Here is a 57,671-nt window from a genome sequence, read left to right on the forward strand (position 1 = left end):
GGGGGCGGCCGGGGGCTGGGCGTGGTGGGGGGTCCGGGGGTCATTTTCGTCGCCCGTGTTCTCCGTCCGGGGGTGGTTTTTGGGCGTCATGGGGGCCCGTGCGTTCTTGTTCGCGAACAAGAACGCACGGGACGCCTCCTTCCCCACTCCCCCGTACGGAGCCCGCCTTGAACGACGCCGCCCACGACCTGCACGCCCCGCACTTCATCGGCATCGGCGGCGCCGGCATGTCCGGCCTGGCGAAGATCCTCGCGGTGCGCGGCGCGACCGTCTCGGGGTCCGACGCCAAGGAGTCGGAGACCGTGCGGGCGCTGCGCGAGCTGGGGGCGACGGTGTTCGTCGGGCACGCGGCGGAGCACCTGCCGGCCGGGACAAGCAGCGTGGTGGTGTCGAGCGCGATCCGGGCCGACAACCCGGAGCTGCTGGCGGCGCGCGAGCGCGGCGTGCCGGTGGTGCACCGGTCGGACGCGCTGGCGGCGCTGATGGGCGGCCGCCGGGCGCTGGCGGTGGCGGGGACGCACGGCAAGACCACCACCACCTCGATGCTGGCGGTCAGCCTGGCCGAGCTGGGCCTGGAGCCCTCGTACGCGATCGGCGGCGACCTGGACGCGCCGGGGTCGAACGCGCACCACGGGGCGGGCGAGATCTTCGTCGCGGAGGCGGACGAGAGCGACCGGAGCTTCCACAAGTACGCGCCCGAGGTGGCGATCGTGCTGAACGTGGAGCTGGACCACCACGCCAACTACGCGTCGATCGAGGAGATCCACGAGTCCTTCGAGACCTTCGTCGGCCGGGTCCGGCCGGGCGGCACCCTGGTGGTGTCGGCGGACCACGAGGGCGCCCGCGAGCTGACCCGCCGGGTGGCCGGGCGCGCGGACCTGAACGTGGTGACGGTGGGCGCGGCCGAGGACGCGGACGTCCGGGTGCTGGAGGTCGCGGCGCACGGGATGACCAGCGAGGTGACGGTCGAACTGGGCGGCGAGCGGCTGGTGTTCACCGTCTCGGTGCCCGGCCGGCACTACGCGCACAACGCGGTGGCGGCGCTGGCCGCGGGCGTGGCGCTGGGCGTCCCGGCGGAGGGGCTGGCGAAGGCGCTGGGCGCGTACACCGGGGTGCGGCGGCGGCTGCAGCTCAAGGGCGAGGCGCGCGGCGTGCAGGTGATCGACTCCTACGCGCACCACCCGACCGAGATGGCGGCCGACCTGGAGGCGATCCGGGAGGCGGCGGGCGCGGGCCGGGTGCTGGTGGTGTTCCAGCCGCACCTGTTCTCGCGGACCCAGCAGTTGGCCGAGGAGATGGGGCAGGCGCTGGCGCTGGCCGACGGCTCGGTGGTGCTGGACATCTACCCGGCCCGCGAGGACCCGATCCCGGGCGTCACCGCCGAGCTGATCATCGACGCGGCCCGCCGGGCGGGCGCGGACGTCCGGGCCGAGCACGACTTCGCGGCGGCCCCGGCGGTGCTGGCGGGCCTGGCCCGGCCGGGCGACCTGGTGCTGACCATGGGCGCGGGCGACGTGACCAACCTGGGCCCGGAAATTCTGGCCGCCCTGGCGGACGTTGCACCTGCTGTCTGAGTCCCCGGCTGCCCTGGAGAGTGCCGTGAGCTACGAGGTCGAGAAGTCCGACGCCGAGTGGCGGGCCGAGCTGTCGCCCGAGGAGTACCACGTGCTCCGCGAGGCCGGCACCGAGCGCCCGTTCGTCGGCGAGTACACCGACACCAAGACGGTCGGCGTGTACAGCTGCCGGGCCTGCGGCGCGGAGCTGTTCAGCAGCGAGACCAAGTTCGACTCGCACTGCGGCTGGCCGTCGTACTACGCGCCGCTGGCGGGCGACTCGGTGGAGTACCTGGAGGACGTGTCGCTCGGCATGCGCCGGGTCGAGGTGCGCTGCAAGAAGTGCGGCAGCCACCTGGGCCACGTCTTCGAGGGCGAGGGCTACGGTACGCCCACGGACCAGCGGTACTGCATCAACTCGATCTCGCTGACGCTGAAGCCCGCCGAGTAGGCTCCCCGCCCCGCCCGCCCCGTGCCAGACTGATCGTCTTCGAGCGGTCGGACAGGGGTGGGCGGGGCGTGGCGCGGCGGCGGTCTTCCGGGGTGTGGTCGGTTCTGGCGGAGGCTCAGCGCGAGCAGCACCGCCGTGCGGAGGCGCAGCGCAGGGCCGCGGCCGCGCAGCAGCGCGACTACGAGCGCGCCCAGCGGGAGGCGCAGCGCACGGCGGCCCGCGGCGAGCGGGAGGCGCTGAAGGCGTACCAGCAGGGCCGGGAGTCGGACGCGGCCCGGCGGACCGCCGAACTCGACGGGCGGGTCGCCGAGTTGCGCGGGGTGCTGGCGACGGGGCTGGCCGGCCCGGGCCTGGCGCCGGGCGGCGCGCAGCGGGAGGCGCTGCCGCCGTTCGACCCGGGCCCGCTGGGCGTTCCGGTGCCGATGCCCGATCAGAACTGGTACCTGGTGCCGCCGTTGACGGGCGCGCAGGCGTACGACCCGAACGCCCGGCGGCACTGGGACGCGCAGGCCGCGCAGGCCCGGGCCAGGTTCGAGCACGACTGGCACGCGGCGTGGGCGGCCGAGCAGCAGCGGCAGCGGCAGCTCGCCGATTACCGGGCCCAGTACGACGCCTGGGCGGCGGAGCGGCACCGGCTGCTGGCCGGACAGGCGGAGCAGGCCGCGAAGCTCGCCGACCGGGTGCGGGCGGGCGAGGCGGCGGCCGTCGCCGAGTACTTCGAGGCCGTCGTGGACTGGCGCGAGGACTGGCCGGACGGCTTCCCCGCGGACGGCGAGACCGGCTGGGACGCCGAGGCGCGCCGCCTGGTGGTGCGCTGGGAGCTGCCCCCGTACGAGGCGGTGCCGGCCGTCGGCCGGTACCGGTACGTCCGGGCCGACGACCAGGAGGTGGAGGTCGCCCGGCCCGCGACCCAGCGCAAGGAGCTGTACCGGGAGGTGCTGGCCCAGTGCGCGCTGCGGGTGCTGGCCGAGGTGTTCCGGGCCGACCGCGACGGCCTGGTCGCCAAGGTGGGGCTGAACGGCGTGGTGGTCGCCCCCGACCCGGCGACCGGTCTGGAGGGCGACCGCTGCCTGGTGGCCGTCGAGGTCGACCGGGAGACCTTCGCGGGCCTCGCCCTGGACCGGGTCGCCCCGCTGGACTGCCTGGTCGACGCGCTCGGCGGGCGCCTCTCGGCCCGCCCCGAGAAGGCCGAGACCGTCCCGCCCGTCCCCGGGGCGAGCACCTACGAGGTGCCCGAGGACGAGGACGAGCCCGACCTGTTCACCATGGACCCGCTGGAGTTCGAGCGGCTGATCGCCGAGCTGTTCCGCCGCCGCGGCTTCCGCACCAGCACCACCGACCGCAGCGGCGACGAGGGCGTCGACGTCCTCGCCGAGGACCCGGACCCGATCACCGGCGGGAAGATCGTCATCCAGGCGAAGCGCTACCGGCACACCGTCTCCCCCAGCGCCGTCCGCGACCTGGAGTCGACGATGCGCCACCAGGGCGCCAACCGCGGCATCCTGGTCACCACCTCGGGCTTCGGGCCCGGCTCGCACCGGCACGTCAAGGACAAGCCGCTCACCCTGGTGGACGGGCCGATGCTGCTGGCGCTGCTGCGCGAGCACGGCCTGCCCGGGCGGCTCGGGCCGGCGGCGGCCCCGGCCGTCCCGCCGGTGGAGCTGACGCCCGGTCAGAACGCGGTGCTGCCCGCCGGGGAGGTCGGGGTGCGGTTCCGCTCCGGCGGCGCGGAGGCGGACCTGACGCTGCTGCTGCTCGACGCGGGCGGGAAGGTCCGCCGCGACGAGGACTTCGTCTTCTACCACCAACCGACGGCCGAGGACGGCGCGGTGACGCTCCGTCCGGCGGACCGCAGCGCGACCGTGCTGACCGGCCGGCTGCCGGAGGCGGTGCGGCGGGTGGCGATCTCCGTCAACCTCGACACGGACGGCGACGCGACCTGCGCCGACCTGGTCGACCCCGCCGTCGAGCTCTCGGCCGGCCCCGCGGCCTGGGTCTTCCGGCCGCCGGCCGACCCGGCGATCTCCGCGATGCTGGTCGCCGAGCTCTACCGCCATCCCGCCGACGGCTGGAAGCTCCGCGCCGTCGGCCAGGGGTGGTCCGACGGCCTGGCCGGCCTGGCCCGCGACCACGGCGTCGACGTGGCGTAGGCGGCGCTGCGCGGGCGGCCGGCGGTCAGAGCGGGCGGCTGTGCTTCCACTCCGTCGCGCACTCGCGGTAGCCGAACCAGTCGTTGATGGCCAGCATCGGGGCGTTGCCGGCGTCGTTCTGGGTGTAGGCGGCGGTGAGGCCGCGGGCCTTCGCGTGCCGGAGGGAGTGGGCCTTGGCGAGTTTGCCGAGGCCGCGGCCGCGGTGGGTGGAGCGGGTCGCGGTGAAGGCGGACCAGTAGGTGCGGCGGCCGTCGGTCTGGGCGGCGGAGAAGGCCACCGGTTCGCCGTCGGCGAGGACGACCGCGGTGAGGGCGTGCTCCTGGTCGGGGCGGTGCCAGATCTCGGCGAGCCAGCTCTCGTAGGGCTGGTCGTCGAGTTCGAGGTCGCCGGGCTCGGCGCGGGTGCCGTCGATGTCGACCAGGTAGATCGGGTGCGGGTCGTCCAGGTAGTCGGCGGCGGTGCGCAGTTCGACGCCGGGCGGGGTGGGCGGCAGCGGCGGCAGCGGGGCGGTGAGGTCGAGGCCGGAGAACCGGGCGGCCCGGCCGCGCAGGTAGCCGCGGGCGGTGGCGAAGCCGAGGGCCTCGGGGGTGCCGTCGGCCCAGCCGTGGGCCGCGCGGACGCCGAGCGCGGCGAGGTCCCGTTCGGCGGCGGCGAGCAGGGCGGTGCCGATGCCCGCGCCGCGGTGCCCGGGCAGCACGCTGACGTTCAGGAAGCCCTGGTGCGGGGTGGTGCTCTCGACGACGGGGCCGAACCGGGCGGTGCCGACGACCCGGCCGGCCCGCTCGGCGACCAGCAGGTGGTAGTCCGGCAGCGCGGCCTGCCAGGCGACGACCTCGGGAGTGACGACCAGGTGCGGACGGCCGGCCCGGTAGGCGTCGGCGGCGTCGGCCGCGTCGGACGGTGCGAACGGTCGGATGCGGTACGGCTGCGAAGTCATAGGCATGTCACGTTAGCCACTCGTTCGCCCGCCCGCCGCTGAATTTCCCCCGGCGCCCCCGGGCGTGTTCAGTACCGGTGAAAGCTCAAGTTCAGCTCTGAGTTCGCCCGGTGCCGCTTGGCACCGGGCCGCACCGGATACACCCTCGGCAACAGGGGGAATCGGCGTCGGCCACGGCCCGCCGGAAAGGGGTGGAGCATGTCTCCGAGCGGTATTCCGCGCCTGGGCACCGGGCTCGGCTGGCGGGCCGAGATCGACACCGCGGTGGAGCGGCTGCCCGGCCTGGACTGGGTCGAGGTGGTCGCCGAGAACGTGTGCGCCGACCACCTGCCGCCCTCGCTGGAACTGCTGCGGGCGCGCGGCGCCGCGGTCGTCCCGCACGGCGTCTCGCTGGGGCTGGGGGACGCCTGCGCGCCCGACCCGGGGCGGCTGGCCCGGCTCGCCGGGGTGGCGGGCGCGCTCGGGTCGCCACTGGTCAGCGAGCACCTGGCGTTCGTCCGGGCGGGCGGCCTGGAGGCCGGGCACCTGCTGCCGGTGCCGCGGACCCGGGAGGCGCTGCGGGTGGTGGCGGCGAACGTCCGGATCGCGCAAGCCGAACTGCCGGTGCCGCTGGCGCTGGAGAACATCGCGGCCCACCTGGCCTGGCCCGGGGACGAGCTGACGGAGGCCCAGTTCCTCGCCGAGCTGGTCGAGCGCACCGGCGTGCACCTGCTGGTGGACGTCGCCAACCTGCACACCAACCGGGTCAACCTGGGGGTCGACCCGGTCGCCGAACTGGAGCGGCTGCCGCTGGAGGCGATCGCCTACGTGCACGTCGCCGGCGGGATCGAGCGGGACGGCGTCTGGCACGACACCCACACCCACCCCGTCACCGCGCCCGTGCTGGAGGTGCTGGCCGCGCTCTGCGAGCGGGTCGACCCGCCCGGGGTGCTGCTGGAACGGGACGGCGCGTACCCGCCGCCCGCCGAACTGTCCGCCGAGCTCGACGCCATTCGCCGGGTCCACCGCGCGGCCCGCGCCCACCGGGGGGAGACCGTCCGTGTCTGAGCAGAACGAGTACCTGATCCGCGACCGGGCCGACGCCGAACTGGCCCTCGCCCGGCGCGACCTGGCGCACCGCCAGGAGGAGCTGCTGGCCGCCCTGGTGGCGGGCGGCCCGGTGCCCGCGGGGTTCGACCCCGAGCAGCTGCGGGTGCAGGCCGAGGGGCTGCTGGCCAAGCGCCGGGAGACCGTCGGCCACCTGATGCCGGAACTCCCGGAACTGCTGGGCACGGACTTCGCGCCGCTGTTCCGCCGCTACGCCACCGGCCGGCCGCTGACCGGCGGCTACCGGGCCGACGCCCGGGCCTTCGCCGAGTGGGTCCTCGACGCCGCCCCGGCCGCCGACCGGCACGCCGCGCTGGAGCGGCTGCTGCGCCCCGCGCCGAGCCGCTGGGGCCGGCTGCTGCCGCGCCGCACCGCCCGGGCGCACCCGTGACCGGCACCGCTGTCGTCGCTGTCACCGTCATCGTCTGAAGGGAAGTACGGGGGATGTGGAACATTCCGTTCGTCGTGGCACTGGCGCTCGTCGTCCTGACGGTGTCCGCCACCACGGTCTGCAACCGGCGCAGCCGCCGGGTCACCGCCCCGCAGGGGCTGCCGGGGCGCGGCATTCCGCTGCTGCACGCGGCCTTCCTGGCGGGCGGGCCGCGCCGGGTGGTGGACACCGTCCTGGTCCGGATGGAGCGCGAGGGCCGGGTGGTGATCTCCCGGGCCAACCGGGTCACCGTCACCGACACCGTGCCGCGCGACCCGGTGGAGGGGGTGCTGATCACCGCCGTCGGGGGCCGCGCGGGGCGGGACCTGGAGGTGCTGCGGGCCCCGGTGGCGGGCAGCCCCGAGGTGCAGGGCATCGGGGAGGCGCTGGCCGCCCGCGGGCTGCTGCGGCACCCGGTGGCGCTGCGGGCCGCCCGGCGGGCCTGGCGGGTGGAGCTGCTGGTGCCGCCGGCCCTGCTGGTGCTCGGCGCGGTGGCGGTCGTGCAGTGGCTGTCCGGGCCCCGTCCGGCTTCCGGCTTCCCGCCGTTCGCCCTGTTCGTCCCGCTGCTGATCCTGACCCTGGTGCACCTGATCGTGGGGCACCCGCCGCGGTCCCGGATCACCCCGGCCGGGCGGCGGCAGCTGCTGCTGATGCGCGGCAGCAGCCCGTGGCGGCCCGCCGGGGTCTCCCCCGAGCACGCCGTCCTGGTCGGCGCGTTCGCGCTGGGCGGGACGGCGGCCCTGACCGACCAGGAGCTGTGGCCGCTGCGGGACGCGATGGGCGGCGGGCGGACGGCGCCGGTCACGCTGGCCAAGGCGGGCCGGTCCGGGCGCTCGCGGCGCTCCGGCGGTTCGGACGCCGCGACGGACAGCGGGTACGCCGCGACCGGCGCGGCCTGGTGCGGGGCGGCCACCGCCTCCTGCGGGGCGTCCACGGACCACCACGGCCACCACGGGCACTCCGGGCACTCGTGCGGGGGCTCCTCGCACTCGTCCTCGCACTCCTGCGGGGGCTCCTCGCACTCGTGCGGCGGCTCCTCGCACTCCTGCGGGTCGTCGAGCTCCTGCGGGGGCGGCGGGTCGTCCTGCGGCGGCGGCGGTTGTGGTTCCTGAGTGCCCTTCGGGTGTCCGCCGGGTGCCCGCGGAGTGTCACAGTTCGGTATCGCGGTCCGGGTAGGCGTTCCGTTCGCCCCCGACGCGGGACTAGAACAACACGCATGTGGGTGTTGCTGCTGATCCCGTCCTGTGCCGCCGCGGTGCTGTCCTGCCTCCGGCTGGTCCGGGTGGCGGCGATCGCGGACGCCCTGTCCGGGCAGCTCCCGGCCCCGTCCGGCCGGCCCTCCGGGGTCGGCCTCTACGAGACCGCGTACCTGGCCGGCGGCCCGGCCCGGGTGGTCGACCTGGCGCTGGTGCGGATGGCCGGCCTGGGCCGGCTGCACCTGGCGCACACGGGGTGGACCACGGTGGTCGACCCGCAGGGCCGGGGCCGGCTGGAGCGGGCCCTGATCAACGCGATCGGGCCCGACGGCCAGTGCCGCACCGCGCAGCTGAAGGCGGCGCTGGCCGCGCACCCCACCGTCCGCGACATCGGCGACCGGCTGGCGCTGGCGGGGCTGGCCACCCCGGCGGTGGTCCGGAACCGGGCGCTGCGGGCGATCCGGCACGTCCGGTACGCACTGCTCGGGGCGGCCGCGATGCTGCTGCTGACGGTCCTGCTGAGCGCCCCGGACGAGGCCGCCGCCCGCACCGCGGTCGCCTGGTACGCGCTGCCGCTGGTCCTCACCGGCGGCACCCTGCTGATGGCCCGGGTCGACGTGCACGCCTACACCGCCTGGGCGGCCCCGGCCGGGCAGAGCCTGCTGCGCGCCCTGCGCTGGCCGCACCCGCACCACAGGACCCCGGACGACCTGCTCACCGCCGTGGCCATCTGCGGCCCGGACGCGGTCGCCGACCCGCGCCTGCGCGCCGCCCTGATCCACCGCTGACGGCAGCGCCCGGGGCCTGCTCCGGCACTCGTGCGCCTACGGGCTCGGCGGGATCACCAGGGCCGTGCTGAGGGGGCGGTGGCCGGCGTGCGGGCCGGCTTCCAGGAGGTGGGTGCCCGGGACGGTGCGCCAGGCGCGGGTGATCGGGTCCCAGCTCTGGGCCGCCCGGCGGGGGACGGTGAGGCGGACCGTGGCGCGGGCCCCGGCCGCCGCGGAGACCTGGGCGAAGGCGGCGAGCACACGGTCGGGGCGGGAGGGGTCGGCGCCGTCCGGGGCCAGGTAGAGCTGGACGGTCTCGCGCCCGTCGCGGGGGCCGGTGTTGCGGACCCGGACGGTCACCTCGGCCAGCACCTCCGCGGAGTCCTCCACCAGCCGGGCCTCCATCCCCTCGTAGGCCCAGGAGGTGTAGCCGCTCCCCTCCCCGAACCAGTACGCGGGCTGCGCGCCGGCCCTGCGCTGCCAGGCCCGGTAGCCGATGAACAGGCCCTCGGTGTAGGCGAGTCGGCCGTCCACGGGGGCGACCTCCCAGACCGGGGCGTCGGCCTCCGCCGCGGGCCAGGTGGTGGGCAGCCGCCCGCCGGGCTCGACCGCGCCGAGCAGGACGTCGGCCAGGGCCTCGCCCGCCTGCTGGCCGGGGAACCAGACGAGCAGCACCGCCGCCACCGACTCCCGCCACGGCATCAGGACGGGCGCGCCCGCGTTGACCACCACCACGGTGCGCGGGTTGGCCGCGGCGACCGCGGCGACCAGTTCGTCCTGCCGGCCCGGTAGCCGCAGTCCGGCCCGGTCGACGCCCTCGCTCTCCACCTCCTCGGTGGTGCCGACCACCACGACCGCGACCTCGGCGGCGCGCGCGGCGGCGACCGCCCGCGCGATCGACTCGTCGGGGGAGGGCGCCGGTTCGGCGTGCCCGAGGGTGAAGGAGACCAGGCCGAAGCCCGCGAACGCGCCCGCGTCGGCGTCCGGCAGGGTGGTGGTCAGGACGACGGCGGCCCCGGCGCCCTCGGCGAGTTCGAGTGCGAAGCGCCGCTCGGGCGGGTTGAGGAAGGCGGCGGCCGGGTCCTCGCCCTCGGGCCGCAGCACGCCGTCGAACAGGGTCGTGCCGTCGACCTCCAGGGTGAACCGTCCGACGCCGCGGACGGCCAGCGCGTGCCGTCCGGCCGGGCCGGTGACGGTGCCGGTCAGCCGCACCCGGCGGAGGTCGCCGAAGGAGTGGCCGCCGGGCAGCGCGCCGAGCCAGCGGACGGTGCCGTCGGGCAGCGCGACCGAGCCCAGCGCTCCCTGGTCGCCGAGCAGTTCGGCGGTGCACGGGAAGCCGGCCGGCGGCAGGAAGGTGCGCGGGTCGGCGCCCACGGCGTGCACCAGGGCGGTGTCCTCGCCGAGCGCGGCGCGCAGTCCGTCCAGCGGGCCGACCACCCGGGTGGGGAACACCTGGGCGCTGCCGCCGCCGCCGATCCGGGCCTCGACGGCGGCCTGGCCGATCAGCGCCACCGACCGGGGCGCGGGGTCGAGCGGCAGCACGCCGCCCTCGTTGCGCAGCAGGACGAAGGAGCGGGCGGCGAGTTCGCGGGCCAGCGCCTCGCCGTCGATCGGCGCGGGCAGCCGCTCGGCGGGGACGGCGGCGGGCGCGCCGGCCAGCAGGCCGACCCGGGCGGCGAGGCGCAGCACGCGGCGGGCCAGGTCGTCGACGGTGTGCTCGGGCACCAGGCCCGCGCGGACGGCGCGCACCAGGTGCTCGCCGTAGACGGTGGCGGGCCCGGGCATGGCGACGTCGAGCCCGCCGAGGGCGGCCCGGACGGTGTCGCGGGCGCCGGTCCAGTCCGAGACCAGGACCCCGTCGAAGCCCCATTCCTCGCGCAGCACGCCGTTGTTGAGTTCGTCGTGCTCGCTCATGCTGTCACCGTTGACGGCGTTGTAGGCGGCCATCAGGCCCCACGGGCGGGCCTTCTTGACGATGGTCTCGAACGGGGCGAGGTACAGCTCGCGCAGGGTGCGCTCGTCGATCCGGACGTCGACGGTGTAGCGGTCGGTCTCGGAGTCGTTGCCGACGAAGTGCTTCGGGGTGGTGCCGACGCCGCCGTCCTGGACGCCGGAGACCAGGGCGGCGCCGATCTCGCCGGTGAGCAGCGGGTCCTCGGAGTAGCACTCGAAGTGCCGGCCGCCGCGCGGGCTCCGGTGCAGGTTGACGGTCGGCGCGAGCACCACGTGGGCGCCCTTGCGGCGGGCCTCCTGGGCGAGCAACCGGCCGGCGCGGCGGGCCAGTTCGATGTCCCAGGTGGCGGCGATCGCGGTCGGCGAGGGGATCGCCACCGACGGGTCGTCGGGGGTCCAGTGTTCGCCGCGGACGCCGGCCGGGCCGTCCGACATCACCAGTCGGCCGAGTCCGATCTCCGGGTCGGCGGGCAGCGACCACATGTCGGCGCCGGCCAGCAGGGCGACCTTGGCGGGCAGGTCGAGCCGGGCGAGGGCGGTTTCGACGGCGGCCTCGCGGCGGGCGTCGGCGGTCGGGTCGGGGAGCGGTTCGGCCATGGTCAGATCCAGCCTTCGAGCGCGGTCAGGAAGCCGTCGTGGTCGTCGCGGTGCACGGTGTGGCCGGCGCCCGGCACGGTGCGCACCTCGAAGCCGCGGGTGCGCAGCAGGGCGGCGTCCGCGTCGTCCAGCAGGAAGCTGCCGTCGGCGAGCACCACCAGCGAGGGCACGGCGGGCGCGGCGGGCAGTTCGGTCGACTGTCCCGGCAGGGCGAGGGCGGAGTCCGGGTCCCAGGCGGCGAGGGTGGCGAGTTCCACGTCGACGTCGGCGGCCTCCCAGCGCGGGTTCATCGCCTCGATCTGTTCCCGCCCGGCGTGGCGGAACTCCACGAACACCGCCGGGTCCAGGCCGGCCGCCCGCTCCAGCTGCCAGGCGGGGTCGACGTAGACGGCGCGGGCCGGGCGCAGCCGGTCGACCGCGCGCAGCAGGGTCTGGCCGCCGAGCGAGTGGCCGATGGCGAGTTCGGCGCCGGTCGGGAGGGTGTCGACCAGGTCCTGGGCGTAGGCGTCGAAGGCGTAGCGCTGCCGCGGGCTGTCGCCGGTGCCGCGCGGGCTGGCGCCGTGGCCGCGCTGGTCGACGGCGATCGCCCGGTAGCCGAGGTCGGCGAGCGCGGGGCCGACCCGGCGCCAGGTGCGGTGGTCGGACATGATGCCGTGGACCAGCAGGGCGATCCGGTCGCCGGATCCCCATTCGTGGGTGTTCAACTGCATGACGGTGCGGCCTTTCTGACGGCGTGTCGGGTTTTCAGCGGACGCCGCGGATCGGGCGGACGGCGAGTGCGCCGGCCACCGCGAGGGCGGCGCCGAGCAGGAACAGCGGGGTGTAGCCGCCCAGGCCGACCACGGCGGAGGCGACGAACGGGGCGACGATCTGCGGCCCGGCGTTGGCGATGTTGAGCACGCCCATGTCGCGGGCGGCGTCCTCGGCCCTGGGCAGCACCATGGTGACCAGGGCGGTGTCGACGGCCATGAAGCAGCCGAAGGCGAGGCCGTTCACGGCGGAGAAGACGATCATGCCGGGCCAGGTCGGGCTGAGCACCGGGATCAGCAGGGACGCGGCGGACAGCCCGGCCGAGACGCCGACGAACAGCTTGCGCCGGTCCAGCCGGTCGGACAGCACGCCGCCGAGCACGGTGGAGACCGCCATGGTGACCGCGGAGATCGGCGTCAGGATCGCCACCGCGTCCTCGGGGGCCAGCCCGGCGGGGAGTTCGACGTGGTCCTGCAGGATGTACAGCTGGTAGCCGACCACGGCGAAGTAGCCGAGGACCAGCAGCGCCCGGCCGATGAACGCCCAGCGGAAGTCCGGCACCCGCAGCACGCCGAGGAAGGCGGCGGCCTGCTCGCGCAGCGGCACGGGCTGCCGGGCGGGCATCCGCCGCTCCCGGGCCAGGCCGCCGAACAGCAGTCCGGCCAGGGCGACCAGCAGGCCGAGCGCCAGGTAGCCGGTGCGCAGGCGGTCGGAGAACGCGGACGCCACCAGCACGCCGAGCACCGAGCCGACCGGCAGGCCCAGGCCGACCGCGGCGGAGGCGGTGCCGCGGCGGGCCGCGGGGACCCGGTCGGGCACCACGGAGGTCAGCGCGGCCTGGTAGCAGTTCATCGCGGCCTGACCGAGGCACCAGGCCAGGCAGACCAGCAGCACCGTGTCCACGCCGCCGAGCAGCGCCATCGCGGCCACGGCGGCCAGGCCGCCGCCGAGGATCCACGGGTTGCGGCGGCCGGAGCGGTCGGAGAGCGCGCCGGCGACCGGGTTGAACACGGTGGCGAAGATCGCCGACACACCGCCGACCAGGCCGAGGTTGGCGACCTTGGCGGCCGGGTCGAGGTGTTCGATCTGCAGCGGCAGCAGCACACTGCCGACGCCCAGGTAGAGCGCGTACATCGCGGCGTTGCCGGTGAACAGCAGCGGGAGCAGGCGGCGGGTGGAGCCGGCCTCCCCGGGAGCGGCGGCGGGGTCGGCGCCGGGTTCCGGGAGGTCCTGCGGGACGTCGTCGGTGGGGGAAAGGGCCACGGTGCCCTCCAGGGGACGTGCCCGGCGGCGGGGGTGCCGGGCGAGGTGTCGGGAGTGACGTTACACGTGTAACGCTTACTCGTGTAACCAGATGTCTAGCAGGGCCTTCCGGCCCACAGCCAGAGCCCGTCGTGAAAAGATTCGAACCGTTATGGACAGCGACCCCGACAGCGCGGCCCCCGCCGCCGCCACCGCCACCCCGCCGACCAGCGCGGACGTGGCCCGGCTGGCCGGCGTCTCCCGGGCCACCGTCTCCTTCGTGCTCAACGACACCGCCGGCGGCCGGGTCGGCGAACAGACCCGGGCCAGGGTCCGGGCCGCGGCCGAACAGCTCGGCTACGTCCCGCACGCCGCCGCCCGCTCCCTGCGGGCCGGCCGCACCGGCCTGGTCCTGCTGGTCGGCAGCACGGCCCCGATCGGCCCGCTGTTCAGCGGCTTCTACCGCGAACTGCAGGAGTCCCTGCACCGCCGGGGCTACACCGCGGTCCTGCTCGGGCCCACGCCCGGCACCGGGGCCGACGCCGCCCGGTCCTGGGCCGAGCTCCGGCCCGCCGCCGTGCTCTCGCTGGCCGGCGGCCTCTCCCCCGAGGGCGTCCGCCTGCTGCACCGCTCCGGCACCCGGGCCGTCTTCACCCTCGGCGCCTCCCGGGTGGCCGGGGCCCACACCCTGACGCTGGACCAGCGCAGGGTCGGGGCCTGCGCGGCGGCCCACCTGCTGGAGCGCGGGCGGCGGCGGATCGGGGTCGTCGTGCCGCGCGACCCGGCACTCGCCCTGTTCGGCGAGCCCCGGCTGGCCGGCGTCCGCGCCGCGCTCGGCGACCTGCCCGTGCAGCCGCTGCCGCTCGACCTCACCGAGCAGTCCGGCGCCGAACTCGCCTCCCAGTGCCGGGAGTTCGCCCTGGACGGGATCTTCGGCTACAACGACGAGTACGCCATGCTGGCGCACCGCGCCCTCCAGGACGCGGGCTTCCGCCTCCCCGGGGAGGTCGCCCTGGTCGGCGCGGACGACCTCCTCCTGGCCCGCCTCCTGCGCCCGCGCCTGACCTCCGTCCGCATGCGCCTCCCCTCCGGCGAGGACCTGGCCGCCCTCGTCGACCACGCCGTCGACTCCCCCGACGCGCCGCTGCTCGACCGCGACATCACGACCGTCGAACTGGTCGCCCGGGAGTCCTCCTGAGGCGGGCCCCCGGCCGGTGGACGCGCGGGGGCCCCGGGAGCGCGGCTCCCGGGGCCCCGACGGGCTTTCGGGCCGGCGCTAGCAGAGGCCGGCCAGCAGGTCGGCGACCGGCTTGCGGCGGCCGGTGAAGAACGGGACCTCTTCGCGGACGTGCAGGCGGGCGCGGGACGGGCGGAGGTCGCGCATCAGGTCGACGATGCGGTGGAGTTCGTCGGCCTCGAAGGCGAGCAGCCACTCGTAGTCGCCGAGCGCGAACGAGGCGACGGTGTTGGCGCGGACGTCCGGGTAGCCGCGGGCCATCTTCCCGTGCTCGGCGAGCATGCCGCGGCGCTCCTCGTCGGGGAGCAGGTACCACTCGTAGGAGCGGACGAACGGGTAGACGCAGACGTACTCGCGGGCCTGCTCGTCGGCGAGGAACGCCGGGATGTGCGACTTGTTGAACTCGGCGGGGCGGTGCAGCGCCATGTTCGACCAGACCGGCTCCAGCGCGCGGCCGAGGCCGGTGCGGCGGAAGCGGTTGTACGCCTCCTGGAGGTCGTCGGAGGACTCGGCGTGCCACCAGACCATCAGGTCGGCGTCGGCGCGCAGACCGGACACGTCGTAGGTGCCGCGGACGGTGACGTCCTTGGCGGCGAGCTGCTCGAAGAGGGCGTCGACCTCGGCGGCCAGCGCGGTGCGGTCCTCGGGGAGGGCGTCCTTGAGCCGGAACACCGACCACATGGTGTAGCGGATGACCTGGTTGAGGTCGCGGGCCTTCTTCTTCGCGGGCTGCGCGGGGCTTTCGGTGCTATCGGTCATGGGGCCATTGTCCCTTTCCGGGTGCGGTGTTCAGGTGCCGGGGGTGAGCAGGGCGGTGGCGGCCCGCCGGGCGCTCGCGACGACGGCGGGGATGCCCACGCCGTCGTAGGCGGCGCCGCAGACCGCGACCGCGCCGAGGGCGTCGAGCCGGGTGCGGACCCGGGCGACCCGGTCGAGGTGGCCGACGGGGTACTGCGGGAGGCCGTCGGTCCACCGGGTGACGGCCCGGTCGTACGGGGTGGCGCGCAGGCCGACGGCGGTGCGCAGGTCGGCGAGCGAGCGGGCGACGAGTTCGGCGTCGTCCAACTGCAGCGCGGCGTCCTCGTGGTGGCGGCCGAGCGAGGTGCGCAGCAGGAACGCGTCGGGGGCGGAGCGCTCCAGCCAGCCCCACTTGTTGCTGGAGAAGGTGGAGGCCTTGATGTGGCGCCGGTCGACCGGCGGGACCAGGAAGCCGCTGCCGGTGAGCGGGGTGTCGGCGAGGTCGGCGCGCCGGAAGGCCAGGGTGACCAGGGCCATCGAGGCGTACTCGATCCGGCGCAGTTCGGCGGCCGCGGCCGAGGCGTCGGCCTCCAGCAGGGCGGCGGCCTGCGGGGCGGGGACGGCCAGCACCACGGCGTCGGCGGTGAGTTCCCGCCCGGCGGCGGTGATCCGCCAGCCGTCGGGGGTGCGGCGCAGCGCCTCGACGGGGTGGCCGGTGCGCAGGTCGGCGCCGAGCGCGCGGGCGTGCGCGGCGACCGCGTCGGGGAGGGTGCCGAGGCCGCCGCGCAGGCCGTTGAAGACCGGTCCGGCGGCGGTGGCGCGACTGCCGAGTTCGGCGATCGCGGCGGTCAACGAGCCGGGGCGGCGGGCGAGTTCGAGCAGTTGCGGGACGGCGGCGCGGATCGAGATCTCGTCGGCGTGCCCGGCGTAGACGCCGCCGAGCAGCGGTTCGACCAGCCGGTCGACGACCTCGCGGCCGAGCCGTTCGGTGAGGTAGCGGCCGATCGGGGCGTCCTCGCCGAGTTCGGCGGGCCGCTCGTCGTGGACGCGCCGCAGGCCCTCGGGGGTGAGTACGCCGGACTCCCGGAGCGCGGCCAGGTCGCCGGGGACGCCCATGAGTTGGCCGCCGGGCAGCGGGCGCAGGCCCTCGGCGGTCCAGATCGCGGCCTTGGCGGTGCTGGGCGGTTCGAGCAGCTCGCCGAGGCCGGCGGCGCGGGCCAGTTCGACGCCCTCGGGGCGGCGGGCCAGCATCGACTCCGCGCCGAGGTCGACCCGGACGCCGCCGACCTCGCCGCCGAGGAGCTTGCCGCCGAACCGGCCGGAGCCCTCCAGCACGGTCACCCGCACCGGCCCGGAACCCGCGGCGCTTCCGGCGCTTCCGGCGCCTTCGGCCCTTCCGGCACTGAGGAACGCGGCCGCGGCCAGGCCCGCGACGCCGCCACCGATCACCACGACGTGAGGTTTCGCCATGCCGTCCAGTCTCCCAGCCTTTATCCGGATTCCCCGGACCGGCCCGGCGCGACCCGATACCGGTGCGAGTCCGCAGCGTGATCGATCCGGTACCGCCGGTGCGGGTCCGGTCCCGGGGGCGGCGCGTCCAAGGGTCGTGCGGCGGGCGAACGGCCCGCCGGAGCCACGGGGAGGGTACGGATGGAACGTCGGGTACGCAGAGCGGGCGCGGCCGGGGCGCTGGCCGCGGTGCTGCTGCTGGCCGGGTGCAGTGCGGGCGGCGGCTCGTCCGCGTCCTCGCACGGGGTGGTGGCGAACGACGCGGCGGCGCCGCAGGCCGCGGCGGGCGCGGCCACCCCCGCCGCCAAGGGCGCGGCGACGCCGGGGACGGGCGGGGCGGCGACCGCCGGGGCGAACGGCGCGGCGGCGGCGACGAACCGTCAGATCGCCTACCAGGCGCGGCTGACCCTGCGGGTCGACACGGTGGACACCGCCCGCGGCAAGGCGGTCGACCTGGTGACGGCCGCCGACGGCTACGTCTCCGGCGAGGACCTGAGCGGCGGGGCGGAGCGCAGCGCGCGCTCGGTGCTGACCCTGAAGGTGCCGTCCGACGCGTACCAGAAGACCCTGGACGCGCTCGGCGGCCTGGGCACCCGGATCGCGCTCAGCAGCAAGGCCGACGACCTGACCCAGCAGATCGCCGACGTCGACAGCCGGGTGAAGTCGATGAAGGCCAGCGTGGACCGGGTGCGGGCGCTGATGGCCGACGCCAAGACCCTGTCCGAGGTGGTGTCGCTGGAGAGCGAGCTGACCCGCCGCGAGTCCGACCTGGAGTCCCTGCAGCGGCAGCAGCAGGAACTGTCCGCGAAGACCTCGCTCTCCACCATCACCCTGGAGCTGACCACGGTCGCCCCGCCCGCGCCGGTGGTGCGGGACCGGGAGCCGGGTTTCTGGGGCTCGGTCGGCCACGCGCTGGGCGGCGGCTGGCGCGCCCTGCTCGGCTTCTTCCGGGTGGTGCTGATGGTGCTGGCCGCGGTGGCCCCGTTCCTGCTGGTGCTGGCCCCGCTCGGCTGGCTGGTCCGCCGCCGGCTGCTCCGGCGCCCGCCCCGGGTCGAGCAGTTCGTCCCGGCCGCCCCGCCGCAGCCGTTCGACCCGCCCCAGCCGTTCGATCCGCCGCGGCACACCGAGGAGTAGCCGTCCGGCCGTCGGGGCCCGGCGCCCGGGCCCCGACGGGGGGTCAGCGGGCGCTGGCCTCGTGGACGAAAGCGGTGAGGCGGGTCAGGGCGTCCGGGTCCATGGTGGGCATGACGCCGTGGCCGAGGTTGAAGATGTGGTGGCTGCCGCCGAGCGCCTTCGCGGCGTCCAGCACCTCGCGGGCCTTGGCCTCGACCACGTGGGTGGGGGCGTAGAGGACGGCCGGGTCGAGGTTGCCCTGGAGGCCCTTGCCGGGGCCGACCCGGCGGGCCGCCTCGTCCAGCGGGACGCGCCAGTCGACGCCGACGATGTCGGCGCCGGCCTGCCCCATCAGGCCGAGCAGCTCGCCGGTGTTCACGCCGAAGTGGATGCGCGGCACGCCGTAGGGGGCGACCGCGTCGAAGACCTCGGTGCTGGCGGGCAGCACGGAGCGGCGGTACTCCTCGGGGGCGAGCGCGCCGGCCCAGGAGTCGAAGAGCTGGACCGCGGAGGCGCCGGCCTCGATCTGGATCTTCAGGAAGGTCGAGGTGATCCGGGCGAGCCGGGCGACCAGGTCGGCCCACAGCTCGGGCTCGCCGTACATCATCGCCTTGGTGTTCTCGTAGCTGCGCGAGGGCCCGCCCTCGACCAGGTAGCTGGCGAGCGTGAACGGGGCGCCGGCGAAGCCGATCAGCGGGGTGGCGCCGAGTTCGGCGACCAGCAGGCCGACCGCCTCGGTGATGTACGGCATGTCGCCGGGCTCCAGCGGGCGCAGCCGTCGCAGGTCGGCCCGGGTGCGGATCGGGTCGGCGATGACCGGGCCGACGCCGCCCTTGATCTCGACGTCGATGCCGGCGGCCTTGAGCGGGACGACGATGTCGGAGAAGAAGATCGCCGCGTCCACCCCGTGCCGGCGCACCGGCTGCAGGGTGATCTCCTTGACCAGGTCGGGCCGCATGCAGGCGTCCAGCATCGGGATGCCCTCGCGCACCTTCAGGTACTCGGGCAGCGAGCGGCCGGCCTGCCGCATGAACCACACCGGGGTGTGCGGGACGGGCTCGTTGCGGGCGGCGCGCAGGAAGACGGAGTCGTACGCGGCGCCGCGGGGCCGCTGACCGGACTGGGCTGCGGGGGTCTCACTCACGGGCCCCATCCTCGCACGGGGCCGACGCCCGTCCGGCCGCCCGCCCGGCTCTCCCGGCCCGCCCGTCCCGGACCGGGAGCGGGTCCGTTCCGGGGCGGTTCGGTGCCGGTTTCGGGGACTCCGGCACGCCGGGGGGAGGAAAGTGCTCGGATTGCGGGCCCGCGCCACCTAGGCTTCCCGACATGGCAGCGGTCGGCGGGCAATCCGCACAGGGTGGAGGAACGGGCAGGGAGTCGGCGCCGATCGGTTTCCGCGACGCGGTCGAGGCGCTGACCGGGGCGCGGTTGCGCCCCGAGGTACGGCTGTCCCCGCAGCCCGCCCCCCGCCGGTTGGCCCCGTACACCTTCGCGCTCTCCGCCTCGGTCGAGGTGGACGGCGAGGAGCTGGCGGACGGCACCCTGGTGCTGCTGCACGACCCGGCCGCGCCGGAGGCGTGGAACGGCGACTTCCGGGTGGTCACCATGACGCGGGCCGAGCTGGAGCCGGAGATGGCGGGCGACCCGCTGCTCTCCGAGGTCGGCTGGACGTGGCTGCTGGACGCGCTGCAGGCGCACGCCGCCGGGTACGCCGAGCCGTCCGGCACGGTGACGCGGTGTCATTCCCAGTACTTCGGCGCGCTGGCGGAACGCGGCGCGTCCACCGAGATCGAGATGCGGGCGTCCTGGACGCCGGCCGACCGCCGCTTCGAGCGGCACCTGGCGGCCTGGGCCGACCTGCTGTGCGTGTGCGCGGGCCTGCCGCCGTCGGCGCCCGCCCCGCTGCCGGCCGACGGGCCGGTCCTGCTCGGCGGCGTGGTGCCGATGCCGGCCCGCCGCCGGCCGCGCAACTCGCACTGACCCCGGCGCCGGCCCCGCCGCCCCGCGCCCGATCACCCCCGCGCGCCCACGCCCGCGCGCCCGCAGCCGGACCCGGACCGACGGCCCGTCAGCGGGTCTCCGCGGTGCGGCCCGTCGCGCCCCGACCACACCACGGGGGGATTTGTCCGGGCCCGGTCCGCGGTTCCACCCGCAGGACTGACGGAGTGTGACTTCGTATGCGCTCCCGGTCAATTACCTGCCCGTTCCCGATCGTCGTGTCGCCGGTAGTGATCGAATCTGTGCGATTTCCAGGCATGTCGTACCGGTCATCTGCGCGATTTGTCCGTATTGTTACTCACCAGATCGTGATCACCCGCTAAAGCCGGGCACGGTTGTTGCCGAAGGTGTCAGTGACCCTTTCCAGACGCGGAACACTCCGACCGCCCCCTCGGGGTTCCGTCCGCCACTCCCCGCCGGAGGCCCCAGGTGTCGGTCCTTCTTGAGCACCCCACGAGCGTCGTCGCGTACCGTCCGACGAAGCCCACCGCCATGGTGGTCATCGCTGATCCCCGCGTCCGGAACACGGTGACCCGGCACCTATGGGCGCTCGGCGTCCGTGACGTGATCGAGGTCTCCTCGATCGCCGAGGCCCGCCCGCGCATCTCCACCCCCCGTGACATCTGCATCGCCGACGTCCACCTGCCCGACGGCTCCGGCCTGACGGTGCTGGCCGAGACCCGTGCCGCGGGCTGGCCGAACGGCCTGGCGCTGTCCGCCGCCGACGACATCGGCGCGGTCCGCTCGGCGCTGGCCGGCGGCGTCAAGGGGTACGTGGTGACCGGCACCCGGACCAACATGCCGATGCCCGGCCGCCCCGGCCTGCCGATCGGCGCCGGCCTGGCCGGCCGGATGCGCCGCCCCGGCATCCCGGGCCACCACCACCCGGGCGCGCCCGGCGCCCCCGGCCAGCCCGGCGCCGCCCCCGGTGCCCCCGGTGCTCCCGGCGCTCAGCCGTCCGCCTACCGCGAGCTGTCCGGCCGCGAGGTCGAGGTGCTGCGCCTGGTGGCCGAGGGCCAGTCGAACAAGGCGATCGGCGTGGCGATGGGCCTCTCCGCGCTGACGGTGAAGAGCCACCTGGCCCGGATCGCCCGCAAGCTGGGCACCGGCGACCGGGCCGGCATGGTCGCCGTGGCGCTGCGGACCGGCATCATCCACTGACGGAATCGTCGCTGGTGACGGCCCGGAGGAACGTTTCCTCCGGGCCGTCGTCGTTCCCCGCGTCGTTCCCCGCGTAGCGCCCCTGCCCGGCCGCCGGGGCGCACCCCGGCGGCGCGCCCGGCGCGTTCGCGCACGTGACGGGCCGTCAACGGCCCGCCGCCGCAGGTCCGGACCGGGGCCCCGGCGGGCCGTCCGCACCGCCCGGCATATGTCGGAACATCGTCCGACCAGTCGGACAACACTCTCGGCGGCGGCGCACGACGTACCCTTGGGGGGTGACCGACGCCGTAGCCGCCATCCCCGAAGAGACCGCCCCGGTTCCGCTGCTCGAACCCCGGGACGGGCTCCCACCTGTGGTGGCGGACGAGCAGGCGCTGGCCGCGACGATCGCGGCGTTCCGCGCCGGCACCGGCCCGGTCGCCGTCGACGCCGAGCGCGCCTCGGGCTACCGCTACGGCCAGCGCGCCTACCTGATCCAGCTCCGCCGCCAGGGCGCCGGGACCGCGCTGGTCGACCCGATCGCCTGCCCCGACCTGTCCGGGCTGGACGCGGCGATCCAGGACGCCGAGTGGGTGGTGCACGCCGCCACCCAGGACCTGCCCTGCCTGTTCGAGGTCGGCATGCACCCCGGGGTGCTGTTCGACACCGAGCTGGCCGGCCGGCTGGCCGGGTTCGCCCGGGTCGGCCTCGGCCCGATGACCGAGAACGTGCTCGGCCTCTCGCTGGCCAAGGAGCACTCCGCGGTCGACTGGTCCACCCGCCCGCTGCCCGAGCCCTGGCTGCGCTACGCCGCGCTCGACGTGGAGGTGCTGGTCGACCTGCGCGACGCGCTGGAGGCCGAGCTGGAGCGGCAGGGCAAGCTCGACTGGGCGCACCAGGAGTTCGCCGCGCTGGCCGCCGCCCCCCGCCCGGCCCCCCGGGTCGACCCGTGGCGGCGCACCTCCCAGCTGCACAAGGTCCGGCGCCGCCGCCAGCTGGCCGCCGTCCGCGAGCTCTGGCAGGCCCGGGACCGGATCGCCCGCGAGCGCGACGTCTCCCCCGGCCGGGTGCTGCCGGACGCCGCCATCGTCAACGCCGCGCTGGCGATGCCGCTGAACGCGCCCGCGCTGATCGCCGTGCAGGGCTTCGGCCCGCGGGTGAACCGCCGTCAGCTCGACCAGTGGCTGGCCGCGGTCGAGCGGGCCCGGCAGCTGCCGGAGTCCGCGCTGCCGCCCGCGACCGCCCCGCACGAGGGCCCGCCGCCGCCGCGCGCCTGGGCCGAGAAGGACCCGGTGGCCGCGGCCCGGCTCACCGCGGCCCGGGCCGCCGTGACGGCGCTCGCCGAGCAGCACCAGCTGCCGGCCGAGAACCTGATCGCGCCCGACCTGGTCCGCCGGGTCTCCTGGGAGCCCCCGGCCGAGGCCGGCCCGGACGGGATCACCGCCGCGCTGCGGGCCCTGGGCGCCCGCGCCTGGCAGACCGAGCTGGTCGCCCCGGCGCTGGCGACGGCCTTCCGCGAGGCCGCGGGCTGACCTCGGGGGCGCCGGTCCGAGTGACGGCTCTCACGGTCCTTGCCCGGCGTTGTTACTCGCGGGTAGATTGGTGGACGCAGCAGCGCAGACCATGTGCGCGCTCATTGCCATGTCCCCCTGGGAGGAGAGCCCCCGTGCCTCGTATCGCGAGGGACGTCGTCTTCGTCGACGGCGTCCGCACCCCGTTCGGCAAGGCCGGCCCGAAGGGCATCTACCACGAGACGCGCGCCGACGACCTGGTCGTCAAGTGCATCCGTGAGCTCGTGCGCCGCAACCCGAGCCTGCCCGTCGAGCGGATCGACGAGGTCGCCGTCGCGGCCACCACCCAGATCGGCGACCAGGGCCTGACCATCGGCCGCACCGCCGCGCTGCTGTCCGGCCTGCCGAAGTCCGTCCCGGGCTACGCCATCGACCGGATGTGCGCCGGCGCGATGACCGCCGTCACCACCACCGCCGGCGGCATCGCCTTCGGCGCGTACGACGTGGTCGTGGCCGGCGGTGTCGAGCACATGGGCCGCCACCCGATGGGCGAGGGCGTCGACCCGAACCCGCGCTTCGTCTCGGAGAAGCTGGTCGACGAGTCCGCCCTGTTCATGGGCATGACCGCGGAGAACCTGCACGACCGCTTCCCGCACCTGACCAAGGAGCGCTGCGACGCGTACGCGGTGCGCTCGCAGGAGAAGGCCGCCAAGGCGTACGCCAACGGCGACATCCAGCCCGACCTGGTGCCGATCTCCATCCGCAACACCAACCCCGAGGTCGGCGAGACCGGTTGGGGCCTGGCCACCACCGACGAGCCGATGCGCCCGGGCACCACGATGGCGAGCCTGGCCGGTCTGAAGACCCCGTTCCGCCCGCACGGCAACATCACCGCGGGCAACTCGGCCGGTCTGAACGACGGCGCCACCGCCTCGCTGCTGGCCGCCGAGGACGTGGCCCGCGAACTGGGCCTGCCGGTCAAGATGCGCCTGGTCAGCTTCGCGTTCGCGGGCGTCGAGCCCGAGGTGATGGGCATCGGCCCCGTCCCCGCCACCGAGAAGGCGCTGGCCAAGGCCGGCCTGACCATCGACGACATCGGCGCGTTCGAGGTCAACGAGGCGTTCGCCGTCCAGGTGCTGGCCTTCCTCGACCACTACGGCATCGCCGACGACGACGAGCGGGTCAACCCGTACGGCGGCGCGATCGCCTTCGGCCACCCGCTGGCCTCCACCGGCGTGCGCCTGATGTCGCAGCTGGCCCGCCGCTTCGAGCAGCGCCCGGACGTCCGCTACGGCCTCACCACCATGTGCATCGGCTTCGGCATGGGCGGCACCGTCATCTGGGAGAACCCGCACTTCGAGGGTGGTAAGTGACCATGAGCACCACTGAGCTGCTGCGCCGCGCCGCCGAACTCTTCCCCGGCGAGGTCGTCACCACCGCGCACGTGCGCCACCTGGACCTGCCGCTGCAGGCCGGCCGGCTGGCGCTGATCACCCTGGACAACGGCTTCGACCACACCAAGCCGACCACCTTCGGCCCGGGCTCGCTGGCCAAGCTCTCCGAGGCGCTGGACCAGGTCGAGGCCGAGGCCGCCGCGGGCGAGGTGGTCGCCGTCGCGATCACCGGCAAGCCGTTCATCTTCGCGGTCGGCGCCGACCTCAAGGGCGTCGAGGTGCTGAGCGACCACGCGGACGCGCTGGCCATCGGCAAGGGCGGCCACGACGTCTTCAAGCGGATCGCCGCGCTGCCCGTCCCCTCCTTCGCCTACTACAACGGCGCGGCGATGGGCGGCGGCGTCGAGGTCGGCCTGCACGCCACCTACCGCACCGTCAGCTCCGGCGTCCCCGCCTTCTCGCTGCCCGAGGTCTTCCTCGGCCTGGTCCCCGGCTGGGGCGGCTGCACCCTGCTGCCGAACCTGATCGGCCCCGCCAAGGCGGTCAAGGTCATCGTCGAGAACTCGATGGCCCAGAACAAGCAGCTCAAGGGCCAGGAGGTGTTCGAGCTCGGCATCGCGGACGCGATCTTCGAGCCGGCCGACTTCCTGGAGCAGTCGCTGCGCTGGACCGCGCAGGTCCTCAAGGGCGACGTCGCCGTCGAGCGCGAGGAGTTCGACCGCGGCAAGGCCTGGGACGACGCCGTGCTCTGGGGCCGCTGGGTCGCCGACGCCAAGGTGCACGGGGCCGCCCCGGCCGCCTACAAGGCGCTCGACATCATCCAGCAGGTCAAGGACGGCGACCTGCAGGCCGGCTTCGACGCCGAGGACACCGCGCTCGCCGACCTCATCATGAGCGGCGAACTGCGCTCCGGCCTCTACGCCTTCAACCTGGTCCAGCGCCGCGCCAAGAAGCCGTTCGGCGCGCCGGACAAGTCGCTGGCCCGCCCGGTCTCCAAGGTCGGCGTGGTCGGCGCGGGCCTGATGGCCTCCCAGCTGGCGCTGCTCTTCGCGCGCCGCCTGGAGGTGCCGGTGGTCCTCACCGACATCGACCAGGAGCGGATCGACAAGGGCGTCGGCTACGTCCACGGCGAGATCGACAAGCTGCTCGCCAAGGGCCGGATCGGCGGCGACAAGGCCAACAAGCTCAAGGGCCTGGTCTCCGGCCACCTCGACAAGGCCGTCGCCTTCGGCGACGCGGACTTCGTCATCGAGGCCGTGTTCGAGGAGATGGGCGTCAAGCAGAAGGTGTTCGCGGAGCTGGAGGCCGTGGTCTCGCCGACCGCGATCCTGGCCACCAACACCTCCTCGCTGTCGGTCACCGAGATGGCCTCCAAGCTCCAGCACCCGGAGCGCGTGGTCGGCTTCCACTTCTTCAACCCGGTCGCGATCCTCCCGCTGCTGGAGATCGTCCGGGCCGAGAAGACCGACGACGCCTCGCTGGCCACCGCGTTCGGGGTGGCCCGGAAGCTGAAGAAGACCGCGGTCCTCACCAAGGACGCCCCCGCGTTCGTGGTCAACCGCATCCTGACCCGCTTCATGGGCGAGATCCAGAGCATCATCGACGAGGGCACCCCGTTCGAGACCGTCGAGGCCGCGGTGAAGCCGCTCGGCCTGCCGATGTCGCCGATCGCCCTGCTCGAACTGGTCGGCCCCGCGATCGCCCTGCACGTCTCCGAGACCCTGCACCGCGCCTTCCCGGAGCGGTTCGCCGTCTCCGAGAACCTCGGCAAGGTCGTCGCGGCCGGCAAGCGCGGCTTCTACGTCTGGCAGGACGGCGCCCAGGTCCTCGACCCCGAGGTCCTCGCCCTCCTCACCTTCGGCGACTCCGTCCTGACGGAGGACCAGGTCCGCGCCCGCGCCCTGGAGGCCGTCGCCCAGGAGATCGGCCTGATGCTCGACGAGAACGTGGTCGGCGAGGCCCAGGACATCGACCTCTGCATGATCACCGGCGCCGGCTGGCCCTTCCACCTCGGCGGCATCACCCCGTACCTCGACCGCGAGGGCGTCTCCGAGCGCGTCAACGGCAAGAAGTTCCTGGCCCCCGGCCTGGCTTCGCTCCCCGCCTGACGCACCCCCGCACCACCCGCCGCAGGGCGGCACCCCTCCCTCCGGGACGGGGTGCCGCCCTGCGGCGTTCGCACGACTACGCTGGACGGGTCGGCCCAGGGAGGACTTCATGACCGCACAGCCCGAGCATCCCGCGTGCCACGACGACGAACTGGTCCCGCGGCCCGCCAAGACCCCCGAGGCCCTCCGCGCCGCCCTCGCCACCGTCGCTCCGCACCGGATTCCCGAGCTGACGGCCCAACAGGACGAAGCTTTCGCCCTCGCCGTCCGCACTGGCTCCATCGACCCGCTCCGGGCCTTCCTGAACACCTGGGCCGCCCACGTCGAGGTCGCCCGCAACCTCGACACCGCCGCCCGCCTGCGCCGGGCCGAGCACACCGTCCAGACCCTGGACCGCGACGACCCCCGCTGGTCCGCGGCCGTCCGCGAATCCCTGGAGATCTTCAACCACGCCTACGCGGCGGTGAACGGGTGACCTGGTCCTGGGAGTACCACCCCGACGAGCAGCACGTCGCCGCCGGAGCCCCGCCCGCGCTGCTCGCCGAGGTGGCGTCCCGCGCCGACGAACTCGTCCGCGCCGCCGAGGCCCGTTACCTCGACGGCACCACGCACCAGGGCCCGGGCGAAGGACTACGGACGATCGCCGTCGCCGACGGCTTCTTCGCGTACTTCGTCGTCCCGCGCCAGCAGCGCGTCTACGTCTGCCAGTTGACCAGCCTGTAGCAGACGGAGGTCAGCCGTCCTGGGTGAGCCAGGACTCGGTGCGGCGGTGGCGGCCGAGGCCGACGGCGTCGAACTCGTCGACGTGGCCGTCGGGGGTGGCGCCGAGCCGGCGGAGGGCGAGGGAGATCGGGCTGCCGGTCGCCTCGACGAGGGGGCCGAGGGTGAGGGCGCCGCGGGTCCACACGGCGACGGCCTGTTCTCCGGTGCCGCCCCAGATGTCGGCCTCGACGTACGCGACGGGGCCGTGCTCCGACCAGGCGGCGAGCGTGCGGTCGAAGCCGTTGGGGAGCATCCGGAAGGGGGCGAGCGGGGCGTCGTCGGTGCGGATCGCCTCGTCCAGGGCGTCGCTCATCGGGAGCAGGGCGAGGCCCCGGGCGACGGGGACGACACGGGTGGAGGGGAGCCCCGCCGCGGCGGCGCGGAGCAGCGGTTCGGCGGCGACGACGGCTTCGAGGTAGTAGCCCACCGCGGCGGCCTACTTCTTCTTGAGGCGGTAGATGACGGTGTCGCCGGTGACGCCGACCACCTCGTAGTGGGTGTCGAGGAGGGAGGCGATCCGGGGGACCAGGTCGGGCTGGTACGGGGAGGTGCCGGAGTCGTCGACGAAGACCTCGGGGAAGCCGTTGGTGGAGATCTCGTTGTCGAAGGTCTGCCAGGCGTCGGAGACGGAGTACTGCTCGCCGACCTTCTCGCCGCCCTTGCCGCCGCTGAAGTTGGTGAGGAAGCCGGCGGTGAGGTAGCGGGTGGCGGGGCGGCGGTCGGCGAGCCAGTAGAGCTCGGGGTGCATGCCCCAGACCAGGACGGTGTCCTTGGGGGTGGTCTGGGCGGCGACGGCGGTGGCGACCTCGGTGGTCTGGGTGAGGCGCTGGCCGGGCCAGAAGACGGCGAGGGCGCAGAAGAAGGTGGAGGCGACCGCGGAGTAGGCGACCACGGGCCGCCAGGGGACGGCGGAGGTGGCGACGGCGCCGATGCCGAGCAGGACCAGTGGCGGCATCAGCTGGAGGTAGTAGTGGCCGAAGAAGTGGAAGCCGACCGAGACCGCGACGATCGAGGAGGCCAGCCAGACCCACAGGTCGGCGGTGGAGCCGTGCTCGGGGCCGCGGCCCGGGACCGGCCGCCGGTGCCGGCGCAGCCAGAGGCGGTGCGCGTAGGGCAGCAGGAAGGCCAGGCCGGCCGACAGCAGGATGGCGGAGTTGCCGAGCGCCCGGCCGAGCATCTGGGGCCAGTTGGAGCCGAGCACGGCGTAGTCGCCGGAGCCGGTGACCACCCAGAACAGGAAGCCCTTGGGTTTGGTGAGGATGACGGCGACCAGCGCTATCGGCAGCGCGAACCCGAAGCCGATCTTGGCCAGGGCGGGGGGCCAGCGGACGCCGCGGCGGCGGGTGTCCTGGAGCAGCATCCACAGCACGGGCAGCAGGACGGCGCCGCCGGTCTGCTTGGTGAGCGAGCAGAGCGCGACGGCGATGCCCGCGGCCAGCCAGCGGCGGCGCTCCGCGTAGCGGAAGGCGGCGACCATGGCGGGCAGCATGAAGACTTCGAAGGTGGCGGCCTGGGTGTCCTCGGGCGACAGGCCGATCGAGACCAGCAGGTAGATCAGGCCGGCGTAGCGGCCGGCCCGGTCGCCCCAGCGGCCGCGGGCGATCGAGGCGAGCAGCACGGCGGTGGCGAGGTGGGCGCAGATCGCCAGGGTGCGCAGCGGCCAGAGCGAGACGGAGCCGAAGACGGCGAAGCAGGCCTCGTAGAGCCAGGGCAGCAGCGGGGGCTTGCGGTCGACGACGGTGTCGTAGAGGACGCCGCCGTCGGCGAGCATCCGGGCCTGGGTGGCGAGATAGCCCTCGTCGGGGCTCCAGACGGGGCGCAGGAAGGACGGGAGGTGGGTGAGGGTGGCCACCAGCGCGAGCAGCGGGACGAGCCCGGTCCAGTACCCGGTCCGGACGTTCGCCGTCAGTCGGTCGGCGAAGGAGCGCGGGCGGCTCGTGGTGAGGGACACGGATGACAACCTACCTGCCGTGAACGCGCGGGGAAGTGCCGGTCCGCGAAAGAGTGTGACGATCGGATGATCGGCGCACCGCCGGACGGGCTCCGGCGGTGCGCCAGGGGTGTTCCGGGGCGTCAGCTCCGGGCGAGCGCGCGAGCGTTCAGCAGCGCGGCGGTCTTCGCCGCGACGACCGGGGCGGTGAGGCCGATCTCCTCCAGGATCTCGGCCCGCGAGGCGTGGTCGAGGAACTCCTGCGGGATGCCGAAGTCGCGCAGCGGGACGTCCACGTCGGCGTCGCGCAGCGCCTGGGCGATCGCCGAGCCGACGCCGCCGGCCCGCCCGTTGTCCTCGACGGTGACCACCAGGCGGTGCCGGGCGGCCAGGCCGGGCAGCGCGGCGTCCACCGGCTTGACCCAGCGCGGGTCGACCACGGTGCTGGTGATGCCCTGCTCGGCGAGCAGGTCGGCGGCCTCCAGGCAGAGCGGGGCCATCGCGCCGACCGAGACGATCAGCACGTCGGCGGCCTCGTCGGCGGTGCCCCCCTCGGCGCGGCGCAGCACGTCCATCCCGCCGACCGTGCCGACGGCGGGGACGGCCGGGCCGACGCTGCCCTTGGAGTAGCGGACCACGGTGGGCGCGTCGGTGACCTCGACGGCCTCCCGCAGCTGGAGCCGGACCTGCTCGGCGTCGCGCGGGGCGGCCAGCCGCAGGCCGGGGACGACCTGCAGGATCGACATGTCCCACATGCCGTTGTGCGAGGCGCCGTCGGTGCCGGTGACGCCCGCGCGGTCGAGCACGAAGGTGACGCCCAGCCGGTGCAGCGCGACGTCCATCAGGACCTGGTCGAAGGCCCGGTTGAGGAAGGTCGCGTAGACCGCGACCACCGGGTGCAGGCCGTTGGTGGCCAGGCCGGCGGCGCAGACCGCGGCGTGCTGCTCGGCGATGCCGACGTCGAAGATCCGGTCCGGGAACGCCTGGGCGAACGGGGCCAGGCCGACGGGGTGCAGCATCGCGGCGGTGATCGCGACGATGTCGCGGCGCTCGCGGCCGAGCGCCACCATCTCCTCGCCGAACACGGACGTCCAGTCCTTGCCGGAGGTCTTCACCGGCAGGCCGGTGTCGGGGTGGATCACGCCGACCGCGTGGAAGCGGTCCTCGTCGTTGTTCTCGGCGGCGTGGTAGCCGCGGCCCTTCTCGGTGATGCAGTGCACGATGACCGGGCCGCCGAAGCCGCGCGCCTTGGCGAAGGCGGACTCCAGGGCCTGCAGGTCGTGGCCGTCGATCGGGCCGATGTACTTGAGGCCGAGGTCCTCGAACATGCCCTGCGGGGCGATGAAGTCCTTCAGGCCCTTCTTGGCGCCGTGCAGGGTGTCGAACATCGCCTGGCCGACCACGGGGGTGCGCTGCAGCGCGTCCTTGCCCCAGGACAGGAAGCGCTCGTAGCCCTGGGTGGTGCGCAGGGTGGAGAGGTGGTTGGCCAGGCCGCCGATGGTCGGCGAGTAGGACCGCTCGTTGTCGTTGACCACGATGACGATCGGCAGGTCCTGGCTGTCGGCGATGTTGTTCAGCGCCTCCCAGGCCATACCGCCGGTGAGCGCGCCGTCGCCGATCACGGCGACCACGGGGCGGTCCTTGTGGCCCTGGATCTTGTTGGCCTTGGCCAGGCCGTCGGCGTAGCCGAGCACGGTGGAGGCGTGCGAGTTCTCGATCACGTCGTGCTCGGACTCGGCGCGCGAGGGGTAGCCGGACAGGCCGCCCTTCATCTTCAGCCGGGAGAAGTCCTGGCGGCCGGTCAGCAGCTTGTGCACGTAGCTCTGGTGACCGGTGTCGAAGAGGATGCGGTCGCGCGGGGAGTCGAAGACCCGGTGCATCGCCAGCGTGAGCTCCACCACGCCGAGGTTGGGGCCCAGGTGGCCGCCGGTCTTGGAGACCTCCTCGACCAGGAAGCCGCGGATCTCCTCGGCGAGCTCCGACAGCTGCGCGGGCGTGAGCCGATCGAGATCGCGCGGTCCCCGAATGCGGGTCAGCAGGGCCACCCGTTCCTCCTCGTCCAATTTCCCGCGCCCGTCCGGGCCCGGAGGGCGTACGCCCCGGTTGAGTCTAATGTCCATTACCCGGGCGTAGTGCGGCGGGCAACCCGGACCACCTTTCGGGTGGTCCGGGGCCGAACGCACGCGACCGCGCGACCGGTCCCTGTATAGAAGGGGAGACCGGTCGCGCGGTTCCGGGCGGGGCGGGGTCAGCCGCGTCCGTGCGACTTCTGGGTGCGGCGGGAGACCGAGTCCAGGACCACCGCGGCGAGCAGCACCGCGCCGGTGATCATGTACTGGATGGCCTGCTGGGCGCGGACCATGTCCAGGCCGGTGGTGATGGACTGGATGACCAGGATGCCGAGCAGCGCCGACCAGGTCTTGCCGCGGCCGCCGAACAGGCTGGTGCCGCCGATGACGGCCGCCGCGATGGCGCTCATCAGGACGTTGCCGCTGCCCAGCGCCTTGTCCGCGGAGCCCTGCTGGGAGGCGATGAACAGGCCGCCGAAGCCGGCCAGGCCGGCCGAGATCATGTAGACCGAGATCCGCACCCAGGCGACGTTGATGCCAGAGCGGCGGGCCGCCTCGATGCCGCCGCCGACCGCGAAGATCTGCCGGCCGTAGGAGGTGCGGCGGAGCACGAAGTCGCCGAGCGCGACGATGCCGACGAAGATCACCAGCGGCAGCGGCAGGCCGCTGTCCTGGTTGAGCATGTAGGCGGCGACCAGCACCACGACGCCGATCAGGCCGGTGCGCAGCGCGATCTCGCTGAGCGGGCGGGCGGGCAGGCCGGCGGCGGAGCGGCGGCGGGAGTCGAGCAGCTGGCCGCCGGCGAACAGCACGATGGTGACGACCGCGAACAGCCAGGCCCAGATGATGTCGCCGTCGCCCAGGAAGTAGGTGTCCAGGTTGGCGACCACGCCGTCGTTCGGGTTGTTGACGGTGCCGAGGGTGCCGAGGACCAGCATCTGCAGGCCGTTCCAGGCCAGCATGCCGGCCAGCGTGACCACGAAGGCCGGGACGCCGATCTTGGCGAAGAAGTAGCCGTGCAGGGCGCCGATCGCGATCGCCGAGGCGATGGCGACCAGGATGGCCAGCCACTCGTTCATGCCCTGGCGGACGGCCAGCACCGAGGTGATGGCGGCGGTGGCGCCGGCCACCGAGCCGAGCGAGAGGTCGATCTCGCCGAGCAGCAGCACGAACACCACGCCGACCGCGATCAGGCCGGGGCCGGCGATCCACTTGGTGATGTTGGTGAGGTTGTCGGCGTTGAGGAAGGAGCCGGTCTTGAACTGGAAGATCGCGGCGATGATGATCAGGCCGATCACCACCGGCAGCGAGCCGAGCTCGCCGCTGCGGATCTTGCGGGTGAACTCCTCGAAGTAGCCGGCCAGGCCCTCCTTGCGGACCAGCAGACGCGGGTCGACGGCCGGCGGGGCCGGCTCGGGGGAGGTGGTGGTGGGGGTCTCGGTGGTCACTTGGCTTCCTCCGCGATTCGGGCCTGACGACGTGTCACCGCGTTGTCGGTGGCGCCGGTGATGGCGGAGATGATCTCCTCGTGCGAGGTGCTGGCGACCTCGAAGCTGCCGTTGTTGCGGCCCAGCCGGAGCACCGCGACGGTGTCCGCGACGGCCTTGACGTCGGCCATGTTGTGGCTGATCAGGATCACGCCGAGGCCGCGCTGGCGGAGCCGCTCGACCAGGTCCAGGACCTGGGCGGTCTGCTCGACGCCGAGGGCGGCGGTGGGCTCGTCCAGGATGACGATCTTGGGGTCGCCGACCAGGGCGCGGGCGATCGCCACCACCTGGCGCTGGCCGCCGGAGAGGCCGGCGATCGGGATGCGCACGCTGGGGATGCGGATCGACAGGGTGTCGAGGAGTTCGCGGGCGCGCTTCTCCATGGCGACCTCGTCCAGGGTGCCGAAGCGCTTGAGCTCGCGGCCGAGGAACAGGTTGCCGACCACGTCGAGGTTGTCGCAGAGCGCGAGGTCCTGGTAGACGGTGGCGACGCCGAGCGCCTGGGCGTCGTGCGGGCGGTTGATCGGAACCGCCCGGCCCTCCCACTCGATGACGCCCTCGTCGATCGGGTGGACGCCCGCGATGGTCTTGACCAGGGTGGACTTACCGGCGCCGTTGTCGCCGACCAGGGCGACGACCTCGCCCGCGTGGACCTCCAGATGCACGTCGGTGAGTGCCTGGACGGCGCCGAAGCGCTTGGAGACCCCGCGCAACGCCAGTACGGGTGCGCCTGTCACGTGAACCAACTCCTTGAGTCCCGTGCCGGACCTGACGTTTCCGGCACGGCCGTCCCGCGCGCCGGGCCGGGCGCGCGGGGTACTTCCGGGGTGAAACGGGGCGGGCGGGGGGCCGCCGCGATCGGGAGGCCCCCCGCCCGGCGGGTGCTACTTCAGGCCGGCCGCGGTGCAGGCGGCGGCGAAGTCGGCGGTGCAGATGTCCGAGACCTTGTAGAGCTTGTCGGCGATCACGGTGTCGGTGATGTTCGCCTTGGTGACGATCTTCGGCTCGAGCAGCTTGGCCGGGATGCCCTTGTCGGTGTCGCTGTCGATGGTCGAGCTGGCGACGGCCTTGACGTCCTTGCCCTGCAGCAGGTTGACCGCGAGCTCGGCGGCCGAGTCGGCCAGCGGCTTGTAGGCCTTGTAGATGGTGTAGGCCTGGTCGCCGGAGACGATCCGCTGGATGGCGTCGAGGCCCGCGTCCTGGCCGCCGACCGGGACGTTGATGCCCTGGGACTTCAGCTGGGTGATGATCGCGGCGGCCATGCCGTCGTTGGCGGAGTAGACGGCCTGGAAGCCGTCCTTGCCGAGCTGGGTGATGGCGGCGCCGACCTTCTGGCCCGCGACGGTGGGCTTCCACTCACCGCTCTGCTCGTAGACGACCTTCTTGACCTTGCCGTCCAGCACCTTGTGCGCGCCGGACTTGAACTTGGCGGCGTTCGGGTCGGCCTCGTCACCGTTGATCATCACGACGTTGGCGTCGGCGGCCTTGGCGCCGAGGGCGTCGACCAGGGCCTGGCCCTGGAGCTCGCCGACCTTCTCGTTGTCGAAGGAGACGTAGGCCGAGACCGGGCCGGTGGCCAGGCGGTCGTACGCGATGACCTTGACGCCCTTCTTGGCCGCGTCGGACACCCAGGCCTGGGTGGACTTGGCGTCGAACGCGTCCAGGATGATCACCTTGACGCCCTGGGCGATCAGGGTGTCGAACTGCTGCTTCTGCTTCGAGGCGGAGCCCTCGGCGTTGTTGTACTCGACCTTGCAGTCGGCGCAGAGTTCCTTGACCTTGGCCTCGATGAACGGCTTGTCGAAGGACTCGTAGCGGGTCGAGGACGCGTTCTCCGGCAGCAGCAGGCCGATGGACTTGTTGTTGCCCGAACCAGCGTCGGCCTTCTTGTCGTCGCCGGCCTTGCCGCAAGCGGCCATGGTCAGAGCCATCGAGGCGGCGGCGGTGCCGATGACGACGCGACGCATCATTGCGTTCATGGTGGGGGGTGCCTCCCTGACAGAGCCGCGGAACATCGCGGCGAGGTGGGCAGGAGTCAACCCCGTCACGGAGCTTGTCGTCAATAAGTAAAACCTGAGGCCCCCGGATTCAAACCCATTCGTTATCTTCCTGAAGGCTCGCCCGAGACCGGGCGAGCCGTCGGATTCCCCCGTGCGGGTGCTCCGGGTACCTCAGAGCACCCCGGTCTCGCTCATCTCGCTCATCACCAGGGCCAGGGCGCCGAGCACCTCCGCGCGGCCGCCCAGGGTGCCCGGGACGACCGAGAGCTGCCGGGCGGCACTGGGGATCGCGTACCGCGCCACCGAGTCCCGGATCGGGGAAAGCACCAGCTCACCGGCCTCGGCCAGGTCTCCACCGAGGATCACCCGGCGGGGATTGAGCAGGTTGCAGAGGGTGGCCACGCCCATCCCGATCTGCCGGCCCGCGTCGGCGATCACCCGGCGGCAGCCCAGGTCGCCCTGCTGGGCCAGTTGGACCACCCGCCCCAGGGTCAGCTCGCCCGGGTGGTTGGCGTTCAAGAGGTTGAGCAGGTACCGGGAGCCCACGAAGGTCTCCAGGCAGCCGCGGTTGCCGCAGCGGCAGACCGGCCCCGCCTCGTCCAGCGTGATGTGCCCTATCTCCCCCGCGGTGCCCCCGGGGCCGCGGTAGATCTGCCCGTTGATCACCAGGCCGGAGCCGACGCCGCTGGCCACCTTGATGTACGCCAGGTCGCCCAGGCCCCGCCCGGCGCCCCAGACCAGCTCGCCCAGCGCGCCCAGGTTGGCGTCGTTGTCCACGTGCACCGGCATGCCGAGCCGCCCGGCCAGCTCCTGCCCGGGCGTCACGCCCGTCCAGCCCGGCAGGATCGCGGTCGAGCCGAGCGCCCCGGTCTCCTGGTCGATCGGGCCCGGCACGCCCAGGCCCACGCCGATCACCTTGTCGGCCGGGAAGCCGGCCTGGCCGAGCAGCCGCTCGACCATCCGCTCGGCCCGGTCGAAGCCCTGCTGGGCGGAGACGTCCACGTCCAGCGGCTCGCTCTCCTCGGCCAGCACCCGGTGCGCCAGGTTGCCGACCGCCACCCGCAGGTGGGTGTGGCCGAAGTCGACGCCCACCACGATCCCGGCGTCCCCGCTGAGCGAGACGCTGCGGGCCCGGCGCCCGCCCGAGGAGGTGTCCGCCACCACCACGGTGCCGGACTCCTTCAACTCCCGGACGATGTTGGACACGGTGGCGGCCGACAGGCCCGTGCCGCGGGCGATCTCCGCCTGGGTGAGCGACCCGGCCATCCGGACCGCCCTGAGCACCCGTTCGAGATTCGCCCGGTGCAGCGAGGACTGCGATCCCGGTGTGTCCGTCGACATGTTCCACCCTCCAGGGCGTACTCGCGGTTCGTCCAAAGTTCAGCTTCAACTTCTGAACTCTATGCTCGGGCACCCGCCGGAGGGGCAGTCAAATACGAACACGAATTGTTACCCACGTGGGAGGATGCCCGGTAACCATGCCCTGACGAAGGAGTCCTGCGAGTGCCTGGCACCAACTTGACCCGTGAGGAGGCCCGCACCCGGGCCGCGCTCCTGCACGTGGACGCGTACGAGATCGAGCTCGACCTGAGCTCGGCGCGCGAGGGCGGCACCTTCCGGTCCACCACCGTGGTCCGGTTCACTGCCGCCGAGACGGGCGCCGCCACCTTCATCGACCTGGTCGCCCCCGCCGTCACCGAGATCGTGCTGAACGGCCGCGCCCTGCCGCTGGAGAACTTCGCCGACAGCCGGATCGCGCTGCCCGACCTGGCCGCCGAGAACGAGCTCCGGGTGGTCGCGGACTGCGCCTACACCAACACCGGCGAGGGCCTGCACCGCTTCGTCGACCCGGCCGACGGCGAGACCTACCTCTACACCCAGTTCGAGGTGCCGGACGCCCGCCGCGTCTTCGCCAACTTCGAGCAGCCCGACCTGAAGGCCGCCTTCGCCTTCACCGTCACCGCCCCGGCCGGCTGGGTCGTGGTCTCCAACTCCCCCACCCCCGAGCCGACCGGCGAGGGCGACACCCGGGTCTGGACGTTCGAGCCCACCCCGCGGATGTCCACCTACATCACCGCGCTGATCGCCGGCCCGTACGTCGGCGTCTTCGACAGCTACGACAACGGCGCCCAGCACGTGCCGTTCGGCGTCTACTGCCGGCCGTCGCTGCGCGAGTTCCTGGACGCGGACGCGATCTTCGCGGTGACCCGCCAGGGCTTCGACTACTTCCAGGAGAAGTTCGACTTCCCCTACCCCTTCGCCAAGTACGACCAGCTCTTCGTCCCGGAGTTCAACGCCGGCGCGATGGAGAACGCGGGCGCCGTCACCTTCCGTGACCAGTACGTCTTCCGCTCCAAGGTCACCGACGCCTCCTACGAGGCCCGGGCCGCGACGATCCTGCACGAGCTCGCCCACATGTGGTTCGGCGACCTCGTCACCATGGAGTGGTGGAACGACCTCTGGCTGAACGAGTCCTTCGCGACCTTCGCCGAGGTGGTCTGCCAGGCCGAGGCCCCCGGCTCCAAGTGGCCGCACTCCTGGACGACCTTCGCCAACCAGATGAAGACCTGGGCGTACCGGCAGGACCAGCTGCCGTCCACCCACCCGATCATGGCGGAGATCAACGACCTGGAGGACGTCCAGGTCAACTTCGACGGCATCACGTACGCCAAGGGCGCCTCGGTGCTCAAGCAGCTGGTCGCCTACGTCGGCCAGGACGCCTTCTTCCAGGGCGTGCGCGCCTACTTCAAGCGCCACGCCTGGGGCAACACCCGGCTCGCCGACCTGCTCGGCGCGCTGGAGGAGGCCAGCGGCCGCGACCTGCGGACCTGGTCCGAGGCGTGGCTGGAGACCGCCGGCATCAACGTGCTGCGGCCCGCGCTGGAGGTCGCCGAGGACGGCACCATCAGCTCCTTCGCCGTCCTGCAGGAGGCCCCCGCGCTGCCCGCCGGCGCCCGCGGCGAGGCCGTGCTGCGCCCGCACCGGATCGCGGTCGGCCTGTACGAGCTGGTCGACGGCTCGCTGGTGCGCACCGAGCGGATCGAGCTCGACGTGGACGGCGCGCGCACCGAGGTCCCGCAGCTGACCGGCCGGGCCCGGCCCGCCGTGCTGCTGCTCAACGACGACGACCTGTCCTACGCCAAGGTCCGGCTCGACGCCGACTCGCTGGCCGTCGTCACCGAGCACCTCGGCGACTTCGCCGACTCGCTCCCGCGCGCCCTGTGCTGGGCCTCCGCCTGGGACATGACCCGGGACGGCGAGCTCGCCACCCGCGACTACCTCTCGCTCGCCCTCTCCGGCCTCCGCCGCGAGAGCGACATCGGCGTGGTCCAGTCCGTGCAGCGCCAGGTCAAGCTGGCGCTGGACGTCTACGCCGACCCGGCGTGGCGGGAGACCGGCCTGCAGCGCTGGGCCGCCGCCGCCGAGACCGCCCTGCGCGAGGCCCCGGCCGGCAGCGACCACCAGCTCGCCTGGGCCCGGACGCTCGCCGCGGTCGCCCGCACCGACGGCCAGCTCGACCTGCTCGCCGGGCTGCTGGACGGCACCGAGACGGTCGAGGGCCTGGCCGTCGACACCGAGCTGCGCTGGACGCTGCTGGTCCGCCTGGCCGCCACCGGCCGGGCCGACGAGGCCGCGATCGAGGCCGAGCTGGTCCGCGACAACACCTCCTCCGGCCAGGAGCACGCCGCCACCTGCCGGGCGGCCCGCCCGACCGCCGAGGCCAAGGCCGCCGCCTGGGCCTCCGTGGTGGACTCCGACGCGCTGACCAACTACGTGCAGGAGGCCGTGATCGCGGGCTTCCAGCAGGCCGACCAGCGCGAGCTGATCAACGGCTACGCCGAGAAGTACTTCGCCTCGGTCAAGCAGGTCTGGGAGACCCGCAGCCACGAGATCTCGCAGCAGATCATCGGCGGCCTGTACCCGTCCTACGCCGTCTCGCAGTCCACCCTGGACGCCACCGACGCCTGGCTCGCGAGCGCGGACCCGGCGCCGGCGCTGCGCCGCCAGGTGATCGAGGCCCGGGCCGGCGTGGAGCGCGCGCTGAAGGCGCAGTCCGCCGACCGCTGACGGACCGTCAGGGCCCCGGCTCCCCCGCCCGTTCCACCGGGCCGGGGGCGCCGGGGCCCTGCGCGTTCCCGGCCGGCAGCACCACGGTGAACACCGTCCGCCCGGGGGCGCCGCTCAGCCCGACCGTCCCGCCGTGGGCCAGCACCACGGCCCGGACGATGGCCAGGCCGAGGCCGGTGGAGCCGGTGCGGCGGGAGCGGGCCCGGTCGCCGCGGGTGAACCGCTCGAAGACGTGCGGGGCCAGCTCGGCCGGGACGCCCGGCCCGTCGTCGGCGACGGTGAGCCGGACCTCGCCGCCGCGGGGCTCGATCCGCAGCGTGACGGTGCTGCCGTCGGGGGTGTGGGTGCCCGCGTTGGCCAGCAGGTTGCCGACCACCTGGGCCAGCCGATGCGGGTCGCCGGGGACGGTCACCGGCTCGGCGGGCAGCTCCAGCAGCCAGCGGTGGCCGGGGTGCGCGGCCCGGGCGTCGGCGGCGCCGTCCAGCGCGATCCGGGTCAGGTCGGCGTCCTGGACGGCCAGCGGCCGCCCGGCGTCCAGCCGGGCCAGCAGCAGCAGGTCCTCGACGATGTCGCCCATCCGGAGCGACTCGGCGCCGATCCGCTCCAGCGAGTGCCGGACCGGACCGGGCACCGGCCCGGGGTGCCGGAGCGCCAGCTCGGCGTGGCCGCGGACGGCGGCGACCGGGTTGCGCAGCTCGTGGCTGGCGTCGGCGGCGAACGCGCGCAGCCGCTCCTCGACGGCCTGCCGGCGGGTCAGCGCGTCGCCGACGTGGCCGAGCATCCGGTTGAGCGCGGCCCCGACCCGGCCGACCTCGGTGCCGGGGTCGGCGTCCGGGACGCGTTCGCCCAGCTCGACCGCACCGTTGGCGAGCGGCAGCGCGGAGACCCGTTCGGCGGTGGCGACCACCCGCTCCAGCGGGCGCAGCGCGAGCCGGACGCCGAGCGTGCCGGCGGCCGCGGCGACGGCCAGCGCCGCGCCGAAGACCACCAGTTCGATCAGCAGCAGGCGCTGCACCGTCTCGTCGACGGGGTGCAGCGGCAGGCCGGTGACCAGGGTGTCCCCGTCGTGGCCGGTGACGGCGGCGGCCCGGTAGTGGCCGAGCGCGGAGAGCTCCAGGCCGCGCGGGCGGCCGTCGGCGGGCAGCGCGCGCAGGGCCCGCAGGTCGGTGGCGTCCAGCGGGACGGCGGCGTCGGCGGCGGACCCCTTGACGATCGGCACCGGGTCGTCGTCGCCGGGCGGGACGCCGCCGACCACGGCGGCGTGGGTGAGGCCGCCGTCGACCAGCCGGGCGCCGAAGGTGCCGGGCGACTGGGCCCGGGTGTCGTGGCCGCCCTGGCCGGGGTGTTCGAGGCTGGCGGCGTAGCGGCCGCCGGCGGCGGCGAGCTGCTGGTCGAGCCGGTCGGTCAGGAAGTGCCGGAGCGCCTCGCAGGTGGCGACGCCGACCCCGGCGCAGATCACCGTCAGCAGCACCAGCACGCCCGCGACCAGCCGGGCCCGCAGGGTGCGCGGGCGGCGCGGCAGCGGGACCCGGCGCGGCAGCGGGACCCGGCGCCGCATCAGGGGGCCGGCCGCAGCACGTAGCCGGCGCCCCGGACGGTGTGGATCATCGGCGGGCGGCCGGTGTCGATCTTGCGGCGCAGGTAGCTGATGTACAGCTCGACCACGTGGGCCTGGCCGCCGAAGTCGTAGGACCAGACGGCGTCCAGCAGCTGGGCCTTGCTGAGCACCTGGCGGGGGTGCTCCATCAGGTGCTTGAGCAGGGCGAACTCGGTGGGGCTGAGTTCGACCGGCTCGCCGCCGCGGTTGGTCTCCCGGGCCGCCGGGTCGAGCCGCAGGTCGCCGACGGCCAGGGTGCCGGGGCCGCCCGGCCCGGCGGGCGCGGCCCGGCGGAGCAGTCCGCGCAGCCGGACCACGACCTCCTCCAGGCTGAACGGCTTGGTGACGTAGTCGTCGCCGCCCGCGGTGATCCCGGCGATCCGGTCCTCGACGGCGTCCCGGGCGGTGAGGAAGAGCACCCGGACCTCGGGGTCGGCGGCGTGCAGGCGGCGCAGCACCTCGAAGCCGTCCAGGTCGGGGAGCATCACGTCGAGGACCACGGCGTGCGGGCGCCAGTCCGCGGCGGCGGCGACGGCGGCCAGGCCGTCGGTGGCACCGCGGGCCTGCCAGCCCTCGTAGCGCAGGGCGCCGCAGACGACGTCGACCAGGTCGGGCTCGTCGTCGACCACCAGGACCCGCCAGGGGGTTTCGGTCTGCTGCACCGGACCATTCTGGCCCGCCGCGATGAGAAAGCGGTGAGATCCCCGCACCGGTGTTCGCCCAGGTACACCGGCTCCGACCTGCCCGAACGCCGTTCCGGAGGCCGTCGCGGGCGGCGGATTCATAGGGAACTGAGAGCTTGCGGTGCGACGGTGGGGCCCGGCACCACCGAAGGAGGCCCCGTTGACCGCACTGTCCACCCCGCCCCGGGCCGCCCGGCGCGCCGCGGCCGCGCGCCGGGGCCTGCCGCCGGACGCCGTCCGGCACGCCGTGCCCGCGCTGATCGCCCTCGGGGCGCTCGGGGTGCTCGCCCTGTGGTGGTCGGACACCCCCCGGGTGGCCGGGGCCGCGGACTGGCTGACCGGCACCGGCCGGATCACCGGCCTGCTGGCCGGGTACGCCGCGCCCGTCCTGCTGCTGCTGATGGCCCGGGTCCCGCTGCTGGAGCGCGAGGTCGGCGCCGACCGGCTGGCCCGCTGGCACGCCTTCGGCGGCCGCTACCTGGTCGCGCTGCTGACCGCGCACGTGCTCACGATCGTCTGGGGCTACGCGCTGACCGACGGCCGGGGGGTGTGGGGCCAGGGCGTGGAGATCGTGCTGCACTTCCCCGACATGCTGAAGGCCACCGCCGGGACGCTGCTGCTGCTCGGCACCGGCGCGGTCTCCGCCCGGGCCGCCCGCCGCCGGCTCAGCCACGAGACCTGGTACTACCTGCACCTGGCCACCTACCTGGCGGTCGCCCTGGGCTTCGGCCACCAGCTCACCACCGGCGCCGACCTCGGCGACGGCCCGGCCCGGGCCGCCTGGTACCTGCTGTACTTCGGCACCGCCGCCGTCCTCGGCTGGTTCCGGCTGCTGCGGCCCTGGCTGGGCGAGCGGCGGCACCGGCTCCGGGTGGCCGAGGTCCGCCCGGAGGGCCCGGGCGTGGTGTCGGTCTTCCTGACCGGCCGTCACCTGGACGAACTGCGGGCCGAGCCCGGCCAGTTCTTCCGCCTCCAGTTCGCCGCCCCGGGGCTGCGCTGGACGGCCAGTCCGTACTCGCTGTCCGCCCCCGCGCACCCGCACTTCCTCCGCTTCACCGTCAAGGACCTGGGCACGCACAGCGCCGCCGTCGCCGCGCTCGCCCCCGGCACCGCCGTCCGTGCCGAGGGCCCCCACGGGGCGTTCACCGCGCGCCGCCGGCACGGCGGCGGGCCGGTGCTGCTGCTCGGCGCGGGCGTCGGGATCACCCCGCTGCGCGCCCTGTTCGAGACGCTGCCCGGGCGGGTCACGCTGGTCCAGCGCGCCCGCCGCCCCGAGGACGTGCTGTTCCGCCGCGAACTCGCCGCCGTCGCGGAGCGCGGCGGCCGCCGGGCGCACGAACTCCTCGGCACCCGGCGGCAGGTCGGCCCGCTCGGCCCCGCGCTGGCCCGGCTGGTCCCCGACCTGGCCCGGCACGAGGTCTGGCTGTGCGGCCCAGAGGAGTTCACCGCCGAGGCCGTCCGCGCGCTGCGCGCCGCCGGGGTCCGGCCGTCCCGCATCCACCACGAGTCCTTCGCCCTCTAGGAGCCCCGCCACCATGCGCCGAGCCGTCGTCACCGCCTCCGCGACCGCCGCCGGGGTCGTCCTGCTGCTCTCCCTCAAACCGCACGACCCCGCCGCGCCCGTCACCGCGATCGGCGCCACCGGCGCTTCCGGCGCTTCCGGCAGCACGGGGGGTACGGGGGGCACGGGGGGTGCCACCACCGACGCGTCGAACGGCGGCACCTCACGGTCCGTCACCGGAGACGCCGTCAGCACCCGCTACGGGCCGGTGCAGGTGAAGGTCGCCCTGGACGCCGACCGGAGGATCACGAAGATCGACGTCGTCCAGTACCCCAGCCGGGACCACCGCGACCAGGAGATCAACAGCTACGCCATCCCCGTCCTCAACCAGGAGGCGCTGGCCGCCCAGAGCGCGAAGATCGACGTGGTCTCCGGCGCCACCTACACCAGCGACGGCTACACCCGCTCGCTGCAGAGCGCGCTCGACAAGGCCGCCGAGTGACCACCCGGGTCGAGCACGTGATGGGGACGGTCTTCTCGATCACCGTCCGCGACCCCGGCCCGCGGACCGCCGCCGCGGTCGAGCGGGTGGTCGAACGGCTGCACCGGATCGACGAGCTGTTCTCCACCTACCGGCCCGGCAGCGAGATCTCCCGGCTCGGCCGGGGCGAGCTCCGGGCCGACGGGTGCGACCCCGAGGTGCGGTGGGTGCTCGACCGCTGCACGGAGCTCGCCGCCGAGACCGGCGGCTGGTTCACCCACCGCCCCGGCGGGCGGCTCGACCCCAGCGGCTACGTGAAGGGCTGGGCCGTCGAGGAGGCGTCCCGCCTGCTGCGCGAGTCCGGCTCGGCGGACCACTGCGTCAACGGCGGCGGCGACGTCCAGACCGCGGGCGGCCCCTGGCGGATCGGGATCGCCGACCCGCACCGCGCGGGGGCCCTCGCCCGGGTCCTGACCGGCCACGACCTCGCCGTCGCCACCTCCGGCACCGCCGAACGCGGCGCCCACGTCCTCGACCCGCACACCGGCCGCCCCGCGACCGGCTACGCCTCCCTCACCCTGGTCGGCACCCGCCTCGCCCGCCTCGACGCCCTCGCCACCGCGGCCTTCGCCATGGGCCCGCCGCACGCACTGCGCTGGCTCGCGGACCACGGCATCACGGCGTTCGCGATCCACCCGGACGGGACCAGGGAAGAGACGTTCGGAAGGAGCGAACCCAGGGGCCCGGGGAACGGCGGGGCCGAGAGGCTGATCGCCGGAACACAGTGGGGCGCAACGGGGCTTTCGCAAAAGAACCTTCGGCCCGAAACGGGGTAGCGCATCGCAGCCTGTTGGACGCCCGCCACTCGGCTCCGCCGTTCCCCGGGCCCCTGACGGGGCTCCTTGGTCAGGAGGTCGAGGTGGCGAGGGCCAGGGTGGTGGCCATGACCGGGCTGGTGAAGGTGTTCGTCGCATCGCCCGGGGACGGGTGGTAGGAGCCCCACTTGAGGTAGTTGCGGTCGCCGTCCCAGGTGGTGCCGGTGAAGGTGCCGGAGCCGGTGGTGAAGGTCTGCTTGACGCCGTCGTACCAGAAGTCGATGGTGCCGTCGGTGCGCCCGAGGTGGATCTTCAGCGCGTAGGAGTGCCACTTGTCGTTGGCGATCGGCGCGGTCCACAGCGCGTGCGCGACGTGGTCGGTGTCCCACTCCTGGAGGCGGACCCGCCCGTTGGCGATGTCGATCTCGATGGGGTGGTTGGCGGTGCCGGTGCTGGGCGAGCACTTGAGCTGGAAGACGTAGCGGCTGTCGCTGTCGGCGATGTTCACCCGGGACGACCAGCCGAGGTAGAAGGTGTCGCCGTTCCTGAGGTCGGGCCCGACGGTCTCGCAGCGCTCCTCGCCGGCGGCCTGGAAGGCCCGCCAGACCTTGCCCTTGGCGGAGTCGCCGGTGACGCCGAAGTTCCCGGACTTGCACTGGACGTCGTTGAAGGCGGACGCGCCCTTGGCGGTGCTCGGCGTCCACAGGATCTTGCCCGTGACGGGGGCGGGGCCCGGCCCGGGGGTGCTGACCGTGCCACCGGTGCCGCCGGTGCCGCCCGTCCCGCCCGTGCCGCCGGTGCCCGAAGTGCCACCGGTGGAACCCGAACCCGTGGAGCCCTGGCCCGCGGAGCCGGCGGAGCCCGAGGAGTCCGTGGAGCCGGAGGTGCCGGTGCCGCCGGGGACGGTGTCGCCCTGGCGGCCGGTGCCGCTCGGGGCGGGGGTGCCCGGGGTGGCGGTGCTGCCGGGGGCGGGGGTGCCGGTCGGCGGTGCGGCCGGGGTGCCGGGGGCGGGCTTGCCGGGGGCCGTCCCGCGGGCCGGGGCGGCGTCGGAGGCGGTGGCGGGGCCGGTCGCGGAGGCGCAGCCGGTGAGGGCGGTGGCGGCCGCGAACAGGGCGGCGGTCCGGCGGAGGCGGTGGTGCGTCATGGGCGTTCCTCGGGTGACGGGGACGTCGGACGGTGCACCGGGACGGGGCGGTCGATCCGATGCCCCGTCACCGTCGGGGCGTCGGCGGCGCCGTTCGGGTTGTCCCAGGGCGCGCGCCGACCCCCGGGAGGCCCGGGAGCCCGAAAAAACGGCGACCGCCGGGGCGGTCGCCGTCCGGGTCCGGGGGCCCGTGGGTTACTTCTTCTTGCTGCCCGGGAGCATGCAGAGGCCGGCGATCACCGCGAAGGCGAGGATCGGGAGGCCGACGAACAGGCCCAGGCTGGCACCGACGCTCAGGCCGCTGCCCGGGTCGTCGCCGTCGTCGCGTACGAGCGCCATGGCGGGCGACGACATCAGCATCATCAGCGTGGCCGCCGCGGTGACCGCACCGGCGCGCATTGCGTTCCTCTTGTCCACGTTTCCCAAGGTACCGGCCCCCTACAGCGGGTGGCCCGGCGGGGTGGGCCTGTCGGCGCGTCCGGGTGACGGGGCGTCGGACGGGACGTCGAGCGGGGCGAGGGTGGCGGCGATGCCGGCGGTGCCGGGGGCGGCGGCGAGGGCGTCCAGGGTGCGGGGGGTGCCGGTGGCGTCGGCGATCGGGAGCCGCCAGTTGGGGTACTGGTCCCAGGTGCCGGGGAGGTTCTGCGGGCGGGGGTCGCCGACGGTGTCGGGGAGCCAGACGCCGACCAGCTGCGCGGGGGTGGCGAGCAGGAAGGCGTACAGCGCCTCGGGGGTGGTGGGCTCGCCCTCGGCGAGCAGGCCGATCCGGACGAGTTCGCGCTGCCAGTCGGCGAGTTCGGTCGCGGCGGCGGCCTGTTCCTCGGCCAGCGGGCGGGCCAGCAGGCCGAGGTGGTGCCGGAGCGCGACGTGCTCGCCGGTGAGCCGGGCCGCGGTGGAGGGCAGGTCGTGGGTGGTGAGGGTGGCCAGGCAGCCGGGGCGCCAGCGCTCGGGCGGCAGGACGGTGCCGCCGGCCTGCCAGTCGCGTTCGAACCAGAGCACCGAGGTGCCGAGCACGCCGTGCTCGGCGAGCCGTTCCCGGACGCCGGGTTCGACGGTGCCGAGGTCCTCGCCGATGACGGCGGCGCCGGCCCGGTGCGCCTCCAGGGCGAGGACGGCGAGCATCGCCCCGGCGTCGTAGCGGACGTAGGTGCCCTGGGTGGGGCGGGCGCCCTCGGGCACCCACCAGAGCCGGAACAGGCCCATCACGTGGTCGATCCGGATCGCGCCGGCGTGCCGGGCGGCGGCCCGGATCAGTTCGGCGAACGGGGCGTAGCCGGCCTCGGCGAGGGCGTCGGGGCGCCAGGGCGGCAGGCCCCAGTCCTGGCCGTGGGCGTTGAAGGCGTCGGGCGGGGCGCCGGTGGAGATGCCGGTGGCGAGGACGTCCTGCAGGGCCCAGGCGTCGGCGCCGTCGGGGTGGACGCCGACCGCGAGGTCGTGGATCAGGCCGATCGGCATGCCGGCGTCGAGGGCGGCGCGCTGGGCGGCGCGCAGCTGCTCGTCGACCAGCCAGGCCAGCCAGCGGTGGAACTCGATCCGGTCCTTCAGCTCGGCCTTCTCGGCGGCGACCTGGGGGTTGTCGGGGTGGCGCAGCCCCTTCGGCCAGGCGTGCCGGCCGGTGCCGTGCCGCTCGGCGAGGGCGTTCCAGGTCGCGTACCGCTCCAGCCACTCGCCCTCGCGGCGGACGAACGCCCGGTAGGCGGCCTCCCGGCCGACGCCGCGCGGGACGGCGTGCAGCAGTTCCAGGGCCTGCCGCTTGAGCGCCCAGACCGCGTCGCGGTCGATCAGGCCGTCGTGCGCCAGCACCTCCTGGCGGAGCAGCCGGGCCCGGCGGGAGAAGTCGTGCGCCTCCTCGCAGCGGGCGTACTCGGGGACGGCCTCGATCCGCAGGTGCACCGGGTCGGCGAAGCGGCGCGAGGACGGCCGGTAGGGGGACGGGTCGGAGGGGGCGCCGGGCAGGCCCGCGTGCAGCGGGTTGATCTGCAGGAAGCCGGCGCCGAGCCCGGCCCCGGCCCACTGGGCGAGTTCGGCGAGGTCGCCGAGGTCGCCCATGCCCCAGGACTGCTCGCCCAGCACGGAGTACAGCTGGGCCAGGAAGCCCCAACCGCGCTGCCGGGGCCCGGGGACGCGCGGCGGGGCGACGACGAGCGCGGCCCGGCCCGCGCGGTCCCCGGCGCTCGCGGTCAGCACGTGGTGGCCGAGCGGCAGGTCCTCGGGGAGCCACCAGGAGTGGTCGTGCGACAGCTCCCAGGTGCCGCCGTCCTCCAGCTCGATCCGGACGGCGGCGTCGGCGGGCAGGTCGAGCGCGGTGCGCCGCCCCTGCCAGGCCACCACGGTGGGCGGCAGCAGGCGGCGCGCGGTCTCCTCGCGGTGCTGCTCCAGCGCCTTGGCGGCCAGCTCCGGCGTCCCGGCGGGGACGCCGAGCGCGGCCAGCACGGCGCTCAGCGTGCGGGCCCCGACCTGCACCGGCCCGGCCCCGGCGTCGTAGCCGGTGTCCACCCCGTACGCGTGCGCCAGGGCCACCAACTCCGGTGGTGCCGACGGGTTGTCCTCCGCCGGTACCTGCTCGACTCCCGCCTGGTCACGGTCAAGGTATGCGGCCACCCCGCGCACTCCGTCCTCGGACTCCCGAACGCCAACACCCGAACGCCAACAGCCACAGTCCTACCCGCGCCGCCGCTCCCCGACCCCGACCGACACGGCCCGCCCCCGACCCCGGTCGGGTGAACCCGCCCCCGTCCGGTTGCCGGGCCGGCCGACCCGCGGGCGCAATGCCCCATATCGGGCATAGCCGCCAAGCTCGTTGACAGCGGCGCGGGGAGCTGGTGGGCTGGGCGGGCCGGAATGCCGAGGGGGCTCGGGGTGGCCCGGCGGGGGGCCGTTGAGCTGGGTTTTTCGGGCGAGGAGGCTCCGGTGCGGGCGCGGGTGTCGGAGATGGCGGGGCGTCGGCTGCGGCAGCGGTGGGAGCAGAGCGCGGCCCTGCGCGAGGTGGTGGAGCATCCGGCGGCGCTGGCCGCCCGGCGGGCGGTGGCCCGGACGGCGCGGCAGGTCGCGCCGCGGACCGCGGACCGCCTGATCGCCGATCTGAAGGGCACCGTCCCGCTGCTGCCCGGGGTGCGCGCCGAGCGCCGGGCGGGCCCCCGGGGCCGGTCGCTGCGGCTGGCCGCCACGCTCTCCGCGGCGGCCGTGGTCGGCGGCCTGCTGGTCCCCGCGCAGTCCTTCGCGGTCGGCCGGGACGGCGGGTACGGGGCCGCCCGGCTGCTGGCCGCGGACGCCGACCGCGACGACCTGGTGGCGCCGGCCGAACCCCCGCTGCCGCTGGGTTCGCTGACGGACCCCCAGGTCTTCCCGCGCCCGCAGCAGCTGCGGGCCGGCGGGCAGGCCGTGGTGGTGCCGCACCGGGTGACGGTGGTGCTCGCCGACAGCGCGGACGGCCCGGCCGCCGACGCGGTGCGCGGGCTGCTGACGCGGGCGGGCGCGCAGGAGGTGGTGACGGCGGAGCGGGCGCCGGACGTCCCGGCCGCCGGTTCGCTGGTGGTGTTCCTCGGGGGCCCGCACGAGGGCGCCGGCGGGGCGACCGACCGGGCGCTGCGGCAGCTCGCCGCGGCGGCCGGGCTGAAGGACACCGAGGTGCCGGGGCTGGCGGGCCTGCCCTCGGGCGGGTACCTGCTGGCGGCCGGGCGGCTGCCCGCCCCGGGCGGCGCGTACGGGGCGGTGGTGCTGGCGGGCGCGGACGGCGCGGGCACCTTCTACGCGGCGCAGAGCCTGGCCCAGCTGCTGTCCCCGGTCGGGCCGGGGCAGGGGCAGGGCGGCGAGGGCGACAAGGGTTTCCCGGGCGTGCTGGTGCGGGACTGGCCGAGCGGCGCGCCGGTCCGCGGCACCGCGGAGGCGTTCTTCGGCGCGCCGTGGAGCGCGGAGCAGCGGCTGGCCGCGGTGGACTTCCTGGGCCGGACCAAGCAGAACTTCTTCCTGTACGCACCGGGCGGCGACCCGTACCGCTCGCAGCGCTGGCGCGAGCCCTACCCGGCGGCGCGGGAACGGGAGTTGACCGAGCTGGCGGCCCGGGCCCGGGACAACCACGTGACCCTGGGGTACTCGCTGGCCCCGGCGCAGAACTTCTGCTTCTCCTCCGCCAAGGACGTCGACGCGCTGGTCGCCAAGCTCGACGGGCTGCGGCAGCTGGGCTTCCGGGCCTTCCAGTTGGACTTCCTGAACGTGTCCTACGACGAGTGGCACTGCGGCACCGACCGGCGGAAGTTCGGGACCGGCCCGGTGGCCGCGGTGAAGGCGCAGGCCCAGCTGGTGGCGGCGGTGCAGCGGCGGCTGGTCGCGCCGCACCCGGAGCTGGCGCCGCTGGCGGTGGTGCCGACGGAGTACCAGAAGCAGGGGTCGACGCCGTACCGGGCGGCGCTGGCGGCGGCGCTGCCCGCCGAGGTGCGGGTGGTGTGGAGCGGCGGCGCGGTGATCCCGCAGCAGGTGACGGGGGCCCAACTGGCCGAGACCGCAGGACTGTTCCGGCGCCCGCTGGTGACGCTGGACAACTACCCGGCCAACGACTCGACGCCGGACCGGCTGTTCCTGGACGGCTACCGCGGCCGCGAGCCGGAGGTCGCCACCCGCTCGGCGGTGCTGCTGACCTCGGCGATGAGCCGGCCGGTGGCGTCCCGGCTGCCGCTGGCCACGGCCGCGGACTTCGGCTGGCAGCCGGACGGGTACCGGCCCGAGCAGTCGCAGGCGGCCGCGCTGCGGCTGCTCACCGCCGGTCCCGCGCAGCGGGCCGCGGCGGCGGCGCTGGCCGGCAACTCGGCGTCCTCGCCGCTCGGCGGCAAGGAGTCCGCCTACCTGGCGCCGCTGCTGGACCGGTTCTGGGCGGCGGCCGAGCCGGCGGCCGGCGCGCCGGTGGACCCGGCCGGGCCGGCGGCGGCCGCGCAGCCGCTGCGCGAGGCGTTCTCGGTGATGGCGGACGCCCCGGCGACGCTGGCCGGCGACCCGCTGGCGGCCGACGCCGCGCCGTGGCTGGCCCGGCTGTCGGCGTACGGCGCGGCGGGCCGGGCGGCGCTGGACATGCTGCTGGCGCAGCACGCCGGCGACGGCACGGCGGCCTGGCGGGCCCGGCTGGAGCTGGGCCGGCAGCGGGCGGTGCTGGAGCAGAACCCGGTGACGGTCGGCAAGGGCGTGCTGGACGCGTTCCTGGACCGGGCGGCGAAGTCCGCCGACACCTGGTCGGGCATCACGGCGGGCGCGGCGCCGACCACCTCGCTGGGCACCGCGCACGACCACGGCCCGGCGCTGATGGCGGACGGCTCGCAGCAGACCTTCTACTGGTCCTCGGCGCCGCCGCAGGTCGGCGACAGCTTCGGCCTGGACCTGGGCACGGCGCGGCCACTGGGCTCGGTGACGGTGCTGATGGGCTCCTGGGGCGACGACCCGGACGCCGGGGCGGCGGCCGACGACTACCTGCACGACGGGGTGCTGGAGTACTTCAGCGGCTCCGGCGGCTGGCAGCGGCTGGCGACGGTGCACGAGCAGCGCAGCGTCAGCGTGACGGCCCCGGCGGGCACGGTGGCGAAGGCGGTGCGGCTGCGCGCCACCGGGGGGCAGCAGGGCGCCGTGGCGGTGCGCGAGTTCACCGCCGCCGCGCCGGACGCGGTGGACGCCGCGGTGTCCGGCCCGCCCGCGCTGCCGGGCTCCTCGCCGGACGCGGTGCTCTCCGGCGACCCGGACTCGGCGTTCCGGGCGGCGGCCCCGCCGGCGGCGGGCGACGCCCCGCTGACGGTGGAGCTGGGCGCGGCCCGTCCGCTGGACCGGCTGACGGTGCTGACCGATCCGGCGGTGCGGGCCGAGGCGGTGGCGCAGGTCCGCCGCCCGGACGGCAGCTGGGCGGCGCTGGGCGCGGTCCGGCCGGGCTACAACGAGCTGCGGGCCGACGGCGGTCCGGTGGACGCGTTCCGGCTGGTCTGGCAGCCCGGCGGCGAGGCGCCGGTGGTGAACCAGGTGATCCCCTGGTACGCGGACGTCCCGGCGGCCCGGGTGACGCTGGCCGATCCGACGCTGGACGTGGTGGCGGGCGCGGCGGTCCCGGCGCAGACCCGGGCGACCGTGGAGTCGGGCCGGGCGGACGCGCTGACCGGCGCGCTGACCGCGGAGGTGCCGCCGCTGGCCAGGGGCCTGGCGGTGGTTCCGGCCCCGGCGGTGACGGTGCCGCGCGGCGGCCGGGTGGGCGCGCCGGTGCTGGTCACGGCGGCGGCCGGGACGCCCTCGGGCACCTACCGGGTGCCGCTGGTGTTCACCGGCGGCGGGCTGACGGTCCGCCAGGAGCTGCTGGTGCACGTGGTCCCGCCGACCGGCGGCCCGGACCTGGCGCGGGGCGCGAGCGCCTCGTCCTCGGGCGACGCCTCGGCGAAGGGCCCGGCCTCGGCGGTGGCGGACGGCGACCCGAAGTCCGCCTGGACGGCGCCGGCCCAGGACGACGCCTGGGTGCAGCTGCGGCTGCCGCAGCCGGTCCGGCTGGGGTCGGCGGTGCTGCGCTGGGGTGCCTCGTACGCCTCCGGGTACCGGGTGGAGACCTCGGCGGACGGCGTGGAGTGGACCACCGTCGCGGTGGTGGAGAACGGGCAGGGCGGCACCGAGACGGTGCGCTTCGACGCCCCGGACGTCCGCTACCTGCGGGTGCAGGGCATCAGCCGGGCCTCCCGGTACGGGTACGCGCTGGCCGGGATCGAGCTGTACGCGGTGCCGGGGCCCTGAGCGGCCGGGTGCGCGGCGGGCCGCCGGCGCTCCCGCTGCGGAGTGCGCCGGCGGCCCATGAGGCGTACCGAGGTGTGGTGTCGGGCAGGCCCTTGTCGGTTCAGGCGGAGAGCGGGGCGTGCTGCTCGCCGCGGCGGACGGGACGGGGACGGACCGGGGCCGGGACCGCGGCCTCGGGGTGCTCGTGGAACTCGACGAACTCGCGGAACTGTTCGAGGCCGCCGTACGGCTCCAGGTAGGGCCGCCAGCGCGGGTCCTTGATCCCGGTGCCGATGACCCGCCAGGCCAGGCCGCTGGGGGCGGCCGGGGCCCGCTTCATCCGCCAGCCGAGGTCGGCGAGGTGCCGGTCGGCCTTGGTGTGGTTGCAGCGGCGGCAGGCCGCCACCACGTTGTCCCAGCGGTGCTGGCCGCCCCGGCTGCGCGGGATGACGTGGTCCACGCTGGTGGCGGCGGCCCCGCAGTACACGCACCGACCGTGGTCGCGGGCGAACAGCGCCCGCCTGGTCAGCGGTACGGGGCCGCGGTAGGGGACCCGCACGAAGCGGGTCAGTTTGACGACGGACGGTGCCTGGACGGCACCGGTGGCGCTGTGCAGTGTGGTGCCCGCATCCTCCAGGGCGATCGCCTTGTGGTTGAGGACGAGGATGAGGGCGCGTCGCATCGGGACGACGCCGAGTGGCTCGTACGACGCGTTGAGGACAAGGACATGCGGCACGGGGCCTCCTTGGACGCCTGCGGCGCGTGGCTCGCGCCGAGTCGAGCGGGGCGATCGTGGCCCGTGCGGGACGCGATCTCCCTCAGTGTCGCCTTACGCCGTCGTACGACGCCACCATTTCTCCGTGAACGGGCCGCGCGGGTGCGGTGATCGCGCGCGGTCCGCCATAGCCGGTATGCCCAGCTCGGGGCCGTCCTGCACGTACCGTGCGGGGGTCGGCGCACAGGGTGGCCGGAGCCGCCCGGTGGGCCGTCCGGGCGGGTGAACGGGCTCGCTACAGTGGGGCGATGCTCGACGATTCCACTCCCGGCGCCGCGACGCCGACGTTCACCCTGCCGACCAGCGCCGCCGACGTGACCGACACCACCCGGCAGGCGGCCGGCTGGCTGGACGACAACTGGCAGGGCTGGTTGGTCAACGGGCTGCGGATCGTGTTCGTCCTGGCGCTGGCGCTGGTGCTGCGGGCGGTGGTCCGGAAGGTCATCGACAAGCTGGTGGCCCGGATGGGGCGGCCCGCGGAGCACGAGAGCGACCACGGGGTGCTGGGCGGGCTGCTGGCCAACAGCGGGGTGGTCAACACCGAGCGGCGCCAGCAGCGCTCCGAGGCGATCGGCTCGGTGCTGCGCTCGGTGGCCTCGTTCTCGATCATGGGCACCGCCTCGCTGATGGCGCTGTCGGTGCTCGGCGTGGACCTGGCCCCGCTGCTGGCCTCGGCCGGCGTGGCCGGCGTGGCGATCGGCTTCGGCGCCCGGAACCTGGTCACCGACTTCCTGTCCGGCGTCTTCATGATCATGGAGGACCAGTACGGCGTCGGCGACGAGATCGACACCGGGGTGGCCACCGGCACCGTGCTGGAGGTCGGCCTGCGGGTCACCAAGCTGCGCGGCGCGGGCGGCGAGATCTGGTACATCCGCAACGGCGAGGTGAAGCGGATCGCCAACATGAGCCAGGGCTGGGGCACCGCCACGGTCGACGTCCAGGTCGGGTACAAGGAGGACCTGGAGCGGGTGCAGGCGCTGGTGCTGGAGACCGCCGAGCAGCTGTCCAAGGAGTCCCCGTTCGACGAGCTGATCTGGGGCCGGATCAAGGTGCTGGGCGTGGAGTCGGTGGCGGTGGACTCGGTGCAGATCCGGATCGAGGCCCGCTGCACGCCCGGCCGGACCGCCGAGGTGGCGCGGGCGCTGCGGCTGCGCCTGAAGGCGGCCTTCGACCTGGCCGGGGTGAAGCTCAAGGAGGAGGCGGCGGCGGTCGTCCCGGCCCAGGCCGCCGCGCCGGAGGTGCTGCCGCCGTCCGCGCTGGCCGATCCGAACTCGGTGCGCTCGCTGGCGACCAAGCCGATACCGAACCAGCTGTAGCGGCACCGCCGCGTGCACGACCTCCGCAGACGGCAGGGCCCGGGACGTTCTCCCCGTGCCCTGCCGTCTGCTTTCCGGTAACGAACGCGTCTCCGACCGTTGACATCGCCGCCCCGTGATTGGAAACTTTCCTAACAGTTGGCCGCAGGCGCTCACGCAGAGGAGGATCGGGCCGTGACCACCCGAAACGCACCCCGTTCCCCACTGGCCGGCACGCCGAGCCTGCTGCGGGCCATCAACGACCGCGCCGCGCTGGAGCTGCTGCTCGCCCACGGTCCGCTGTCCCGGACCGGGATCGGCAGCCTGACCGGGCTCTCCAAGCCGACCGCCTCCCAGCTGCTGGCCCGGCTGGAGGCCGCCGGACTGGTGGTGCCGGTCGGCACCACGGCCGGCGGGCCCGGGCCCAACGCCCAGCTCTACCAGGTCAACCCGGCCGCCGGGTACGTCGCGGGCCTGGACGTCACCAGCACCTCGGTGCGGGTCGCGGTCGCCGACATCACCGGCGTGACGCTGGCCGAGCACCGGGTCGCCACCAAGGGCTGGCCGGCCGCCGCCACCGTCCCGCAGGTCGCCGAGGCGGTCGCCGAGACCGTCCGCCGGGCCCAGCTCGCCCCGGGCGCGCTGCGCGAGGTGGTGATCGGGATCGGCGGCGCGCCGGACCCGGTGACCGGCAAGCTCCGCTACGCCGCGCACCTGCCGGGCTGGCACTCGCCCCGGCTGGCCGAGGAGCTGGCGGCGGCGATCGGCGCGCCGGTGTCCTTCGAGAACGACGTCAACCTGGCCGCGGTGGCCGAGCAGTCCGGCGGCGCCGCGACCGACTGCGAGGACTTCGTGCTGCTCTGGGCCGAGGAGGGCGTCGGCGCGGCCATCGTGCTGGCCGGGCGCCTGCACCGGGGCTTCACCGGCGGCGCCGGCGAGGTCGGCTACATGCCGGTGCCGGACGCCCCCGCCAAGCTGAAGTCCCGGCAGAAGGTGACCGGCGGCTACCAGGACCTGGTCGGCGACCCGGCCGTGCTGGCGCTGGCCCGCCGGCACGGGCTGCGCGGCACCGACGCCGCCCAGGTGGTGGCCGACGCGCTGGCCGCCCCCGCGGGCGACGCCTTCCTGGCCGAACTGGCCGAACGGCTGGCGGTCGGGCTCGCGGTGATCGCCTCGGTGGTCGACCCGGAGCTGATCGTGCTGTCCGGCGCCACCCCCACGGCCGGCGGCGAACGCCTCCGGGAGCTGGTCCAGGAGGCGCTGGGCCGGATGTCCATCCCGCGGCCCGAGGTGCGGCTGTCCGCCGTGCCCGGCCCGCCCGTCCTGACCGGCGCGCTGCAGCGCGCGCTGGCCACCGCCCGGGACGCCCTGTTCAGCACGCACTGACCGTTCACTCCGCCCTGCTCCACTGATCCGATGCACGCCGTCCCCGCTCCCGTCCCCCCGCAGGGGTCGCCGGGCCATGCCGCCCTGCCCCCGCACCCTCGCAAGGAGAGCAACACCGTGGACCTGACCCGCAGATACCGCCGGCCGCTGGCCGCGCTCACCGCCGCCGTCTGCACCGCTCTGCTGGCCTCCGCCTGCACCGGCACCAACGCGGCCGGCGGGGACGACGAGTCCGCCTCCGGCAAGGACGTCACCATCACCTTCTGGCACGGCTGGAGCCAGGACAACGAGGTGAAGGCGATCAACGACAACGTCGCCGCCTTCGAGAAGGCCCACCCGAACATCCACGTCAAGGTGGTCGGGAACATCGCGGACGACAAGAGCGACCAGGCGCTGCGCGCGGGCGGACCGGACGCGCCGGACGTGGTCTCCTCCTTCACCACCGACAACGTCGGCAAGTTCTGCTCCTCGCACGTGTGGGCGGACCTCGGGCCGATGCTGAAGAAGGACGGCATCGACCCGGCCAAGACCTTCCCGGCCGCGATGCTCAAGTACAGCCAGTACGAGGGCAACCAGTGCTCGCTGCCGCTGCTCGGCGACGCCTACGGCCTGTACTGGAACAAGACCATGTTCGCGGCCGCCGGGTACACCCAGCCGCCGAAGACCTTCAGCGAGTTCGCCGAGATGGCGGCCCGGCTGACCACCCCCGACGGCGACTCGTACAAGCAGCTCGGCTTCATGCCGAACTACCACGGCTACGAGACCTCGATCGCGCACTACCTGGGCCAGTACGGCTCGACCTACTTCGGCGCCGACGGCAAGTCCAACGTGGCCACCGACCCGACCGTGGCGGCCGGGCTGACCTGGCAGAAGTCGCTGGTCGACAAGCTCGGCGGGTTCGAGAAGCTGGAGAAGTACCGGACCACCTTCGGCGACGAGTTCAGCGCCAAGAACCCGTTCACCGCCGGGCAGGTGGCGATGAGCCTGGACGGCGAGTGGCGGACCGCCTCGCTGGCCGAGGACAAGCCGGACTTCGAGTGGGCGACCGCGCCGTTCCCGGTGCCGGACGACCAGGCGGCGACCTACGGCCGCGGCTACCAGACCGGCACCATCATCGGCATCGCCAGCGGCTCCAAGAAGCGCACCGCGTCCTGGGAGTTCGTCAAGTTCCTGACCACCGACACCGACGCGGTGGTGTCCTTCGCCAACGCGATCCACAACGTGCCCAGCACGCTGGCCGCGCTGGACTCGCCGAAGCTGGACGCCGACCAGAACTTCCGCACCTTCATCGACATCGCCAAGAACCCGAACTCCTCGACCACCCCGGCGAGCGTGAACGGCGGCGCCTACCAGGTCTCGCTGCAGAACCTCAGCTTCGAGGTCGAGGCCGGCCGGAAGAACGACCTCAAGGCGGGCCTCGCGGCCACCGCCAAGGAGATCGACGACGCCGTCAACCAGGCGAAGTGACGCGGACGCCATGGCACTCGTGAGCTCCACCGTCCCGCCGGCGCTGCGCAGGAAGCGCCGGCGGGAGCGGGCCAGGACCCTGGCCTTCCTCTCCCCCTGGCTGATCGGCTTCGGCTTCTTCTTCCTCTACCCGCTGGTCTCCACCGTCTACTTCTCGTTCACGCACTACGACGGGTTCCTGGCGCCGACCTTCTCCGGCTTCCAGAACTGGGACTTCGTCTTCACCAAGTACCCGGCGTTCTGGCAGGGCCTGGGGAACACGCTCTGGCTGGTCGTGGTGATGGTCACCCTGCGGGTGGCGTTCGGCCTCGGCGTCGGCCTGCTCATCACCAAGGTGAAGTCCGGCGCCGGGTTCTTCCGGACCGCCTTCTACCTGCCGTACCTGGCCCCGCCGGTGGCCGCCACGATGGCCTTCGCCTTCCTGCTCAACCCCGGCACCGGCCCGGTCAACCACCTGCTGGGCGAGCTCGGCCTGCCGCAGCCCGGCTGGTTCACCGACCCGTCCTGGTCGAAGCCGGCCCTGACCATGCTGGCCATGTGGGGCATCGGCGACCTGATGGTGATCTTCATGGCGGCGTTGCTGGACGTCCCCCGGGAGCAGTACGAGGCGGCCGAGCTGGACGGCGCGAGCGCCCTGCAGCGGTTCCGCTTCGTCACCCTGCCGAACATCTCGCCGATCGTGATGTTCGCCGTGGTCACCGGCGTGATCCAGACCATGCAGTACTACACCCAGGCGATCGTGGCCGGGAAGGTCGCCTCCGGCGTGATCGGCGGCTCCGGGCAGCAGTTCGAGTCCGGCTACCCGCACGGCTCCACCTGGACGCTGCCGCAGATGGTCTACAACCTCGGCTTCCAGCACCACGACTACGGCTCCGCCTGCGTCGTCGCCGTCATCCTGTTCGCCCTCTCGATGGCGTTCACCTCGCTCCTGCTGCGACGCAAGTCCGGCTTCCTGACGGAGGACTGATCCCGTGGCCGTCGCCTCCACCCTCCCCCGCCGGCGCCCCGCCGCGGCCTCCGCCGCCGAACGCACCGCCCGCCGCCGCACCGCCCTGAACTGGGTCGCGGTGCACTCGCTGGCGATCGCCGCCGCGCTGTTCTTCCTGCTGCCCTTCGTGTTCGTCTTCCTCACCTCGGTGATGACGGACAAGCAGGCGCTCACCTCCGACCTGTGGCCGCACCAGTGGCAGTGGTCGAACTTCGCCAAGGTGTGGAACACCGACGGCTTCCTGGTCTGGTGGCGCAACACCCTGCTGTACGCGGCGGCCGGCACCGCGCTGACCGTCGTCTCCAGCCTGCCGGTGGCCTACGCGCTCGCCAAGTTCCGCTTCCGCGGCCGCAACCTAGCCCTGATGGCGGTCGTCTCGATGATGATGCTGCCGCCGCAGGTCACCGTCATCCCGATGTACCTGTTCTGGGCGAAGCAGCTGCACCTGTCCGGCTCGCTCTGGCCGCTGATCATCCCGATGGCGTTCGGCGACGCCTTCTCGATCTTCCTGCTGCGCCAGTTCCTGCTGACCATCCCCAAGGAGTACATGGAGGCCGCCCGGATCGACGGCTGCGGCGAACTGCGCACCCTGCTGCGGGTGGTGCTGCCGATGGCGAAGCCCGCCATCGCCGCCGTCGCG

General features: G+C 74.6%; 44 protein-coding genes and 1 pseudogene (1 of these 45 only partly in view). 25 read left to right on the forward strand and 20 right to left on the reverse strand.

What is annotated here, in order from left to right; all coding sequences use genetic code 11:
* Positions 1-167: 167 nt before the first annotated feature.
* The 3 genes from murC (at position 168) to ACIQBJ_RS28760 (ending at position 4,154) form a co-directional block, all read left to right on the forward strand.
* On the forward strand, positions 168-1,574 hold the full coding sequence (gene murC, locus ACIQBJ_RS28750) for a UDP-N-acetylmuramate--L-alanine ligase (RefSeq protein ID WP_400716204.1): 1,407 nt from the start codon (positions 168-170) through the stop codon (positions 1,572-1,574).
* Between the two features lie 25 nt (positions 1,575-1,599).
* Entirely contained in the window at positions 1,600-2,004 is a 405-nt protein-coding gene (gene msrB / locus ACIQBJ_RS28755) for a peptide-methionine (R)-S-oxide reductase MsrB (protein ID WP_400716206.1), read from the forward strand.
* A 92-nt stretch (positions 2,005-2,096) separates the two neighbouring features.
* Positions 2,097-4,154, forward strand: coding sequence for a restriction endonuclease (locus ACIQBJ_RS28760; protein WP_400716208.1), 2,058 nt, complete (start codon positions 2,097-2,099; stop codon positions 4,152-4,154).
* Positions 4,155-4,179: 25 nt separating this feature from the next.
* On the opposite strand, the gene ACIQBJ_RS28765 is transcribed toward ACIQBJ_RS28760, so the two are convergent.
* Positions 4,180-5,091 carry a GNAT family N-acetyltransferase gene (locus tag ACIQBJ_RS28765; protein ID WP_400716210.1) on the reverse strand — a complete coding sequence of 304 codons (912 nt, stop codon included), beginning with the start codon at positions 5,089-5,091 and terminating at the stop codon, positions 4,180-4,182.
* Between the two features lie 198 nt (positions 5,092-5,289).
* On the opposite strand from ACIQBJ_RS28765, the pseudogene ACIQBJ_RS28770 reads away from it, so the two are divergent.
* The 3 genes and pseudogenes from ACIQBJ_RS28770 to ACIQBJ_RS28780 all read left to right on the forward strand — a co-directional run bounded on the left by ACIQBJ_RS28770 (position 5,290) and on the right by ACIQBJ_RS28780 (position 8,591).
* Positions 5,290-6,568, forward strand: a pseudogene (locus ACIQBJ_RS28770) (DUF692 domain-containing protein).
* 53 nt (positions 6,569-6,621) lie between these two features.
* The gene (locus ACIQBJ_RS28775; protein WP_400716212.1) at positions 6,622-7,719 is read left to right on the forward strand and encodes a TIGR04222 domain-containing membrane protein; all 1,098 of its coding nucleotides are present in this window, start codon (positions 6,622-6,624) and stop codon (positions 7,717-7,719) included.
* A 104-nt stretch (positions 7,720-7,823) separates the two neighbouring features.
* A complete protein-coding gene (locus ACIQBJ_RS28780; protein ID WP_400716214.1) occupies positions 7,824-8,591 on the forward strand; it encodes a TIGR04222 domain-containing membrane protein in 768 nt (255 codons plus the stop codon).
* Positions 8,592-8,627: 36 nt separating this feature from the next.
* On the opposite strand, the gene ACIQBJ_RS28785 is transcribed toward ACIQBJ_RS28780, so the two are convergent.
* The 3 genes from ACIQBJ_RS28785 to ACIQBJ_RS28795 are packed head-to-tail and all read right to left on the reverse strand — an operon-like array spanning position 8,628 to position 13,133.
* Complete coding sequence (locus tag ACIQBJ_RS28785) at positions 8,628-11,120, reverse strand: beta-glucosidase (protein WP_400716216.1); 2,493 nt, start codon at positions 11,118-11,120, stop codon at positions 8,628-8,630.
* A gap of 2 nt (positions 11,121-11,122) precedes the next feature.
* Positions 11,123-11,830, reverse strand: a complete 708-nt coding sequence (locus tag ACIQBJ_RS28790; RefSeq protein WP_400716218.1) for an alpha/beta fold hydrolase — start codon at positions 11,828-11,830, stop codon at positions 11,123-11,125.
* A 34-nt stretch (positions 11,831-11,864) separates the two neighbouring features.
* A complete protein-coding gene (locus ACIQBJ_RS28795; RefSeq protein WP_400716220.1) occupies positions 11,865-13,133 on the reverse strand; it encodes an MFS transporter in 1,269 nt (422 codons plus the stop codon).
* A gap of 151 nt (positions 13,134-13,284) precedes the next feature.
* On the opposite strand from ACIQBJ_RS28795, the gene ACIQBJ_RS28800 reads away from it, so the two are divergent.
* A complete protein-coding gene (locus ACIQBJ_RS28800) occupies positions 13,285-14,310 on the forward strand; it encodes a LacI family DNA-binding transcriptional regulator (RefSeq protein ID WP_400716222.1) in 1,026 nt (341 codons plus the stop codon).
* Positions 14,311-14,388: 78 nt separating this feature from the next.
* On the opposite strand, the gene hemQ is transcribed toward ACIQBJ_RS28800, so the two are convergent.
* Positions 14,389-15,108 (reverse strand): hydrogen peroxide-dependent heme synthase, encoded by a 720-nt coding sequence (gene hemQ, locus ACIQBJ_RS28805; RefSeq protein ID WP_400716224.1) that lies wholly within the window; start codon positions 15,106-15,108, stop codon positions 14,389-14,391.
* 30 nt (positions 15,109-15,138) lie between these two features.
* Complete coding sequence (gene hemG, locus ACIQBJ_RS28810) at positions 15,139-16,557, reverse strand: protoporphyrinogen oxidase (RefSeq protein WP_400716226.1); 1,419 nt, start codon at positions 16,555-16,557, stop codon at positions 15,139-15,141.
* A 180-nt stretch (positions 16,558-16,737) separates the two neighbouring features.
* On the opposite strand from hemG, the gene ACIQBJ_RS28815 reads away from it, so the two are divergent.
* Entirely contained in the window at positions 16,738-17,730 is a 993-nt protein-coding gene (locus tag ACIQBJ_RS28815) for a DUF4349 domain-containing protein (RefSeq protein ID WP_400716228.1), read from the forward strand.
* 43 nt (positions 17,731-17,773) lie between these two features.
* Here the strand turns inward: ACIQBJ_RS28815 and hemE are convergent, their stop codons facing one another.
* Positions 17,774-18,862, reverse strand: coding sequence for a uroporphyrinogen decarboxylase (gene hemE / locus ACIQBJ_RS28820; protein ID WP_400716230.1), 1,089 nt, complete (start codon positions 18,860-18,862; stop codon positions 17,774-17,776).
* Between the two features lie 173 nt (positions 18,863-19,035).
* Here hemE and ACIQBJ_RS28825 point away from each other — a divergent pair, with 173 nt between their 5' ends.
* From ACIQBJ_RS28825 to ACIQBJ_RS28855, 7 genes are all read left to right on the forward strand, one after another.
* The gene (locus tag ACIQBJ_RS28825) at positions 19,036-19,689 is read left to right on the forward strand and encodes a DUF3000 domain-containing protein (RefSeq protein ID WP_400716232.1); all 654 of its coding nucleotides are present in this window, start codon (positions 19,036-19,038) and stop codon (positions 19,687-19,689) included.
* A gap of 447 nt (positions 19,690-20,136) precedes the next feature.
* A complete protein-coding gene (locus tag ACIQBJ_RS28830) occupies positions 20,137-20,868 on the forward strand; it encodes a LuxR C-terminal-related transcriptional regulator (protein ID WP_400716234.1) in 732 nt (243 codons plus the stop codon).
* Positions 20,869-21,143: 275 nt separating this feature from the next.
* Positions 21,144-22,379, forward strand: a complete 1,236-nt coding sequence (locus ACIQBJ_RS28835) for an HRDC domain-containing protein (RefSeq protein WP_400716236.1) — start codon at positions 21,144-21,146, stop codon at positions 22,377-22,379.
* Positions 22,380-22,513: 134 nt separating this feature from the next.
* Positions 22,514-23,731, forward strand: coding sequence for a thiolase family protein (locus ACIQBJ_RS28840; RefSeq protein WP_400716238.1), 1,218 nt, complete (start codon positions 22,514-22,516; stop codon positions 23,729-23,731).
* Positions 23,732-23,733: 2 nt separating this feature from the next.
* Positions 23,734-25,860, forward strand: coding sequence for a 3-hydroxyacyl-CoA dehydrogenase NAD-binding domain-containing protein (locus ACIQBJ_RS28845; RefSeq protein WP_400716240.1), 2,127 nt, complete (start codon positions 23,734-23,736; stop codon positions 25,858-25,860).
* A 109-nt stretch (positions 25,861-25,969) separates the two neighbouring features.
* Positions 25,970-26,335 (forward strand): hypothetical protein, encoded by a 366-nt coding sequence (locus ACIQBJ_RS28850; protein WP_400716242.1) that lies wholly within the window; start codon positions 25,970-25,972, stop codon positions 26,333-26,335.
* A complete protein-coding gene (locus ACIQBJ_RS28855) occupies positions 26,332-26,583 on the forward strand; it encodes a hypothetical protein (RefSeq protein ID WP_400716244.1) in 252 nt (83 codons plus the stop codon). The genes ACIQBJ_RS28850 and ACIQBJ_RS28855 overlap by 4 nt, the downstream gene beginning before the upstream one ends.
* 10 nt (positions 26,584-26,593) lie before the next feature.
* Here ACIQBJ_RS28855 and ACIQBJ_RS28860 read toward each other — a convergent pair whose 3' ends face one another.
* From ACIQBJ_RS28860 to ACIQBJ_RS28890, 7 genes are all read right to left on the reverse strand, one after another.
* Positions 26,594-27,049, reverse strand: a complete 456-nt coding sequence (locus ACIQBJ_RS28860) for a hypothetical protein (RefSeq protein ID WP_400716246.1) — start codon at positions 27,047-27,049, stop codon at positions 26,594-26,596.
* Positions 27,050-27,058: 9 nt separating this feature from the next.
* The gene (locus ACIQBJ_RS28865; RefSeq protein WP_400716248.1) at positions 27,059-28,573 is read right to left on the reverse strand and encodes an ArnT family glycosyltransferase; all 1,515 of its coding nucleotides are present in this window, start codon (positions 28,571-28,573) and stop codon (positions 27,059-27,061) included.
* Between the two features lie 122 nt (positions 28,574-28,695).
* Positions 28,696-30,597, reverse strand: a complete 1,902-nt coding sequence (dxs, locus tag ACIQBJ_RS28870; protein ID WP_400716250.1) for a 1-deoxy-D-xylulose-5-phosphate synthase — start codon at positions 30,595-30,597, stop codon at positions 28,696-28,698.
* 203 nt (positions 30,598-30,800) lie between these two features.
* Positions 30,801-32,069, reverse strand: coding sequence for a sugar ABC transporter permease (locus ACIQBJ_RS28875; protein WP_400716252.1), 1,269 nt, complete (start codon positions 32,067-32,069; stop codon positions 30,801-30,803).
* A complete protein-coding gene (locus tag ACIQBJ_RS28880; RefSeq protein WP_400716254.1) occupies positions 32,066-32,854 on the reverse strand; it encodes an ATP-binding cassette domain-containing protein in 789 nt (262 codons plus the stop codon). The genes ACIQBJ_RS28875 and ACIQBJ_RS28880 overlap by 4 nt, the downstream gene beginning before the upstream one ends.
* Positions 32,855-32,992: 138 nt before the next feature.
* Complete coding sequence (locus tag ACIQBJ_RS28885) at positions 32,993-34,087, reverse strand: substrate-binding domain-containing protein (RefSeq protein ID WP_400716256.1); 1,095 nt, start codon at positions 34,085-34,087, stop codon at positions 32,993-32,995.
* Positions 34,088-34,279: 192 nt separating this feature from the next.
* Complete coding sequence (locus tag ACIQBJ_RS28890) at positions 34,280-35,449, reverse strand: ROK family protein (RefSeq protein ID WP_400716258.1); 1,170 nt, start codon at positions 35,447-35,449, stop codon at positions 34,280-34,282.
* A gap of 162 nt (positions 35,450-35,611) precedes the next feature.
* Here ACIQBJ_RS28890 and pepN point away from each other — a divergent pair, with 162 nt between their 5' ends.
* Positions 35,612-38,176: an aminopeptidase N gene (pepN, locus tag ACIQBJ_RS28895; RefSeq protein ID WP_400716260.1), complete on the forward strand. Its 2,565-nt coding sequence runs from the start codon at positions 35,612-35,614 to the stop codon at positions 38,174-38,176.
* Between the two features lie 7 nt (positions 38,177-38,183).
* Here the strand turns inward: pepN and ACIQBJ_RS28900 are convergent, their stop codons facing one another.
* Both ACIQBJ_RS28900 and ACIQBJ_RS28905 read right to left on the reverse strand, forming a co-directional pair.
* Entirely contained in the window at positions 38,184-39,734 is a 1,551-nt protein-coding gene (locus ACIQBJ_RS28900) for a sensor histidine kinase (RefSeq protein WP_400716262.1), read from the reverse strand.
* On the reverse strand, positions 39,734-40,435 hold the full coding sequence (locus tag ACIQBJ_RS28905) for a response regulator transcription factor (protein WP_400716264.1): 702 nt from the start codon (positions 40,433-40,435) through the stop codon (positions 39,734-39,736). Before ACIQBJ_RS28905 ends, ACIQBJ_RS28900 begins: the two co-directional genes overlap by 1 nt.
* 181 nt (positions 40,436-40,616) lie before the next feature.
* Between ACIQBJ_RS28905 and ACIQBJ_RS28910 the strand changes: the two genes are divergently transcribed.
* Genes ACIQBJ_RS28910 through ACIQBJ_RS28920 form a run of 3 tightly spaced genes read left to right on the forward strand, consistent with a single transcriptional unit; the run spans position 40,617 to position 43,274 of the window.
* Positions 40,617-41,978 (forward strand): ferric reductase-like transmembrane domain-containing protein, encoded by a 1,362-nt coding sequence (locus tag ACIQBJ_RS28910; protein WP_400716266.1) that lies wholly within the window; start codon positions 40,617-40,619, stop codon positions 41,976-41,978.
* Positions 41,979-41,991: 13 nt separating this feature from the next.
* Positions 41,992-42,459, forward strand: a complete 468-nt coding sequence (locus tag ACIQBJ_RS28915) for an FMN-binding protein (RefSeq protein WP_400716268.1) — start codon at positions 41,992-41,994, stop codon at positions 42,457-42,459.
* 20 nt (positions 42,460-42,479) lie between these two features.
* A complete protein-coding gene (locus ACIQBJ_RS28920) occupies positions 42,480-43,274 on the forward strand; it encodes an FAD:protein FMN transferase (protein ID WP_400716346.1) in 795 nt (264 codons plus the stop codon).
* 70 nt (positions 43,275-43,344) lie between these two features.
* Here ACIQBJ_RS28920 and ACIQBJ_RS28925 read toward each other — a convergent pair whose 3' ends face one another.
* The 3 genes from ACIQBJ_RS28925 to malQ all read right to left on the reverse strand — a co-directional run bounded on the left by ACIQBJ_RS28925 (position 43,345) and on the right by malQ (position 46,998).
* Entirely contained in the window at positions 43,345-44,397 is a 1,053-nt protein-coding gene (locus tag ACIQBJ_RS28925) for a heparin lyase I family protein (RefSeq protein ID WP_400716270.1), read from the reverse strand.
* A 195-nt stretch (positions 44,398-44,592) separates the two neighbouring features.
* On the reverse strand, positions 44,593-44,814 hold the full coding sequence (psbW, locus tag ACIQBJ_RS28930; RefSeq protein WP_400716272.1) for a photosystem II reaction center protein PsbW: 222 nt from the start codon (positions 44,812-44,814) through the stop codon (positions 44,593-44,595).
* A 21-nt stretch (positions 44,815-44,835) separates the two neighbouring features.
* Positions 44,836-46,998, reverse strand: coding sequence for a 4-alpha-glucanotransferase (gene malQ / locus ACIQBJ_RS28935; RefSeq protein WP_400716274.1), 2,163 nt, complete (start codon positions 46,996-46,998; stop codon positions 44,836-44,838).
* A gap of 309 nt (positions 46,999-47,307) precedes the next feature.
* Here malQ and ACIQBJ_RS28940 point away from each other — a divergent pair, with 309 nt between their 5' ends.
* On the forward strand, positions 47,308-51,141 hold the full coding sequence (locus tag ACIQBJ_RS28940; protein WP_400716276.1) for a beta-N-acetylglucosaminidase domain-containing protein: 3,834 nt from the start codon (positions 47,308-47,310) through the stop codon (positions 51,139-51,141).
* A gap of 100 nt (positions 51,142-51,241) precedes the next feature.
* Here ACIQBJ_RS28940 and ACIQBJ_RS28945 read toward each other — a convergent pair whose 3' ends face one another.
* Positions 51,242-51,856, reverse strand: coding sequence for an HNH endonuclease (locus ACIQBJ_RS28945; RefSeq protein WP_400716278.1), 615 nt, complete (start codon positions 51,854-51,856; stop codon positions 51,242-51,244).
* A 287-nt stretch (positions 51,857-52,143) separates the two neighbouring features.
* Here ACIQBJ_RS28945 and ACIQBJ_RS28950 point away from each other — a divergent pair, with 287 nt between their 5' ends.
* From ACIQBJ_RS28950 to ACIQBJ_RS28970, 5 genes are all read left to right on the forward strand, one after another.
* A complete protein-coding gene (locus ACIQBJ_RS28950; RefSeq protein WP_400716280.1) occupies positions 52,144-53,211 on the forward strand; it encodes a mechanosensitive ion channel family protein in 1,068 nt (355 codons plus the stop codon).
* 174 nt (positions 53,212-53,385) lie between these two features.
* On the forward strand, positions 53,386-54,576 hold the full coding sequence (locus ACIQBJ_RS28955) for an ROK family transcriptional regulator (RefSeq protein ID WP_400716282.1): 1,191 nt from the start codon (positions 53,386-53,388) through the stop codon (positions 54,574-54,576).
* Between the two features lie 123 nt (positions 54,577-54,699).
* Positions 54,700-56,043 carry an ABC transporter substrate-binding protein gene (locus ACIQBJ_RS28960; protein WP_400716348.1) on the forward strand — a complete coding sequence of 448 codons (1,344 nt, stop codon included), beginning with the start codon at positions 54,700-54,702 and terminating at the stop codon, positions 56,041-56,043.
* A gap of 10 nt (positions 56,044-56,053) precedes the next feature.
* Entirely contained in the window at positions 56,054-57,010 is a 957-nt protein-coding gene (locus ACIQBJ_RS28965; protein ID WP_400716284.1) for a carbohydrate ABC transporter permease, read from the forward strand.
* A 4-nt stretch (positions 57,011-57,014) separates the two neighbouring features.
* On the forward strand, positions 57,015-57,671 hold the 5' portion of the coding sequence (locus ACIQBJ_RS28970; protein WP_400716286.1) for a carbohydrate ABC transporter permease. Its footprint extends 237 nt past the window's final position; 657 of the gene's 894 nt are visible here — the first part of the coding sequence; the start codon lies at positions 57,015-57,017; its stop codon lies beyond the right edge, outside the window.

Origin of the sequence: Kitasatospora sp. NPDC088391, from assembly GCF_044753345.1 — a bacterium.
Classification (GTDB): Bacteria; Actinomycetota; Actinomycetes; order Streptomycetales; family Streptomycetaceae; genus Kitasatospora.

Coding starts and splice junctions, on each gene's coding strand:
- ACIQBJ_RS28765 (WP_400716210.1), bottom strand. CDS start 5,091: ATGACTTCGCAGCCGTACCGCATCCGACCGTTCGCACCGTCCGACGCG.
- ACIQBJ_RS28775 (WP_400716212.1), top strand. CDS start 6,622: ATGTGGAACATTCCGTTCGTCGTGGCACTGGCGCTCGTCGTCCTGACG.
- ACIQBJ_RS28780 (WP_400716214.1), top strand. CDS start 7,824: ATGTGGGTGTTGCTGCTGATCCCGTCCTGTGCCGCCGCGGTGCTGTCC.
- ACIQBJ_RS28785 (WP_400716216.1), bottom strand. CDS start 11,120: ATGGCCGAACCGCTCCCCGACCCGACCGCCGACGCCCGCCGCGAGGCC.
- ACIQBJ_RS28790 (WP_400716218.1), bottom strand. CDS start 11,830: ATGCAGTTGAACACCCACGAATGGGGATCCGGCGACCGGATCGCCCTG.
- ACIQBJ_RS28800 (WP_400716222.1), top strand. CDS start 13,285: ATGGACAGCGACCCCGACAGCGCGGCCCCCGCCGCCGCCACCGCCACC.
- hemQ (WP_400716224.1), bottom strand. CDS start 15,108: ATGACCGATAGCACCGAAAGCCCCGCGCAGCCCGCGAAGAAGAAGGCC.
- hemG (WP_400716226.1), bottom strand. CDS start 16,557: ATGGCGAAACCTCACGTCGTGGTGATCGGTGGCGGCGTCGCGGGCCTG.
- ACIQBJ_RS28815 (WP_400716228.1), top strand. CDS start 16,738: ATGGAACGTCGGGTACGCAGAGCGGGCGCGGCCGGGGCGCTGGCCGCG.
- hemE (WP_400716230.1), bottom strand. CDS start 18,862: ATGGGGCCCGTGAGTGAGACCCCCGCAGCCCAGTCCGGTCAGCGGCCC.
- ACIQBJ_RS28825 (WP_400716232.1), top strand. CDS start 19,036: ATGGCAGCGGTCGGCGGGCAATCCGCACAGGGTGGAGGAACGGGCAGG.
- ACIQBJ_RS28845 (WP_400716240.1), top strand. CDS start 23,734: ATGAGCACCACTGAGCTGCTGCGCCGCGCCGCCGAACTCTTCCCCGGC.
- ACIQBJ_RS28850 (WP_400716242.1), top strand. CDS start 25,970: ATGACCGCACAGCCCGAGCATCCCGCGTGCCACGACGACGAACTGGTC.
- ACIQBJ_RS28885 (WP_400716256.1), bottom strand. CDS start 34,087: ATGAACGCAATGATGCGTCGCGTCGTCATCGGCACCGCCGCCGCCTCG.
- ACIQBJ_RS28890 (WP_400716258.1), bottom strand. CDS start 35,449: ATGTCGACGGACACACCGGGATCGCAGTCCTCGCTGCACCGGGCGAAT.
- ACIQBJ_RS28900 (WP_400716262.1), bottom strand. CDS start 39,734: ATGCGGCGCCGGGTCCCGCTGCCGCGCCGGGTCCCGCTGCCGCGCCGC.
- ACIQBJ_RS28915 (WP_400716268.1), top strand. CDS start 41,992: ATGCGCCGAGCCGTCGTCACCGCCTCCGCGACCGCCGCCGGGGTCGTC.
- ACIQBJ_RS28920 (WP_400716346.1), top strand. CDS start 42,480: ATGGGGACGGTCTTCTCGATCACCGTCCGCGACCCCGGCCCGCGGACC.
- ACIQBJ_RS28925 (WP_400716270.1), bottom strand. CDS start 44,397: ATGACGCACCACCGCCTCCGCCGGACCGCCGCCCTGTTCGCGGCCGCC.
- ACIQBJ_RS28950 (WP_400716280.1), top strand. CDS start 52,144: ATGCTCGACGATTCCACTCCCGGCGCCGCGACGCCGACGTTCACCCTG.
- ACIQBJ_RS28965 (WP_400716284.1), top strand. CDS start 56,054: ATGGCACTCGTGAGCTCCACCGTCCCGCCGGCGCTGCGCAGGAAGCGC.